Origin of the sequence: Pseudarthrobacter sp. NCCP-2145 (genome assembly GCF_023708005.1) — a bacterium.
GTDB lineage: Bacteria > Actinomycetota > Actinomycetes > Actinomycetales > Micrococcaceae > Arthrobacter > Arthrobacter oxydans.
Window position 1 is genome coordinate 55,546 of sequence record NZ_BRCG01000009.1, and the last position, 55,928, is coordinate 111,473.

Below are 55,928 nucleotides of genomic sequence, written 5' to 3' on the forward strand. Positions count from 1 at the left end.
TGCGGTGACCCGGCCCGGACGGTGGGACGCGAGCAGCCGCGCCACCGCCAGGGAGGACAGGCCGGGCTGGTCCACGAGCGCAATCATCACGTGATCCCGGGGATCGGCGGCGGCGTTGCCCAGTAGCAGGGAACTCCCCATCCCTGACTGCCATTCATGGTTCACCACCGTGCGGCAGCCGTCCAGCCTGGCGGCGGCCAGGACTTCCTGGGCACCCGCGCCGAGCACCACCACAACCTCGCGGCAGCCTCCGTCGAGCAGCGCTTCAGCGACTGCTTCCACCAGGGGCCGGCCACGGTAGGGAAGCATCGCCTTGGGACCGCGTCCCAACCTGGCGCCGCCGCCGGCCGCGAGCACAACGCCGGTGGTGCCCGCCGCCTCCGTGTTCCGCATAGCCACACCCTAACTCTTGTTGTCTCAGGCGTCGCCGCCGGCCCCGCCGGTGGTTCCGGCGTTCACGTCCAGGAGTTTGTAGCGGTCCATGGCGTACGACGGCGTCCCCTCCTCCACGTCGCCCCTCGCCGCGAGCATTTGCAGCGTCTTCACCACGATGGAGTGCGTGTCGTTCTTGAAGAAGCGGCGCGCTGCGGCGCGGGTGTCGGAGAAGCCGAAGCCGTCCGCGCCGAGCGAGGCGAACTGGTTCGGGAGGAACTGGCGGATCTGGTCGGGGACGGCCTTCATGTAGTCCGAGACCGCAACGACCGGGCCTTGCGCATCAGCCAATTGCTGGGTGACGAAGGGGACGCGGGCGGGTTCGCCGGGGTTGACGAAGGCTTCCTCCTCGGCGGCGAGTCCGTCGCGGCGCAGTTCGTTCCAGGAGGTCACGGACCAGACGTCCGCGGAGACTGACCAGTCTTCGGCGAGGATCCGCTGGGCTTCGAGGGCCCAGGGGACGGAGACGCCGGAGGCGAGGATCTGGGTCTTCGGTCCTGCAAGGTCCGACGCCGACACCCGGTAGATGCCTTTCAGCACACCTTCCACATCGAGGTTCTCCGGTTCGGCGGGCTGGGTGATCGGCTCGTTGTAGACGGTCAGGTAGTACATCAGGTTCCGGTCCTGTGAACCTGCCGCGCCGCCGTCGGACTTTTCCCCGTACATGCGTTCGAGGCCGTCGCGGATGATGTGGCCCATTTCGTAGCCGTAGGCGGGGTCGTAGGTGACGACGGCGGGGTTGGTGGAGGCCAGGAGGGGGGAGTGGCCGTCGGCGTGCTGGAGGCCTTCGCCGGTGAGGGTGGTCCGTCCTGCGGTGGCGCCGATGATGAAGCCGCGGGTCATTTGGTCTGCTGCGGCCCAGAAGGCGTCGCCGGTGCGCTGGAAGCCGAACATGGAGTAGAACACGTAGACCGGGACCAGGGGCACGCCGTGGGTGGCGTAGGCGGTGCCGGCGGCGGTGAAGGCTGCCACGGCGCCGGCTTCGTTGATGCCGGGGTGGATCAGCTGGCCCTGGGCGGATTCCTTGTACGCCAGGACCAGGTCGCGGTCCACGGAGAGGTAGTTCTGGCCCTTGGGGTTGTAGATCTTGGCCGTGGGGAAGAACGCGTCCATGCCGAACGTCCTCGATTCGTCCGGGACGATGGGCACAATCCGGTGCCCGAAGTTCTTGTCCCGGATGAGGTCTTTCAGGAGCCTGACAAAGGCCATGGTGGTGGCGGCCTGCTGTTTTCCCGAGCCGCGTTTGGCAACGTCAAACGTCTTGGGATCCGGCAACGCAACGGCATCATGGGACGACCGGCGTTCAGGAACGGCACCGCCCAGCGCCTTCCGCCGTTCGTGGAGGTAGGCGATCTCCGGTGCATCATGCCCGGGGTGGAAGTACGGCGGGGCATAGGGATCCGCTTCCAGTTGCGCATCGGTAATGGGGATCCGCAGGTAGTCCCGAAACTCCTTGAGGTCCTCGACAGTCAGCTTTTTCATCTGGTGCGTGGCATTCCTGCCTTCAAACCTCGGTCCGAGGCCGTAGCCTTTGACGGTTTTGGCGAGGATGACGGTGGGTTTGCCCTTGAATTCGGTGGCGGCCTTGTATGCGGCGTAGACCTTGCGGTAGTCGTGGCCGCCGCGTTTGAGGTTCCAGATCTGGTCATCGGTGAGGTCCGCGACGAGGTCCTTGGTGGCCGGGTCCTTGCCGAAGAAGTGTTCGCGGACGAACCCGCCGGATTCTGCCTTGTAGGTCTGGTAGTCCCCGTCGGGGGTTTCGTTCATGATCTTCACCAGGGACCCGTCGGTGTCCTTGGTGAGCAGGTCATCCCATTCCCGGCCCCAGACGACCTTGATGACGTTCCAGCCCGCGCCTCGGAAGAACGCCTCGAGTTCCTGCATGATCTTGCCGTTGCCGCGCACGGGCCCGTCCAGGCGCTGGAGGTTGCAGTTGATCACGAAGTTCAGGTTGTCCAGGTTCTCGTTCGCGGCGAGCTGGAGCAGGCCGCGGGACTCGGGCTCGTCCATTTCACCGTCGCCCAGGAACGCCCAGACCTGCTGGTCGGAGGTGTCTTTCAGGCCGCGGTTGTGCAGGTACCGGTTAGACTGGGCCTGGTAGATCGCGTTCATCGGCCCGATGCCCATGGACACGGTGGGGAACTCCCAGAACTCGGGCATCAGGCGCGGGTGCGGGTAGGAGGACAGGGCGTGTCCTTCCTTGGACTTTTCCTGCCGGAACCCGTCCAGGTCCTCCTCCGAGAGCCGGCCTTCCATGAACGCCCGGGCGTACATGCCGGGGGAGGCGTGGCCCTGGAAGAAGACCTGGTCGCCGCCGCCGGGGTGGTCCTTGCCGCGGAAGAAGTGGTTGAAGCCGACCTCGTACAGGGTCGCGGCCCCGGCATAGGTGGAGATATGCCCGCCCACGCCGATGTTCGCCCGCTGCGCCCGGTGCACCATCACCGCGGCGTTCCACCGCATGTACGCCCGGTACCGGCGCTCGTATTCCTCGTTGCCCGGGAACGGTGCTTCCTGGTCCACCGGGATCGTGTTCACGTAATCGGTGGTGGTCACCATCGGCACCCCGACGCTCTGCGCGCCGGCACGCTGCAGCAGGCTCCGCATGATGAATTGGGCACGCTCCGTGCCCTGTTCCCTGATCAACGAATCCAGGGACTCAACCCACTCGGCAGTCTCTTCCGGATCACGATCAGGCAGCTGGTTAGTCAACCCGCTGAGGATATGGGAGGTATCTTCTCCTGCAGCCACGTCAGCCTCTTTTCGTCTTTGAATGCTGGGCCAGTGTTTTCGTATTGTGAGAAAACATTATTGCCGTACGAGATTAGCGACAGGTTGGAAGTGGGGTCAAACACGCTTGGTTCCAGGGCTGCCCAAGCGGCACGTCGGCGCCTGCGAACCGAATGTGACTGCCGGTGCCGCCGAAACTCCTTGACCCAGGGGTGATCCAGGTCATACTCTTATTCCACTTAGCAATATCTACTTTTCGCAATGTGGAATAACAGAACCGGTCCTTCAGGCCAGCGCTCACCACTGCGAATCATTCAAGAACCGGAGATCCCCATGCAGACCCCTCCACCGGTCGGCGTCGAAAAGGCTCCTGACCTGACAATGCCGTCAGACTCTTCAGCCCACTCCGCCACAGGCGTCGAAGCTCTTTGTGAATCAGCCAGCGCAGCTTCAGGCCAGGCCATCAGCCCCACCCTTTACAACGTCGATCTTGCCCCCACCAAGCGCGCCGGCCGAAGCTGGTCCGGCTACAGCATCTTCACCCTCTGGGCCAACGATGTCCACAGCCTCGGCAACTACGCCTTCGCCATCGGACTGTTCGCCCTGGGACTGGGCGGCTGGCAGATCCTGCTGGCACTCGGCATCGGAGCTGCCCTGCTCTTCGGCCTCCTGAATCTCTCAGGATTCATGGGCGTCAAAACCGGGGTCCCCTTCCCGGTAATGAGCAGGATCAGCTTCGGCATCCGCGGCGCCCAAATCGCCAGCCTGCTCCGAGGCGCTGTCGCCGTCGCGTGGTTCGGCATCCAGACCTACCTCGCATCCGTCGTCTTCCGCGTGATGCTCGTGGCCATGTTCCCGGGCCTCGGAGCGCTGGACAAGGACTCCATCCTGGGGCTGTCCACCCTGGGATGGATCGCCTTCGTCATCCTCTGGGTTGTCCAACTGGTCATCGTGAGCTTCGGCATGGAGATGATCCGCAAGTATGAGGCCTTCGCAGGACCGATCATCCTGGTCACCATGGCCGCCATCGCCGTCTGGATCTTCATGGAAGCCGGCGGCGCCATCGCCTGGTCCTCGGACAACGCCCTCGAAGGGCCGCAAATGTGGCTGACAATCTTCGCAGGCGGCGCGCTCTGGGTCTCCATCTACGGCACGTTCGTCCTGAACTTCTGCGACTTCACCCGGTCCGCCGTCTCCAAGAAGGCCGTGGTCAGCGGAAACTTCTGGGGGATTCCCATCAACATGCTCGTCTTCGGCGCCATCGTCGTCGTGATGGCGGGAGGTCAGTTCAAAATCAACGGCACCATCATCGAGAGCCCCTCGGACATCGTCCAGACCATCCCCAACACGCTCTTCCTGGTCCTGGCATGCCTGGCCCTGCTGATCCTGACCATCGCGGTCAACCTCATGGCCAACTTCGTGGCTCCGGTTTACGCCCTCACCAACCTGTTCCCCAAACACCTGGACTTCCGCAAGGCCGCCATCGTCAGCGCCGTCATCGGCCTGGTCATCCTGCCCTGGAACCTCTACAACAACCCGCTGGTCATCGTGTACTTCCTCGGCGGCCTCGGAGCCCTCCTCGGCCCGCTGTTCGGCGTCGTCATGGCTGACTACTGGCTGATCCGCCGCGGCAAGGTCAACGTCCCCGAGCTGTACACAGCCTCGCCGGAGGGCACCTACTACTACAAGAACGGCGTCAACCCCAGGGCCATCATCGCCATGGTGCCGGCCGCCGTCCTTGCTCTCCTCATCGCCTTCGTCCCGGCGCTGGCCGCGGCAGCACCCTTCGCCTGGTTCTTCGCCGCCGGCATCGCAGCCGTTGTGTACTTCTTCATCGCCGACCGCTCACAGCGGCTCGAAGACCGCGACGGCGAGGCCATCGCCGTCGCCAGCAAACACTAAGGATCCCCTGATGCGCATACTCGTTGCGAACGTCAACACCACCCAGTCCATGACGGATTCCATCGCCGCTTCGGCACGCAGCATCGCCGCGCCGGGCACGGAGATCGTGGGAATCACACCCCGGTTCGGGGCCGACTCCTGCGAAGGGAACTTCGAAAGCTACCTGGCCGCCATTGCCGTGATGGACGCCGTCACCTCCTACCCGGAGCCGTTCGACGCCGTTGTGCAGGCCGGCTACGGCGAGCACGGACGGGAAGGGCTGCAGGAGCTCCTGGATGTCCCGGTGGTGGACATCACCGAGGCCGCCGCCAGCACCGCCATGTTCCTGGGGCACAAGTACTCGGTGGTCACCACGCTGGACCGCACCGTTCCGCTCATCGAGGACCGGCTCAAGCTCGCCGGACTCGACGCGCGCTGCGCCTCCGTCCGGGCCAGCGGCATGGCCGTCCTTGAACTTGAGGAGGAACCGGAGCGCGCCGTCGAAGCCATCATCAACCAGGCGATGCTGGCCGTCAGCCAGGACAAGGCCGAGGTGATTGTGCTCGGTTGCGGCGGAATGGCAGGACTGGACGAGCAGATCAGGCTGCGGTCCGGAGTGCCCGTGGTGGACGGCGTGGCCTCCGCCGTGGCCATCGCTGAATCCCTGGTCCGCATGCGACTGTCCACCTCCAAGGTGCGGACCTACGCTGCGCCGCGGCCCAAGACCGTCATAGGCTGGCCGCTGAACAGCACTGGCGTGCCCGCCGCCCTTTAGCAGCAGATCCCGAGGAGAACAGCGTGAACACTACCCCTTCCGCCGCGCGGGTTGCCGTCGTTACCGGAGCAGGTTCCGGCATCGGGCGGGAGGTGGCCCGGCAGATGCTGGCCGCCGGATACCGGGTAGCGCTGGCGGGCCGCCGGGAAGCGCAGTTGAAAGAGACGGCGGACGATCACCCCGAAGCGCTGGTGGTGCCGTGCGACGTCACCCGGCAGGACGACGTCGAGCATCTTTTCGACGCCGTCCGCCGGCGGTGGGGCCGGGTGGACCTGCTGTTCAACAACGCCGGCGTGTTCGGCCCGGCAGCCAGCGTGGATGAGATTTCGCTGGAGGACTGGAACGCCACCCTCGCGGTCAACCTGACGGGTTCCATGCTGTGCGCCGCGGCCGCGGTCCGGGCCATGAAGGCGCAGGACCCGAAGGGCGGGCGGATCATCAACAACGGCTCCATCTCCGCGCACTCGCCCCGGCCCCGGACGGTGGCCTACGCCGTCACCAAGCACGCCATGTCCGGCCTGACCAAAAGCATTGAGCTGGACGGGCGGGGCTATGGGATCACGTGCGGGCAGATCGATATCGGCAATACGGCCACGGACATCATGGACACCATCGGCGTGGGCGCGGGGGCGCTGCAGGCGGACGGCAGCCGCAGGGTGGAGCCGACCTTCCCGGTTGCGGACGCCGCCCGTGCGGTCCTGATGATGGCAGGCATGCCGCCGTCGGCCAGCGTCGGATCTGTGGTCATCACCGCCGCGGGGATGCCGTTCATCGGCCGCGGCTGACCCCCGGGCTGACCCAAAAACTCTGGTACTAGAGGGGGAGCAGCGCGGAGAGGTCCGCGCGGAGGCCGGAGGCGGCCACCTTGTGCGCGGCCACCGCGTCCGCCCAGCCCAACTGGCCGGTCACCATCGCAAGCCAGGTGGCGGCGTCGCACTCAATCACATTGGGAGGCGTGCCGCGCGTGTGCCGCGGGCCTTCCACGCACTGGGTGACGCCGAACGGCGGCACCCGCACCTCCACCGAATTTCCCGGCGCCCGCGCAGTGACTTCCTCGAGCGTATAGCGCACCGCCGTTGCAAGGATGGTCCGCGGGACAGGAACGTCCGACGACGGTCCGGCGGCTTTGCGCCATGCCTCCACCGCTGCGGCGCCTTCCTTCGGGTCGATCCGGCGACGGGCTACAGCCATGTTTCGGGCCCCTTTCGTGGGGATGCAGCGGCAAAGGCAACCAGAGTACCGCGGATGCCTAACAGGGAGGAATCGGGGGAGTACGATCGGTAGCACCCGCCACAGAGGGAAAGGAACGGCCCGTGCAGCTCGGCGCTTTCTCAGTAAGCCTCAACGTCAAGGACATCGCCGCTTCAACGGCTTTCTACGAAAAACTTGGGTTCACGCGTTTTGCCGGTGACATCGGGCAGAACTGGCTGATCCTGAAAAATGGCCAGGCGGTGGTGGGACTTTTCCAGGGGATGTTGGAGAGGAACGCGCTGACCTTCAACCCTGGCTGGGACCAGGACGCCCAGCCGCTGGAGTCCTTTACGGATATCCGTGACCTTCAGCGGGAACTGCGGGGCCAGGGAGTCACTTTCGCCAGCGAAGCGGAGGAAGGAACAGCAGGGCCGGCGAGCTTCATTATTGTTGACCCGGACGGCAACCCGATTATCGTGGACCAGCACGTGTGAGGCGTCCAGCCGTGCCTGCCCTGTCCAAGGGCGCCTGGTCCAGAATCACCTGGTCCAGAATCACCTAGTCCAGAAGCGCCGAGACCGCCGGGCCGAGCCGGATCTTGCCGACCGGCCTGCCGCCGCCCAGCACAGGATCAACCGCTCTTTCCAGGACGCTGGCAACACCGGGTATCTCCACCGCGCCGGCCGCGGCCAGGAGGGTCAGGGCCACCAGCGACGTGGCACGCACGTTCCCGTCCAGGATTTTGACTGCCACCGAGACGCCCTGGGCCGTAGCCATGGCCAGGACGCCTTCCGCGCCAATTTTGGCAATAACCCCCAGCTCATCCATGACCAGCGTGTTGGCCTCGCCGATGCCCTGGACGGCCCAAGGGTAGTCCAGCATCGACGTGGCGATGGTGGCGGCGCGGGCGCTAAAGCTCTGGTCGCCCGGTGCTTTTGCCAGCTGCGAGTACCCCCGGGCAAGCCCCTTGAGGGACACCGCTGCCACGGGTGCACCGCAGCCGTCGATGCCCAGGTGGGCAATTTTCTCGCCCGTGTATTCCTCCACCACAGTGCGGACCCGCTGCTGGAGCGGATGGTTGGGCTCCAGGTAGCTGTGCGTGTCCCACCCGTTTTCCGTGCAGGCCCACAGGAACGCGGCGTGCTTGCCGGAGCAGTTGAAGGCCAGGCGCGACTTCCCCTTTTCGGAGCGCACCAGCCAGTTCCGGGCCGTCTCATCCTGCGGCCATGCCTCCGGGCACTGCAGCTGGTCCTCACGGACTCCGGCGGCCTTGAGCATCCCCGCCACCACGTCCATATGGTCCAGGGACCCGGTGTGGCTTCCACAGGCAACAGCCACCTGGGCGCCCCGCAGCGGGACGCCGGACTGCATGGACGCCAAAGCCTGGAACGGCTTGAGCGTGGACCTGGCCAGGATGGGCGTGTTGATGTCGCCCAGCTCAGTGACCACGGATCCGTCCGCTGCCAGGAGGACGGCAGACCCGATGTGCCGGGATTCCACAAAACCGCTGCGTTCGACGACGGCCAGTTCCACGGCGGAGTCCACGGTAAAGGTGGCATGGGGGTTGCGGGGCATGGTGCCAGTCTATGGGTCGCCCCTCCGAATGCCGCGCTATTCCACGGTGACCATCACGGACTGCCACCCGGACGCGCCATCGGGAACAGGGTCGGCGCGCTGGTCTGTCTGCACCTCGCCGGAGCCGTCGGTGGCCCGGACCTTGATGTAGTGCGGCCCGGGAGCGGCGTCCCACTGGTAGGACCATTGCCGCCAGGTGACCAGCGACGCCTCCGTGGAAAGCTCGGCTTCCATCCACTCGCCGTCGTCCACCTGGATTTCCACTTTGCTGATGCCCCGTGTCTGTGCCCAGGCGGTGCCCCCCACGGCAACTTTGCCGGCAGGCACCTTGGCGAAGGACTTGGGAACGTCCACCCGGGCCATGGTCTTGATGGGGCCGCGTTCGGACCAGCCCCGCTCCGTCCAGTACGCCTTGCTGTCGGCGAACCGGGTGACTTCCAGGTCCACCACCCACTTGGTGGCGGAGACAAAACCGTACAGGCCGGGGACCACCATCCGCACTGGGTAGCCGTGCTCCAGCGGGAGCGGCTCGCCGTTCATGCCGATGGCCAGCATTGCGTCCCGGTCGTCCTGCAGCACCTCCAGGGGCGTTGAGGCGCTGAAACCGTCGATGGACGTGGAGAGCACCATGTCTGCTCCATCCTTGGGCCGGGCCCGCTTGAGCACCTCGCGGAGGGGGAACCCCAGCCATTTGGCGTTGCCGGCAAGGTTGCCGCCCACGGGGTTGGACACACAGGTGAGCGTCACATGGGACTCGATCAGGTCGGCGTCGAGCAGGTCCTGGAACGTGAGGCGGATTTCCTCCTCAACCATGCCGTGGACCCGGAGTTCCCAGTCCGCCACGTCAATTTCCGGCACGCTAAGCGCGGTGTCGATCCGGTAGAACTCGCCGTTTGGCGTCACCCAGGGCGCCACCCCGGGCACCGGAGACTGGACGCCGGCGGGAACGGCCGGCGCTGCCTTGGCGGGTGCGGGCAGTTGCAGGGAATCCCGCGCCTGGAGGATGTTGCTGCGGGCGGCGCCCAGCAGCCGGCCTCCTGTTGCGGCCAGGCCGGCAGCGGCAGCGGTGATTCCGGCCGCCGCGAAAAAGCGGCGGCGGGTGGTTGCGGCGCGGGACGCCTTCCCCGGCCCGGCCACCACGTCTGGGAAATCAGCGACGGCGCTTCCGGCCGGCGCTTCCGGCCACGCCTTGGTCGCCGGCAGCTTTTTGACCAGGAACCGCAGCACCAGGAGGCCGGCCAGGGTTCCGGCCACTGACGGCAGCGCTTCAAAGGGCCCGACGCCGGCGCGGGTCACCACGCTGGCCACGATGACGGCACCCATGAACAGGACGCCAAGGACGCCCAGCGCCCATCTGCGGTAGGCCACCACGCCCAGCACGCACGCCAGCAGGGTGATGGTGACGCCCATGCCCGCGAAGAGGGCAACCTTGTCATTGGTGCCGAACGTGGCGATGGCGAAGTCCTTCAGCCACGAGGGGGTGAAGTCGATGAAAGTTGATCCCAGGGCTATCAGCGGCGTGGCGCGGGCGGTGAAGAATGCCCCGAGCAGTTCGGCCACGGCAAGGACGACGGCGGCCGCCACCACGCCTGCCAGCGCCGCCATTGCAGTGGGTCCCCGGAACCAGTTCTTCAGCTTCTCCATGACGGGTATTCGGAGCGGACAGGCTCCGGGATTGTCGCCCGGACGCCGGTGCGGTACTGGCGGTGACACAGCTTAGGAGCACGCAGGGTGCACAAAGTACCCTTGGAGACTGTGAAGGTACTCGTCATTGGCCCCGGAGGCCGCGAACACGCCATTGTCCGCTCCCTGCTCGCCGACCCCAACGTGTCCGAGGTCCATGCAGCACCCGGCAACGCCGGCATCAGCAAGCTGGTCCCCACCCACAAAATCGACGGCAACGATCCCGACGCCGTCGCCGCCCTGGCCACTCGGCTGACGGTGGACCTAGTGGTGGTTGGCCCCGAGGCGCCGCTGGCCGCGGGTGTGTCCGACGCCGTCCGCGAGGCGGGCATCCCCGTGTTCGGACCCAGCAAGGCTGCAGCCCAGCTGGAAGCGTCCAAGGCGTTCGCCAAGGAAATCATGGCGGAAGCGGGAGTGCCCACGGCCATGGCCATGGTGGCCACGAACGCTGGGGAAGCCGAATCGGCCCTGGATACCTTCGGTGCACCCTACGTGGTGAAGGATGACGGCCTCGCCGCAGGCAAGGGCGTGGTGGTCACCAAGGACCGCCGGGAGGCCCTCGCCCACGCGCAGTCCTGTTTCGATGCCGGCGGCTCGGTGGTGATCGAGGAGTTCCTGGATGGTCCCGAGGTTTCGCTGTTCGTCCTGTGCGACGGCCACAACACCGTGGCGCTTTCACCCGCCCAGGACTTCAAGCGGATCTTCGACAACGACGAAGGCCCCAACACCGGCGGCATGGGTGCCTACACTCCGCTCGAGTGGGCACCGGAAGGCCTTGTCCAGGAAGTCATTGAGCGCGTGGCCCAGCCCACCGTCAACGAGATGGCCCGCCGCGGCACCCCGTTCGTCGGCGTGTTGTTCGTGGGGCTGGCCCTCACCTCGCGCGGCACCCGCGTCATCGAGTTCAATGTCCGCTTCGGCGATCCGGAAACACAGGCCGTGCTGGCACGGTTGAAGACCCCGCTCGGTGCCCTGCTGCTGGCAGCCGCCAAGGGCGAACTGGACAAGGCGGAAGAGCTGCGGTGGGCCAAGGAAACTGCCGTCGCCGTCGTCGTCGCGTCCGAAAACTACCCCGACACCCCCCGCACCGGGGACCGCATCCGCGGGCTCAAAAAGGTGGAGGAGCTCGAAGGCGTCCACGTCATCCACGCCGGCACGGCCTTCGACGAGGACGGCAAAGTGGTGTCCGCAGGAGGGCGCGTGCTCGCCGTCGTCGCCCTCGGCAGCGACCTCGTGGACGCGCGGGAAAAAGCGTACGACGGCGTGGAGCTGGTCCAGCTTGAGGGCTCGCAGTTCCGCACCGACATTGGCGGAAAAGCCGCCCGCGGGGAAATAAAGGTCCCCTCCACTGCCAGCGCATCCCTCCACGGGACCAAGACGAAGGCCTGACATGAGCAACGATCCAGCACCCCGCGGTTTCAACACCAAGACCCTGGACCTTCCCGGATGGACGCACGTCTACTCCGGCAAGGTCAGGGACCTCTACGAGCCGGCTGACGAGGCCGTCCTGCAGCGTATGGGCCAGGACTGCGTGCTGGTGGTGGCCAGCGACCGGATCAGCGCCTATGACCACGTCCTGTCCTCCCTGATTCCGGACAAGGGGCGCATCCTTACCCAGCTCAGCCTGTGGTGGTTCGACCAGCTGGACGTGGACCACCACGTCCTGGGCTCCACGGTGGAAGACGGCGTCCCGGCCGAGGTGGAAGGCCGGGCCATGATCTGCAAGAAGCTGGACATGTTCCCGGTGGAGTGCATCGCCCGCGGCTACCTCACAGGCTCCGGCCTGCAGGAATACAAAGCCTCGGGGACTGTGTGCAGCATTCCGCTGCCGGAGGGCCTGGTTGACGGGTCGCGGCTGGACCGTGCCATCTTCACGCCATCGGCCAAAGCCGAGGTGGGCGAGCACGACGAGAACATCACCTACGACGCCGTGGTGGCGATGGTTGGCGACGATATTGCCGGACGCCTCAGCGAGCTGACGCTCAAGATCTACAACACCGCCGAGAAAATCACCCGTGAGCGGGGCATCATCCTGGCCGATACAAAAGTCGAATTTGGCTATGACCCGGTGACGGGGCTCATCACCCTGGGGGATGAGGTGCTGACGCCGGATTCCTCGCGCTTCTGGGATGCCGCCACCTACCAGCCGGGCCAGGCACAGCCGTCCTACGACAAACAGTATGTGCGCGATTGGCTGACGTCTGCCGAATCAGGCTGGGACAGGTCCTCGGATACGCCGCCACCGGCGCTGCCCAACGAGGTTGTTGACCGTACCCGCGGCCGCTACGTCGAGGCCTACGAGAAACTGACGGGGAAAACCTTCGCCTGACGGAGCCCCAGCTGCTCCCGGCGGATGGTGCTTTGCTAGCTGGCTTTGGCAGCGGCCGCGGCGCGCTGCTGGGCCAGTTTTATTTCCAGGACCGCGTCCATCGCCTGCTGGACGCGGTCAGCCGCTCCTGCCGCACTGAAGGCTTTCTGGGCTTCCTCGAGGTGCACCAGGGCTTCCTCGGATTCACCCGCGGCCTTGAGGGACTTGCCCAGCAGCAGCGAGACTTCACCGGCGGTGTGCTTTGCCAGGCTGGCGCGTTCCGCATGGATTTCGCGGAGCTTCTCGACGGCGGCAACGATGTCACCGGTCAGGTACAGCCAGCGGGCGCGGATGAAAGCGACCTCCAGCTGGTCGGACTTGTTGCCACCCACGATGGACAGGGCCAGTTCGGCCCGTTCAATCGATGACAGCGTCTCCGGCTCAACGATCCCGGAGGACAGGCGAACGGCGGCCGAGGCTTTGTTGAACCGGGCCCACAGTTCGATGTCGTTGGCGGGGGAGAGCAGCCGGGCAGCCCGTTCGTGGTGCTTGATGCCCTCCTGGTAGTCGTGCCGCATGAAGGCCACGTTGCCGATCACCCACGCCACTTCGCCGGCGAGCTGGGACATGGAGTGCTCATCCACGTGGTCGATCATCGCCTGGCAGTATTTCCAGGCTTCGTCGAGCCGGCCGCTTTCGGCAAGTGCGCCGATCAGTGCCCGGTGCGCCCCGATGATGAGCGTGGAACCCTTCGGCAGCTGGGAACACAGCCGCACGGCCTCCATGGCGTGGTCCACCGCCGCGCTCAGCTGGCCCTGGCCCTGGGAGATGCCGGCGAGCATCTGGCGGGCCCGGACGGCGAGGCCGGCCGATTCCGTTGCCATGGGGTGCTCCAGCAGGTGCTGCATGATGCGCTGGCATTCCTGCCAGTTGCCCTGCTTGATGAGGCACTCGGCCTGCATGTACGTCATGTTCCACCAGGCGCTCGTGTTCCTGCCTTCGAGGGCTATCTTTGCAGCTGTGGCGGCGTGGCTTGCCGCGAGCTGATAGTCCCTCAGGTCCCACGCCTGCCGGGCGTACAATCCGGCGAGGACGTATTCGGCGTCGCTCACCGAGATAGGCTGGCTCCAGGCTTCCAGCGCCTTGGGTGCCAGTTCCAGCCTGCGTGCAAGTTCCTCGATCACCTCTGCCGTAGGTTCCCTGCGGCCGGTCTCAAGTAGTGAAATATAGCTGGGGGAATACAGGTCCTTTCCCAGTTCCGCCTGTGTCAGCCCCCGTTCGAGACGCTCCGCACGGAGCTTCTCCCCGAATCCGTTGCCCACGGGATTTCCTCCTTTTCCGGACGGTCTTCGTACAAAATGCTTGACAGTCCCTGTGGAAAACATTTTACAATGTATGTCAACAAGGACAGTGCTGGCTTTGTAACGAATCCGACTCGTATTGAGGAACCTATTTATGTTGAAGAAGATCGCAACCGCGGCCGTACTGGCAGGGGCACTTGCTTTTTCTGCTGCGGCTCCAGCTGTCCTGTCTGCCGGTTCCCTCGGGGACTCTGCCGGAACGTCGGTAGCCGTAGGAAACTGGCCGGACCCGATGTCCAAGAAGACCAAGGACAAGAGCACGGATACCTCGTACACCACGTACGTAGGCAACTGGCCCGACCCGATGTAATAGCTTCCTCACACATGGAGGCGAGGATGGCCCCGGAGCGCAGGCTTCGGGGCCGTTCCTTTTAAGAAGGAAGAGGGCCTCCGCATGAAGACCCTCTTCTTTTCTGGTCGGGATGACAGGATTTGAACCTGCGACCTCTTCGTCCCGAACGAAGCGCGCTACCAAGCTGCGCTACATCCCGATCCGCTGCAAAAGCAACTTTACAAGGATAGCCGATGCCGGGTCCCGATGCGAAATCAGACCAGCGAATCCTTCCAGGCGCCGTGGAGGTCGGCAAAGCGGCCGCCCCCGCCAATGAGTTCAGCCGGGCTTCCGTCCTCCACGATCCGGCCGTCGTGCACCACCAGCACCCTGTCAGCGGTCTCTACCGTGGACAGGCGGTGGGCAATGATGAGCGCCGTCCTGCGGGCCGCTTCCGTGCCCGCCAGGAGCCGCGCAAGGCCCTGCTGCACCAGCCTCTCGGAGGGGATGTCCAGGGAGGACGTCGCCTCGTCCAGGATCAGTACGGCAGGTCGGGCCAGGAACGCCCGGGCAAAACTGATGAGCTGCCGCTGCCCGGACGAGACACGGCCGCCGCGCTTGTTGACGTCGGTGTCGTAGCCTTCGGGCAGTTCCATGATGAAGTCGTGGGCGCCTACGGCTTTGGCCGCTTCCTCGATCTCCGCCCGGGAAGCCTCCGGGCGGCCCAGGGCGATGTTGTCTGCCACCGAGCCGCTGAACAGGAAGGCCTCCTGGGTGACCATCACGATGTTCCGGCGGAGATCCGTGGTGCCCAGGTTGCGGACGTCGACCCCGTCGAGCGTGAGCGATCCGGCGGAGACGTCGTAGAAGCGTGCTATCAGCTTCGCCAGCGTGGACTTGCCGGCACCCGTCTGGCCCACCAGGGCAACAGTCTGGCCTGCGGGAATGTGCAGGTCCAGGGTGGGGACGATCAGCGGGCCGTCGCCGTAGCGGAACTCCACGCCGTTGAAGTCGATGGATCCCTTGGCCTGCTTCAGGGCGACCGGGTTCTTGGGCGGGCGGACCGTCGGCACCTCCTCCAGGAGCCCCGACACCTTTTCGAGCGCCGCCTGCGCGCTCTGGAAGGAGTTGTAGAACATGGCCATCTGGTCCACCGGCTGGAAGAACCGCTTGGTGGAAAGGATGAGTGCCAGCAGCACCCCGACCTCCAGGTCGCCGCCGAGGACGCGGAAGCCGCCGAAGAGCAGGACCACGGCCACACAGACGTTACCGATCAGGACCAGCCCCGGCTGGAAGATGCCGTTGAGGTTGATGGAGCGCACGGTGACCCGCCGGTATTCCTCGGCCAACTGGCCGTACCGGCCGGAGTTTTCCTGCTCCTTGCGGAAGGCCTTGACGGCGCGGATGCCGGTCATGGTTTCCACGAAGTGCACAATGAGCCGGGCGGACACCACGCGGGATTCGCGGAAGGCGATCTGGGAGTGCTTCTGGTACCAGCGGGCCAGGAAGAACATGGGCACGCCGGCGGCCAGCACCAGCAGCCCGCTCCGCCAGTCCAGGGCAAACACGGTGATGGCAGTGAAGACCATGAACAGCATGCCTGACGCCAGCGAGCTGACACCGGAGTCCAGGAGTTCGCGAAGGGCTTCCAGGTCCGACGTCTGCCGGGCGATGATCCGTCCGGACGTGTACTTTTCGTGGAACTCGAGGCTCAGCCCCTGGGTCTGGCGGAAGACCCGCAGGCGCAGGTCCAGCAGCATGGCCTGGCTGAGCTTCGCGGTGGACGTGACGTACAAAGCCGTGAGCCCCGCCGTCGCAATGGCGGCAAGGAGGTAGGCGGCGCCGGTGAACACCAGGGGCGCGTTGTCTCCGGCCTGCAGGGCGGGCAGGGCGCGGTCGATGCCAAAGGCGATCAGCGCCGGCCCGGCCACCCTTGCAGCCTGGGAGAGGACCACCATGGCGATGGTCAGCCAGAACCGGAGCCGCACCGGCCGGATCAGTGACCGCAGGAGCGCCAGTGACCGCCGTCGGACGGCCCTGCTGTCATCCTTGCTGAGGTGGGCATTGTCTTCATTGGCAGTGCCGAAGGAGGCGGCGCTCATCGGGTGACCTCCGCTTCCTGGATAACTGCTTCTGCCTTGAGGTCCGAGAGTTCCGAGTCCAGGTCCCGGGGTTCCTGGTCCAGGCTCGCAATGACGTAGCGGTAATGGTCGTTGCCCGCCAGGAGTTCCGTGTGGGTTCCGACGGCGGTGATCCGGCCCTCTTCAAGCAGCGCCACCCGGTCCGCGAGGGCCACGGTGGACGGCCTGTGCGCGACGATCAGGGTGGTGGTGTCCTTCAGGACCGCACGGAGCCGGGTCTCCACCAGTTCCTCCGTATGGACGTCAAGGGCGGAGAGCGGGTCATCCAGCACCAGCACGCGGGGGCGGGCCGCGATGGCACGGGCCAGGGCAATCCGCTGGCGCTGCCCGCCGGACAGGCTCAGGCCTTCCTCGCCGATCAGGGTGTCCAGGCCCTGGGGCAGGGAGTACGCGAAGTGTGCCTGGGCAACATCCAGTGCTTCCTCCAGGACGGCGTCGCTGCGGACCGGGGCGCCGAGCAGCACATTGTCCCGGACGGAGTTGGAGAACAGGGTGGTGTCCTCGAAGGCCACCGCCACGATGCGGCGCAGCTCCTCCACGTCGAAGTCCCGCAGGTCCACGCCGTCGATGCTGATGAATCCGTCGGTGACGTCATACAGCCGGGGCACCAGCTGGATCAGCGCGCTCTTGCCGCTGCCCGTGATTCCCACCAGGGCCATGGTTTCACCGGGCCGGACGTCCAGGCTGACGTTCTTTAGGATGGGTTTGTCCCGGGCATCCTCGTAGGCGAAGGTGGCGTTGTGGAATTCGAGGGCGCCCGCGAGCTGGCGGGGCAGGCGCGGATCCGGGGGACTGGTGATGGTGTTGGCGGAATCCATGACTTCGTAGTGGCGGTCGACGGCGGTCTTGGCGGTGAGTGCCATGGCCAGCAGCATGCCGGAGAATTCCACGGGTGAGGCAATGACGGCCGCGGTGGCAAAGAAGGCCACCAGCGCGCCGATGCTCAGTTGCCCGCTGGCGCAGAGCATGATGCCCACCACCAGGCCTGCCCCCAGCGCGAGTTCCGGCAAGAGTGTGACCACCATGGTGAACATGGCCTGGTGGCGTGCTTTGTCGATCTCTGTTTGGCGCAGCTCTTCGGCTTGTTCCTCGAAGTTTTCGAGTGCTTCCCGGCTGCGGCCGAAGGCCTTGAGCACACGGATGCCGTGCACCGACTCCTCCACCGTGGTTGCCAGGTCGCCGGCCTGGTCCTGGCTGCGGCGGGCCACCTTGCTGAACCGGGTGCGGAACCGGAAGCTGTAGGCCATGATGGGCACGGCTGCGGCCAGGAAGATCAGGGCGAGCTGCCAGCTCATTGCGAACATCACGGCAATGCCGATGATCACGGTGAGCGTGGTGACCACCAGCATGATGGCGCCAAACGCCATCCAGCGGCGCAGGAAGTTGAGGTCCGTCATGGCCCGGGACAGCAGCTGGCCGGAACCCCAGCGGTCGTGGAAGGAGACCGTGAGCTCCTGCAGGTGGTCATAGAGGGACACCCGCATCCGGGTTTCCACCGTAGTGGCCGGATTGATCACGAACTGGCGGCGGAGTGCCACCAGTCCCGCCTCAGCTATGCCCAGGACCAAAATGATGCCGGCCGAAACCCAGATGGCTTCGCTGGCGCCGCCCGGCTGCAGCGACTCGTTGACCAGCACCCGCAGGACCTGGGGGATCGACAGTGCAACGATACTGGCCAGCAGCGCGCACACGAGTCCCAGCAGCAGCCGCGGAATGATGGGCCGGACATGGGGGTAGAGACGACTGATTGATCGAAAGAATGAAGATTGCTTGGCCATGCCCGCTTCTCAAGCTCTAAAACGAATGTAGTTTCCCTTAGCAACTACCCTATGCCATGGACGTGAGGCGGTTCACAGGAATTTCGGCGTGATAAAGAGCTTGGCCAGTTATTGCGTTGTGCAATGCAACCTGTTGTTGCACGCGCAGCGGGATCAGCCGGGTGAGGTTAGGGTCAGCAGGACTGCCTCGGGCTTGCAGGCGATCCTTACCGGAGCGAAGCGGGAGGTGCCGATGCCGCCGGACACGTTGACCGGCGTCGTACGTCCATTGCTCTGCCAGTCGTTGAGCCCCTTTGCCCGCCATGTGGGAAGGTCGCAGTTGGCCACCAGCGCGCCGTAGCCGGGGATGCAGATCTGGCCCCCGTGGGTGTGGCCGGCGAGGAGGAGGTCGGCGCCGTCCTCGGTGAAGTGGTCCAGCACCCGCTGGTAGGGCGCATGGATGACGGCTACTTTGAGGTGGTCGGCGGCGTCCTGGTTCACGGTTCCACGGGGCCAGCCGGCGTATTTTTCGCGCTTCAGGTGGGGATCGTCAACCCCGGAGAAGTCAAAGCGCATGCCGTTCAGCACCAAGGACTGGTGGCGGTTGGTCAGGTCCACCCAGCCGGCCATGCCGAAGCCTGAGCGCAGCCGGGGCCAGTCCAGCATCTTGGGTTTGGGCTTCACCTTGGAGGGCCCCAGCAGGTAGAGGGCAGGATTCTTCGGGCTCGGCGCAAAGTAGTCGTTGGAGCCTGGAACGAATACCCCGGGGAAGTCCATCAGCGGCCGCAGGGCGGCCAGCAGGGGGTCCACGGCTTTGGGATGGCTGAGGTTGTCGCCCGTGTTGGCCACCAGGTCCGGCTTGAGGTCAGCCAGGGACTGGAGCCAGGCCGCCTTCTTCTTCTGTCCGGTAATGAAGTGGATATCGCTCAAGTGGAGGATGCGGAACGGGCCGTGTCCCGGCGGCAGGATGGCCAGGGTTTCCTCGCGGAGGACGAACTGGTCCTTCTCCCACAGGCCATATCCGAAGGCGGCTGCCCCGGCAGCAACGCCGGCCCCTGCAGTGACGGCAAGGCCGCGTCCGATAGTCCGGGCGCGGCCTGCCAGCGTAGTGGTGGACGTCATCGGCGGCTAGCCGTTTCCGTTTCCGTTGCCATTACCGTTGCCGCTGTTGGTCGGCTGCGGAGCAGGCTCGGGGGCGGCAGGTGCTGAAGGCTCAGGAGCGGGCGCCTGGGTGGCTGGAGCCTGGGTGGCTGGAGCCTGGGGTGCCTGGCTTGTGCGCGGCGCCGTGGTGGCGGGTGTGCGTGTGTTGCCGCCGCCGTTGATCATGGAGCTGGGCGGGGCGGGGAATGGCTCGGTGCCGTAGGCGGGCGCGATCCGGGACATGAAGTTCGAGAACATCGGCCCGGCAATCATGTAACCGTCAATGCCCGGGTAGAACTTTCCGTTCACGGTGATGTTCTGGCCGGAACGGTCCTGGGCGCCAAGTGCGTCGCCAAACCAGGCGGCCGTGGCAAGGCCGGTGGTGTGGCCGACAACCCAGGTGGAACCGTTGTTGTTCGAGGTTCCGGTCTTGGCGCCGATGGGGAAGCTGGTCCGGGTGGAGATGCGGGGCTGGATCAGGGAGCCGGAGCCGCGGTTCAGGACTTCCTGGAGGGCGTAGTTCACGCCGCGGGCAACCTCGGGCTTGACCGCATCCCGGCAGCTGCTCGACTGGGCCGGCAGGGTGGCCCCGGTCTGGTCCGTAACCGCGGTGATGGCGATGGGCTCGCAGTACTTTCCGTCATTCGCGAACGTGGCGAAGGCGCTGGCCATGGTCAGCGGCGCCGTCTGGGTGGACCCCAACAGGTTGCCGAGCGTGGACATGTTGATCTTCGGGTTGGGATCGCCGTCAGCCGGGAGCCCGCCATGGAGGCCCGTTGCGTCAACGATTTTCTGGATTCCGCAGAAGTCCAGCTGTGCTGCCGAAGCGAAGGTGACGGTGTTGATGGAGTTGTACAGGCCTTCGAGGACGGACAGCGGCCGGTACCACTGGGGTTCCGCGTTCTGCAGGTCGTCAGCGGCGCCCAGCGACTTTTCCGCAGTGTTGTAGGCACCGGTGACCTGGCCGCAGGAGTTGCGCCACTTGAAGTTCAGCGGGTAGCGGCGCTGGGCGGCATTGACCACGGTATTCATAGACTTGCCCTCCTCAAGCCACTGGGCGAACGTGAAAGGCTTCATGGTGGAGCCGGGCTGCGCGCCGCCCAGGCCGTTGAGGTCGTTGCCGTCCTTGTCCAGCTTGTCCACGTTGAAGTTCACCTGCGAGTCGAAGGCACCCTCAGCCGGAAGGAAGGAGGTGTTCTGGGCCATCGAGACGATCTTGCCGGAGTTGGGCTGCACGGACACCATGGCAGCTCCCCACTTGTCCGGGTTGGCGCCGGCCGAGGCATTGACCTGTTCCTGGGCCACAGCCTGGGCGTTCGGGTCCAGCGTCGTGGTGATGGTCAGGCCGCCACCGTAGATGAGGCGAAGGCGTTCCTCGCGGTCCGCACCGTATGCCGGGTTGTTTTCCAGCAGGTGCAGCACGTAGTCGCAGAAGTAGGGGGCGGTGGACGCGTAGGCGCAGCCCTGCCGGGCGGGCGTGACGTTGGTTTCCACGGGGGTGGCGACGGCGGCGTCATGGTCTGCCTGCGTGATCTTGCCCTGGTTCAGCATCAGGCTCAGCACCAGGTCCCGGCGCTGCTTGGCGTTCTCGGGGTTGGTGATGGGGTCGAATGCGGACGGGCTGTTGACCAGGCCGGCCAGCAGCGCGGCCTGCGGAAGGGTGAGGTCCTTGGCGGTGGTGCTGAAGAAGAACCTGGACGCGGCTTCGATGCCGTAGGCGTCGCGGTTGAAGAACACGATGTTCAGGTAGCCCTCAAGGATCTGCTCCTTGCTGAACTCCTTTTCCAGGGCAATGGCGAGCTTCATCTCGCGGAGCTTATCGCCCACGCCCTTGTTCACGCCGTTGAGCTTGATGTCCTCGTCCCTGCCCTCGGCGGCGAGGTTGGAGTTGAGGACGTTGTTGACGTACTGCTGGGTGATGGTGGAGGCACCCTGCCTGTTGCCGCGGGCCGTGCTGACCAGTGCACGCAGGATACCGGTGGTGTCCACGCCGCCGTGCTCGTAGAACCGGCTGTCCTCGACGGCGATGACGGCTTCCTTCATGAACGGCGAGATCTGGTCCAGGGCAACCTTGGTGCGGTTCTCCTTGTAGACGCTGGCGATCTCGCTGCCGTCCGCAGCCAGGATCCTGGTGGTCTGGTTGGGCGGATCGACCTTCAGCTCATCGGGGAGGGTGTCGAAGAACTCGATCGAACCGCTGGCTGCGCTGCCTGAAACGGCCGCGGCGGGAACCAGCAGGCCTGCTACCAGGACACCGCAGATCGCACTCACGCCAAGGAAAACGAGGATTTTTCCGAGGGTGGTGGCAGTGTCGAATAATGGGTTCGTACGAGTCGCCATGTTTTCCACTTTACCGGCAAGGACTAGTCTTTCTCTCATGACCAAATGGGAGTACGCCACGATTCCGCTCATTATTCACGCCACAAAGCAGATACTTGACCAGTGGGGAGACGACGGCTGGGAGCTGGTCCAAGTTGTCCCCGGACCTGACGGAAACGGCCTGGTTGCCTACCTCAAGAGGGAGAAGCAGTAGCATGAGCACCTCCGCACAGGCCCAGCCCGGCGCGGCTGACGCCCCGGTTTCGGCTGTTGAAAAGCGGCTCGCGGACCTTGGGCTGACCCTTCCGGAAGTGGCTGCGCCCGTAGCCGCCTACGTTCCGGCAGTGGTTTCCGGCAGCCACGTGTACACGTCCGGCCAGCTGCCTTTTGTCAACGGCAAACTTCCGGCAACAGGCAAGGTATCAGCAGGGACCGAAGGTTACGCCGACGAGCCCACCGTTTCACCCGAGGACGCACAGCGGTTCGCAGCCATTTGCGCCGTCAACGCCCTGGCGGCCGTCAAGAGCGTCATCGGCGATCTTGACCGGATCACCCGCATCGTCAAGGTTGTGGGATTCGTCTCCTCCGATCCTTCCTTCACCGGCCAGCCCGGCGTCATCAACGGAGCCTCGGAGCTGCTGGGACGTGTCCTCGGTGACGCAGGCCAGCACGCACGTTCCGCCGTCGGCGTCTCCGTGCTGCCCCTCGACTCTCCCGTCGAGGTCGAACTGATCGCCGAATTTAGCTAGGACCGGTCGTTTCCCTTGCCTCACCTCGCCCGACGGCTCTTCGCCCTTCCCCAGGACCTTGAAGGGGCGGCCCAGAGCTGGCTCGAACACGGCGAACGGACCCCGCGGGCAGCACGCCTTGCATCCTCGGTGGTGCTGCTGCGGGATTCCCCAACCGGCCTGGAGACCTGGCTGGCCTACCGGCCAGGCTCCTCGCCGCTTGGCGTCCTGGCGTTTCCCGGCGGCTCGCTGGACGCGGCCGACGACGATCCGGTCCCCTGGCTGGGACCGTCACCACAGCATTGGGCTGAGCAGATGGGCACGGACGACGTTGGGCTGGCGCGCCGCCACGTGCTGGGCGCCATCCGCGAACTCTTTGAGGAAACCGGCCTGCTGCTGGCCGGACCTGACATGGCCGGCACCGTCGAAGCGACGTCAACCCCGGAATGGATGCGCGCCCGCGTTGCCGTCGCCGAGCAGGAAAAGACGTTCCCCGAGATCCTGGCCAAGCGTGGGCTGTCCGTCCGGACGGACCTGCTCAAGTCCCTGGTCAACTGGCGCAGCCCTGATTTCGCCCACCGCCGGTTCGACACCCGCTACTTTGCGGCCACCGTCCCCCTGAACCAGCAGCCCACCCTGCTGGAGGGCAAAGGCGTGTGGGGCCGGTGGGTCAATGCCGCGGATGTCATCGCCGAACGCCACACCACAGCTCTGGGCGACGAAGTGGGCCAGGAGAACACAGTGGGCCGTACCCTGGGGGAACTCCTGGTTCCCGGCTCGGAGATCATGCTTGAGAAGATGGCCGCGGCCAATGGCTGCATCGCCTACCTCAGCTACAAGCGCAAGGCCCATGTGTACCAGCCGGTCCTGGTTGAAGAGGACGGCAAGCTCATGCTTGAGGTGGAGGCCGCCAAGACTACCGCCGACGACCCCCAGCGCGAACGCTAGATCCTCCTGAGCGTTGCGTACGGGCGGCTGGGAAGGGTTCCCGCGGTCCAGTCCTTGGTGGGCGGTTCCAGCGGAATCCGGCCCATACCGTCACGGATTACCAGGACCACCGTGCCGGCTGTGGCGGCCAAGACCGCCAGGCCCAGCAGGATCAACAGGACACCCATAGCCACTGACATCGCCATGCACCTCGTGCCTTGATTTTACCGCCGCCCCACCTGTGACGCTCTCTCACTCAACGCAGGTTTTGGCGTGACGCTCTCTCACTTAACACAGCTTTTGGTGTGACGCTCTCTCACTCGGTCTGGCACGGTGAGCGAGGGTTTACAGAAAAGCTGCAGGAGATGAGCGAGGGTTTACGAAAAGGCTGCAGGGAGTGAGAGAGCGTTGGGCCGGGTCAACGCAGAAAGGCCGCCCCCGTGATCAGTTCACGGGGGCGGCCTTCCTGTTTGGTGGCTAGCGGGAGCGCTGGCGGAGGCGCTGCATGTCCAGGATGACGACGGCGCGGGCTTCCAGCCGCAGCCAGCCGCGCTGGACGAACTCGGCGAGGGCCTTGTTGACGGTTTCGCGGGAGGCGCCAACCAGCTGGGCCAGCTCTTCCTGGGTGAGCTCGTGGGCTACCAGGACGCCGTCCGTTGCAGGGCGGCCGAAGCGGTCCGCGAGGTCCAGGAGTGCCTTGGCTACGCGGCCCGGAACGTCGGAGAAGACGAGGTCGGACAGCGAATCGTTGGTGCGGCGGAGCCGGCGGGCGAGGGCCTGCAGGAGCTGTGCTGAGACCTCGGGGCGGGTGCGGAGCAGCGTGTTGAGGCTTTCGTTCTTGAGGCCCGCCAGCCGGGTTTCCGAGACCGCGGTTGCGGTTGCGGTGCGGGGGCTCGGGTCGAAGAGGGCCATCTCGCCGAAGAGTTCACCCGGGCCCAGGATTGCCAGGAGGGATTCCCGGCCGTCAGGAGACGTCCGGCCGAGCTTCACCTTGCCGGAGACGATGAAGTAGAGCTGGTCACCCTGGTCGCCCTCGCGGAACACCGAAGCGCCGCGGGACAGGTCCACCTCGGTGAGCTCGTCCGTCAGCAGACGGAATGCGTCGTCGTCGAGCGTGGCGAAAAGGGGTGCTCGGCGCAGTACCTCGATGTCCATGAAATCTCCTGAATAAAAGTGTCGGCTGTGGCGCTTGTGCCATTGTTTCAGAATTTTCAAGGTTCTGTGACGAACTTGGCAGGCGAAACGCCCTGATCCGGGGCCGCAGCGCCACCAGCGGAGGTGGCGCGGGACGTCCCGGGGGCGGCTGGGAGGCAGTTGGGGAGGTGCCCCTGGCAGGCCTGCCAGGAGGGGTGGGCTGTCCAGAAAACTGTCAGTGACCACCACTAGAATGGGTGTTCAACTGTTTATAAGGAGCCTTTGTGGTCGGCTTGACTGTCCTGGACCTGATCCTGATCCTGGCGCTGCTGTCCTACCTGGTTTATGGCCTGCGCAACGGTTTCCTGGTGACGGCGGGCGGCATAGCGGGGTTTGCGGCGGGAGCCGTGGCGGCCTTTTTCGCGGTCCCCCTGGTGAGCGGCTTCGTTGAGGACTCCGGATGGAGGCTGACCGCCATCGTGGCCGCCGCCGTCGTGCTGGTAGTCCTGGGGCACGGCCTGGGGACGATGGCCGGCCGGCAAATCCGCGGCGCCGTGCGGATCCGGCCCCTCCGGGCAGTAGACCGCCTGGTGGGCGGAGCCGTGAACGTAGTGGTGTCGGCGCTGGTGATGTCCATGCTGGCCTTCAGTGTCAGCTCCCTGGGTGTGCCGTTCGTATCGCAGCAGCTGGCCGAGTCAAGGGTCATCCGCTTCATCGACGGACTAACGCCCGTCCCCGTCAAAGCCACCATGGCGCAGCTGCGCTCCACCGTGATCGGCAACGGCATCCCCACGCTGCTGGAGGGCCTGGAACAGGGGCCGGCGGTACCGGTGCCGAACGCGAGCACCGACACTCCCTCGCTGAACCGGGCCGCGGAGTCCGTGCTCCGGATCGCCGGGACCGCGTACCAGTGCGGCCAAAACCAGACGGGCACGGGGTTTGTGGTGTCAGAGGACCGGGTGGTCACCAATGCACATGTTGTGGCGGGCGTGTCGCAGCCGGTAGTGGAAATGCCCGACGGCGGAGCGATGCCAGGGCGGGTCGTCTACTTCGACACCAAACACGACCTTGCGGTGCTGGCTGTGGATGGACTGCAGGCAAGCCCGCTGGCGCTGGGCCGGGACCTGCCCGGCGGCAGTCCTGCAGCTTTCGCCGGCTATCCCCACGGCGGCCCCTTCCAGTCCAAGCCCGCCACGGTGCAGGACATCACCACTGTCCTGGTGCCGGACATCTACGGAAACAACGCGTCACCCGAGGAGATCTACCGCCTGGCCGGGGACGTGCAGCCGGGGAATTCGGGAGGGCCGCTGCTGACCATGGACGGCCAGGTGGCAGGAGTGATTTTCGCGAAAGCGACGGCGGATATGGAGATGGGATTCGCCATCACCATGGACGACCTCACTCCCGTGGCATCGCAGGCGGCGTCCCTCTCCGCGCCGGTGTCCTCCGGGCAGTGCATCCAGAAGTAGCGGTTAGACGACCTCGGCAAGGTAGTCAATGGCCAGCCGGTACCCCGTAACGCCCGCGCCCACAATGACCGCAGAGCAGACGGGGGAGAGGTACGAATGGTGCCGGAATTCTTCGCGCTGGTGCACGTTGGTGATGTGGACCTCGACGGCGGGAAGCTGCACGGCGGCAAGGGCGTCCCGGAGGGCAACCGAGGTGTGGGTGAAGGCGCCCGCATTGATGACGATGCCCGCGGCGTTGTTCCGGGCGGCGTGGATGACATCGAGCAGGACGCCTTCGTGGTTGGACTGGACGCATTCGGCCGTGAAGCCGTGGGCCTCGGCGGCGGCCGCGGCCAGCTGCTCCACGTCGGCCAACGTCGAGGTGCCGTATTTTTCCGGCTCGCGGGTTCCCAACAGGTTCAGGTTTGGCCCGTTGATCACCAGGATGGTGCGGCCGGCGGCGGAGTCTGTGGAGGCGTCAGTCATGGATGACAATCTATCGGCTGGCGCTGGGCGCCGCTCATTCTTACGCCGGCACCCCCCATCGACCGCTCCGTAAATGCCGTTTTGAAGCGTGAAAACGACGTTTACGGAGCAATCGACGGTCACTAGAGGGCAGTGACCTTCAGCAGCAGCGCGTGCTCGGGGTTGAGGTTGGGCATGGGCAGGCCCACCTCGGCGAGGAAGCGTCCGTTGGCCACTGCCCCGTCCGCCAGCCAGGCCGGCGGCTGCACCTGGGTGTAGGTGTGGCCGTAGTCGGCGTCTTCGGTAGTGGGGAAGACCGCCTCCACCCGGTACGTGCGCCCGGCCTCCAGCCCGGGAATGCCGATCCGGCCCGGCTCCTCCGCCGCGGAGGTGCGGGTGCTGACCAGGGCGAACAGGCCCGCCGTCGTGCCAGAAACGGCGGGTGCATCGGTGACGACGCCGTGCAGCAGCAGGGCGTCACCGGTCACGTCCGCGTGGACGCGGCGGCCGCTGTGGAGGAGGCCGCGGTGTTCCTTGAACAGGGCGATGAAGCGCTTGAGCTCCTCCCGGTCCTTGCCCTGGACGCCGCGGATGTCCCACTCCATGCCGAAGTGGCCGAACAGCGCGGTGATGGCCCGGAAGGAGAGGTCGTGGGTGCGGGCGGTGGTGTGCGAGGTGGTGGGGCCGATGTGGCTGCCCACCAGCTCCGGCGGGACCACGGCGCCGGTCCAGCGCTGGATGGTCTGCCGCTCCAGCGCATCGTTGCAGTCCGACCCCCAGATCCGGTCCGTGCGTTCCAGGATGCCCAGGTCAACGCGCGCGCCGCCTGAGGAGCAGGATTCAATCTCGACGCCGGGATGGGCCTTGCGGAGCGCGTCGAACAGCCTGTACGCGGCGAGGGTCTGCTCGTGGACGGAGGAGCGTCCGGCGTGGCCGTGCTCCAGCAGGTCCCGGTTCTGGTCCCACTTGAGGTAGCTGATGTTGTTCTCGCTCAGGAGCGCGTCGATGCGGCTGTAGATGTACTGCCACGCCTCGGGGTTGACCAGGTCGATGATGTGCTGGTTCCGCCATTCCAGGGGCAGGCGGCCGCCGTCCTTGTGCTGCACCGCTGACGGGCCAACAATCCAGTCCGGGTGCGCCCGTGCGATATCGGAATCAAGGTTGACCATTTCCGGCTCCACCCAGAGCCCGAACTCCATGCCGCGGGAGGTCACGGCGTCGATCAGCGGTGTCAGCCCCTTGGGCCACAGGGTCTCGTCGACGTACCAGTCGCCGAGGCCGGCGTGGTCGTCCCGGCGGCCGCGGAACCAGCCGTCGTCGAGCACGAAGCGCTCAACGCCAAGGTCGGCAGCGGACTCAGCCAGCTCGATCAGCGTGTCCAGGTTGTGGTCGAAGTACACGGCCTCCCAGGTGTTAAGCACAACGGGGCGCGGTTTTCCGGCGGGCAGGCCGGTGGAGGCGGCCGGGAGGACGTGGTGCGGGCGGGACCGGAACCAGCTGTAGAAGGCCTGGGTGATCCCGTCCAGCCCATGGTCGGAGTAGGCGGCGAACAGTGCCGGGGTGGTGTAGCTGCTGCCGGGTTCGAGGATGACCTCGGCCGGGCCCAGGAGTTCGGAGCCGCCGATCATGGTCCGGCCGTCGCCGATGGTGTCCGCGAACTGTTCGTGGTTGCCGCTCCAGGCCAGGTGGGTGGCCCAGACCTTGCCGTGGCGGTTGCCGAAACCGGTGGTGCCGGCGGCGAACAGAAGGGAGGAGTCGTGTCCGGTGCGCCCGTGCCGGCCGGTCCGGACCCAGGTGCCCTGCTGGATGGCGCGGCGCTGCGGGTGCCGTTCCCGGCACCAGCGGCCGGTGAGGTCAAGGAGTTCGACGGCGTCCGGCGCCACCGGGAGGACGGTTGCCAGTTCGTCGAGCCGGTACGGCGTGGTGCCGTCGTTGGTGACGGTGTGCCGCATCTCCAGCAGCCCGGCGTCGTGAAGGGTAAGGGTTGATTCGACCGTGAGCCCGGCGTCCGGGTCTGACTGGACGATCACTGCCGAGCCGCCGTCGGCACCTGCTGTCACAACGCGGAGGCGGGCCGAGAAATCAAGCCCGGAGACGCCGTCGGCCGTCCGGGAGCCGCGCAGGGCGGCCCGGCCGCGCCAGGAGGACGACGCCTGGGGGAGGAGCGCTGCGGGGACGCGTGCGTCGATGGCGGAGTGCGGGACCGGGGAGGTGAGGATGGCCAGGTCCGGCAGGTCCGCGCCCAGGTCTGCGCCCCAGTGGACCACCTCGGCCTCTCCGCTGTCGAAGCTGATCACCAGGCTGGTCCCGGCGGAACGGAGGTGGAGGGGGTCCATAGGGGAAATCTCTTTCGTCGTTGTGCTGTGCGTCTGGAGGGCTGGAGCGTCGTAGGCGCCTCAAGCCAGGGAGTGGGGAGGGGATGGATGCCGCCGCCGCGAGGAGGGCACGGCGGCATCCAGCCCAGTGGCTGCGACCACAAACGCAGCCACTGTTTGGGGGCCAGGGCCTACTTGAAGAGGGCGTTGACCTGTTCGTTGGCCTGGGTCAGCGAGCTGGCGGGTGCCTTGCCGGAGACGACGGCGTCCATGGCCGGCTCCATGATGCCCTTGACCTTGGCGGTGTTGTCCGTGATGGGGTACAGGAAGGTGGTCTTGTTCTTGACGTGCTCGGTAAACGCGGTGACGTCAACACCCTTGGCTTGGAAGGCCTCGGCGGCCTTCTCCGAGGACGCCTTGAGGGCGGGGAACACCACGGCCTTGGAGGCTACGACGTCCTGGCAGTCGGCCGAAGCGAGGTATTCAACCCACTTGATGGCCGCGTCCTTCTTTTCGGTTCCGGCCCAAATGGAATCCGCCAGGCCGTTGAACATGGAGGCACGCTCGCCCTCGGGGCCCACCGGTGTGGGGGCGATGCCCACCTCGATGCCCTTGTAGCCGGTGTACTGGCCGATCATCCAGGAGCCGTGGGCGTTGATGGCGGACTTGCCGGCAGCGAAGGTGTCAGCCATGCTCGCGCCAACGGTGGTCTCGAGCTTGGGCATGTAGCCCTTGTCCGCCAGCCCGGCGAACCACTCCATGCTTTCCTGGAACTTGGGATCGTCGTAGTTGTACTTGGTGCCCCACGGGTTCTTGTCCGTGTGGGACCAGCCGGTGGTGTTGGTGAGGTAGCTCCATTCGGTCTGGCCGGAGGAGTCGCCGCCGCCGTTCAGGCCCAGGCCGTAGACGTCCACGTTGTTCTTGTCGAAGCCGGGCTCGTCGCCGCGCTTGCCGTTCTTGTCCACGGTCAGGTGGGCGATGACCTTCTCGTAGCTGCCGCCGTCTTCAGGGTTCCAGGTGAGGTCCTTCATCTGGTCCTCCGGGATGCCGGCGCTGCTGAGCATTGCCTTGTTGTAGAACAGGCCGATGGTGTCCCAGTCCTTGGGCAGTCCGTAGCGCTTGCCGTCCTGGCCCACCCACAGGTCCGCGAGGCCCTCGTTGTAGGCGGAGAGATCGATGTTGTCCTTTTCGACGGCCTCGTCGATGGCCAGGAGCTGCTTGTTTTCGGCCAGTTCGCCGTAGCGTCCCAGGTGGTTGGTGAAGACGTCCGGTGCGGTGCCGCCAACAAAACCGTTGGTGAGGGTGCTCCAGTAGTCGTCCCAGCCACGCTGGGTGATCTTGACCGTGATGTCCGGGTTGGCTGCCTGGAAGTCGTCAGCGCACTGCTGGTAGGCGGGCAGCTGGTTGGCGTCCCACAGCCAGTAGCTGATCTCGCCGGTGGCGCTTTCTTCGGAGGAGGAGGATCCGCTGCAGGCAGAGAGGGAGAGTGCCATAGCTGCGGCGACGGCAACGGCGCCGAGGGATTTCTTCATGGTTCTACTTTCCGTTCGGGTGGAGTTCGCTGGGATGCGATGGGTGGGGTGTGCTTATTTGATGCCGGAGAAGCCAATGGAGTTGACGATCTTCTTGCCGAAGGCGGCGAAGAGGATCAGCACCGGGAGGGCCGAAATGAGGGTTGCGGCCATCAGCCCGGACCAGTCCGGTGCCCCCTGCGGGGACTGGGACTTGAAGACGCCGAGGCCCACCTGCAGGACGCGGACATCGTCCTGCGACGCCACCAGCAGGGGCCAGAAGTACTCGTTCCACTGGCCGATGAAGGTGAGGAGCGCCAGCGTGGCGATGGGGGCTGCGGCGTTGGGGAGCACGATCTGGAAGAAGATCCTCAGGTGCTTGGCGCCGTCGAGCATGGCCGCCTCCTCCACTTCGCGGGACATGTTCAGGAAGAACTGCCGGAGGAAGAAGATGGCGAAGGGGGTCATGAACACGTACGGCAGGACCAGGCCGAGCATGGTGTTGAGCAGGTCCAGGTTCTTGATGAGCAGGAAGTTCGGCAGGGCGGTGAAGATCGGCGGGACCAGCATGGTGCCGAGGAACAGGCTGAAGACGGCGTTGCGGCCCTTCCAGCGCAGCCGGGAGAACGCGTAGGCGGCCATGGCGCTGAAAAAGACGGCGCCGGCGGTGGTGATCGAGGAGAAGATGATCGAGTTGCGCAGGTAGAGCCAGAAGTCGATGGCGGCACCGGATCCGCCTTCGGCGACGGCCTCCGCCGGGGACTGAAGCCCGAAGACCCGTTTGAAGGCGCCCAGGGTGAATTCGGCCGGCAGCAGGCTGGTGGCGTTCGAGGCCAGCGCGTTGTTGGTGGACAGTGCAGTGCGCAGGACCCACAGGAAGGGGAGGACGGAGACTGCGATGGCCAGGATGAGGAGTGCCCAGGCGCCGGCGCGGCGGGCGTTGAAAGGACGACGGCGGCGGGTTGCGGCCGGCAGCGGTGCGCGGCTTGCGGTGGTGCTCATGCGGAACTCCTTAGTCCAGGTCCGACTCGTTGCCCTTGAGGAACTTCATCTGGATGAAGGCCACCAGGGCGAGGATGAGGAAGAGAATGACGGCGATGGCGGATCCGTAGCCGAAGTCCGACTCGGTGAAGGCCCGCTGGTAGATGTAGTACTGGATGACGCGGGTGGCGTTGACCGGGCCGCCCGCAGTGGTCACGGCCACGGTGTCGAAGACCTGGAACGAGCCGATGACGGTCACCACGAGGACCAGGACAAGGACCGGACGCAGCAGGGGAATAGTGATTTTCCGGAAGGTCTGGAATGCTGACGCGCCGTCCAGTTTGGCCACTTCGTAGACGTGGCTGGGGATGGCCTGGAGTCCGGCGAAGATCAGCAGGGCCGTGTAGCCCATGTGGCGCCAGGTGTTGATCAGCGCCTGGGTGGGAATGGCCCACGCCTCGCTGCCGAAGAAGGCGACGCGGGGCAGCCCGCTCCATTCGATGAACTGGTTCACCACGCCGATCTGGTAGTCCAGCATCCAGAACCACAGCAGTGCGGCGATGACGTTGGACATCAGGTACGGCAGGAGCAGGGTGCCCCGGATGATGGTGGACTTGGCCACGTTGTGCATCAGGAGGGCAAGGCCAAGGGCCAGGGCTGTCTGGAGGAGGATGTTGAGGAACACGTACTGCCCGGTGACGGCCAGCGAGTTCCAGAACAGCGGGTCCGCGGCGATGGCCACGTAGTTGTCCATGCCGACCCATTCCGGGTCGCCGAGGATGTTGTATTCGGTGAAGCTGAGGTAGATGCCCCGGACGGTGGGCAGGACGTAGAAAACAACGAATCCGATCATCGCCGGTGCGATGAACAGCAGGGCGATCTTGAGGTCCCCGAGGCGGCGGTGGCTTCCCTGCGGCTTCGGGGAGGCCGAAGCCGCAGAGGCGGACCTGGAGTGTTTGGCAAGGGTGGTCATCTTCGACCCTTTCCTGACTGTGATGGAGGTAACAACTGCGATGTAATCTACACGAGTAGATTTAGAAGGGCAAGAGGTTACATTCATCCCGTAATCCGGACGGTTTATCCAATCGCTGGCCTGTTGACTCGAGTAGATGCGGGTGGAACACTGGAGTTCCTGGAGGACAGCGCTTGCCCGGCGACCCCCAACCAGCCCCCCACGGAAGGCAAACAATGACGTTTTCACTCGGCGTAGTAGGAGCAGGCCAGTTCGGCAGCCAGTTCGCCCACCTGTTCAATCTCCACCCCGGCGTCAGCGCTGTGTATGTGGCCGACGAGCTTCCGGAACGGGCTGCAGAGGCCGTGGCCCGGTACGGCCTGGCGGGCGTGAAAGACAGCTTCGACGCGCTCCTGGCCTCCGACGTGGATGCCGTAGCCATCTTCACGCAGCGCTGGACGCATGGTCCCCTGGTGGAGCAGGCCCTGCGTGCCGGCAAGCACGTCTACTCAGCCGTCCCCATGGCGGTCTCGGAAGAAGAGATCGCAGCAATCATCCAGGCCGTCCGTGACACCGGACTGGTGTACATGATGGGTGAGACCAGCTACTACAACCCGGCCACTGTCTATGCCCGCAAGCAGCTCGCTGACGGGAAGTTCGGCCGCATCTTCTACGTCGAAGGCGACTACGTCCATGACATGGACCTGGGCTTCTACGAGGCCTACCAGTACAGCGGAGGGGAGCGGTGGAAGGAAACCGCCAGCTACCCGCCCATGCTGTACCCCACCCATGCCGTGGGCGGTGTGCTGGGTGCCGTCCCCGCCCATGCTGTGAGCGTCAGCTGCGTGGGCGTCAGGGATGACCGCAACGACGGCGTCTTTGACAAGGATGTCAGCATGTTCGGGAACGACTTCTCCAACGCCACCGCCCTCTTCGAGCTGAACGACGGCGGCGTGATGCGCACCAACGAGATGCGCCGGGTGGGCTACCCTTCACATATCCGCGAGTCCAGGTTCCGGTTCTTCGGAACGGAGGCCAGCTTTGAACAGCTCGCCAAGGTGTCCGTCTGGCAGGACAAGCAGAACGTCCACGACGTCTCCGAGCAGATGGAAACCCGGCCCAGCATCCCCCTCGACGACCCGTCCCTTGCGAACGTTGCGCCAGAGCTGAGGGACGCCTTTGTCTCCGGCCTGGCTCCGGTCCATGATCCCGGGAGGCTGCCGGAGGAGTTCCTGGGCGCGCCCAACGGGCACGAAGGCAGCCATCATTTCCTGGTGGACGACTTCGTGACGGCGGTCAACAACGGCACCCTGCCTCCGGTGAACGCCTGGCTTGCTGCCCGCTTTACGCTCCCGGGAATCGTGGCACACCAGTCGGCCCTGCAAAACGGGGAGCGGCTTCCCATCCGTGACTTTGGCGATGCACCGGGTACCGGTACATAACATGGACAGCATGACTACTCCGGCAGTGCAGGCTTCGCGGGGCCCGGTGACGCGCAAGGACGTGGCGAGATACGCCGGCGTCAGCACCGCCGTCGTCAGTTACGTTGTCAACGGCGGGCCCAAGAAGGTGGCGCCCGCCACCGAAGCCAAGGTGCAGGATGCCATCCGCGTCCTGGGCTACCGCCCCAATGCTGCGGCGCGGGCACTCAAGCTGGGCTCCAGCGAGACGCTGGGGCTCGTGGTCCCGGATATCTCCAACCCGTTCTTCGCCCTGTTCTCCCACGCCGTTGAGGACGCCGCCGCCGCCTTGGGATACGCGCTGGTGCTGGGCAACTCTGACGGAAACCTTGCCAAGGAACGGCGCAACATCCGCAACCTCGCCGCCAGGCAGGTGGATGGCGTGCTCCTGGCCAGTGTCCTTTTCGAACCCGACCTGGAAGTCCTGGAAACGGCCGAGATCCCCTCGGTCCTGCTCAACCAGGAACGGGACGCCCCCGGTTTCAACAGCATCGGCGTGGACCTCGCAGCAGGAGCCCGGATCGCCGTGGAACACCTGATCGGGCACGGCCACACCAACATCGGCCTCGCCATGGGCACCAACGTCTCCGGCGCCACTGACGGCCGTGAAGTGGGCTGGCGGGAGGCCCTGCAGGAGGCGGGCCTGCCCGAGGGGCCGATCGTGTACAGCGCCTTCACCCGTCCCGGCGGCTATACCGCCGGGCAGCGCCTCCTGGCGTCCGTCAACCGGCCCACGGCCATCTTTGCCACCTCGGACATGCAGGCCATCGGGCTGCTCCGGGCGGTCCATGAAGCCGGGCTGTCCGTCCCCGGCCAGATGGCCGTGGCGTCCTTTGACGGTTCTGCCGAGTCCGAATACTCCTGGCCTCCGCTGACCACGGTGGAGCAGCCCGTGGCCGCAATGGCGGAGGCGGCGGTGGCCGCACTGGTGGGGGCCAGCCGCGGCGAGAAGCCCCGGCACCGGATCTTCCCCACCACCCTGCACGTCCGACAGTCCTGCGGCTGCCCCTAGGAGCGGCTCCTACACGGCCGCGAGCCGCAGCCTGCCCACCTGTTCCTGGAGGACGCGCTGCGCCTCGGCCCCCAGCCCGGAATCGCTGATGACCTCATCCACCTCGTCCAGCGACGCAATGGAACTGATGCCCAGCATGCCCCACTTCGTATGGTCGGCGAGGACCACAGTCTTGCGCGCCGCGGCCACAAAGGCCCGGTCCGTTTCCGCTTCGAGCAGGTTGGGAGTGGTGAAGCCGGCGTCGGCATCCATCCCGTGGACGCCCAGGAACAGCATGTCCAGGTGCAGCTGCTTGAGGGCTCCGGTGGCGATGGGGCCCACCAGGGCGTCAGAGGGCGTGCGTTCGCCGCCAATGAGGATCACCGTGGAGGCGTACCGGGCAGAACCGGCCGACGCCGCGTGGTGGAACAGGTCTGCGATGCGGACTGAGTTGGTGACCACCGTGATCTGCGGGCCGTTCACCAGCTCCTTGGCCAGCGCCCAGGTGGTGGTTCCGGCGCTGAGCCCCACGGCCATGCCCTCCTGCACCAGCGAGGCCGCCTCCACCGCGATGGCGCGTTTCTCCGCCGTCAGCTGCGTCGACTTGAGGTCGAATCCGGGCTCATGGGTGCTGGTGTCGCCCGGGATTTTCGCGCCGCCGTGGATGCGCTCCAGGCGGCCGCCCTCCTCCAGCACCTCGATGTCACGGCGGACCGTCATCAGGGACACACCCAACTGCTGGGCCAGGTCCGAGACCCGGACAACCCGCTCCCGCTGGAGAGCGTCCAAAATGGCCTGGTGGCGGGCGACGGCGAGCATCAGGGCGATCCTTCAGGGCAGGGGGCGGGTCTGCTCCCAGCATACGACGACGGCGGCGCCCGGCTGTGAGCCAGGCGCCGCCGTCGTAAAGTCCCCTTCCGCCTTATTTCCGGAGGGACGCTGCGATCTGCTGCATGATGGTGGGGTCCGAGAGGGTGGTGGCGTCTCCCGGATCCCGGCCTTCGGCGACGTCCTTGAGCAGGCGGCGCATGATCTTGCCGGAGCGGGTCTTGGGCAGTTCCGGGACCACCAGGATGGCTTTCGGCTTGGCGATGGGCCCGATCTCCTTGCCTACGTGGTTCCGGAGTTCCTGGACGATGGCGTCCCCGGAATCCACGGCATCCCCGCGGAGGATGACGAACGCGACGACGGCCTGGCCGGTGGTTTCGTCGGCGGCGCCCACCACGGCGGCCTCGGCCACGGCGGGGTGGGACACCAGTGCCGACTCGATTTCGGTGGTGGAGAGCCGGTGCCCGGAGACGTTCATGACGTCATCCACCCGGCCCAGGAGCCAGATGTCGCCGTCCTCGTCCTTCTTGGCGCCGTCCCCGGCGAAATACATAGTCTCGAACCGGGACCAGTAGGTGTCCTTAAAGCGTTCGGGATCGCCCCAGATGCCGCGGAGCATGGCCGGCCATGGCTCCCGGATCACCAGGAAGCCGCCGTGGCCGTTGGGCACGGATTCGCCCATTTCGTCCACCACGTCCACCGCAATGCCGGGGAGCGGGACCTGGGCGGAGCCGGGCTTGGTGGCGGTAACCCCGGGGAGCGGGGCGATCATCTGGGCGCCGGTCTCGGTCTGCCACCAGGTGTCCACGATGGGGGTCTTGTCCCCGCCGATGACCTTCCGGTACCACATCCAGGCCTCTGGGTTGATGGATTCGCCCACCGAGCCAAGGACCCGGAGGGAGGACAGATCGTACTTGTCCGGGATATCCCTGCCCCACTTCATGAACGTCCGGATCGCGGTGGGGGCGGTGTAGAGGATGGAAACCTTGTACTTCTCTATGATCTCCCACCAGCGGCCCTGGTGCGGGGAGTCCGGGGTGCCCTCGTACATCACCTGGGTGGCGCCGTTGATGAGCGGCGCGTACGCGACGTAGGAATGGCCGGTGACCCAGCCGACGTCGGCCGTGCACCAGTACACGTCCGTTTCCGGATGCAGGTCGAACACCGCCCTGTGCGTGTAGGCGGTCTGGGTGAGGTACCCGCCGGTGGTGTGCAGGATGCCCTTGGGCTTTCCGGTGGTGCCGGAGGTGTAGAGGATGAACAGCGGGTGCTCGGAATCGTGGCCCACGGCGGTGTGCTCGGTGGATGCCTGCCCGACGGTGTCGTCCCACCAGTGGTCCCGGCCCTCGTGCCAGTCAACGTGCTGGCCGTTGCGCTTAACCACCACGACGTTCTGGACTGTGTGGCCGCTGCCGTCGCCCACGTGGGAGAGTGCGTCGTCCACGGCGGTTTTCAGGGCGCTGGGCTTGCCGCGGCGGTAGGTGCCGTCGGCGGTGACTACGAGCTTGGCTTCCGCGTCGTCGATCCGTGAGCGCAGGGCATCGGCGGAGAACCCGCCGAACACCACGGAGTGCACCGCACCGATCCGGGCGCAGGCCAGCAGGGTGATGACGGCCTCGGGGATCATCGGCAGGTAGACGGCCACCCGGTCACCCTTGGCCACGCCGAGGGACTCGAAAGCGTTCGCGGCCTTCTTCACCTCGTCGGTGAGCTGGGCATAGGTGTAGGTGCGGGTGTCCCCGGGCTCGCCCTCGAAGTGGATGGCCACCCGGTCGCCGAGGCCATTCTCCACGTGACGGTCCAACGCGTTGTAGGCGGCGTTGACCTCTCCGCCGACGAACCATTTGGCAAAGGGAGGGTTGGACCAGTCCAGTGCCTGGTCGAAGTCCTTGTTCCAGGTCAGCAGCTCACGGGCCTTCTTCGCCCAGAACGCGGGACGGTCTGCATTGGCGTCCTCATACTCCGCGGCGGTGACCACAGCGTCAGCAGCGAACTCGGGGGAGGGCGCAAACCTGCGGGTCTCATGAAGCAGGTTTTCAAAGGCATCGCCCTGCCCGGCTCCCTGGGCTGACCCCGGCTGCCCTGTGCTTGCGGAAGCGTCTACGACGGCGCTTGTAGTGTCCTGGGACATGTGAACCTCATCATTCATCGATCTTTGCTGGGCGGGATGTCCGCCGCCGGCCGGGCTCCGCCGCCTGCACGACGTCGGGCACCGGCTGGTCACGGACATTCCGCAAAGAGCTGTTCCGGAATCAAGACTAATGCTTTGGCTGGCGGCGATGTGTGCGGTGTCACACCGCAGCCCGTGAACGGCATTTATTAAGCGGTGAATGGTTTTCGGGGGCAGCTTGCCGCCACCCCCGCGGTGCGTGGCCAGCTAGTGATCGGCCTGGCCCTTGACTAGGCTGGGGTGGAATTGTGACTTCACTGCGGACCGTTCTGGCCAGGCACCACAAGGGCCTGGCCACGCCGGAACCGCCGTCAAGACGGCACGATGTCGGGACCACACAGGTCCCGGTGCCGCCACGCTAAGGAGAGCAGAATGAACCAGCAAAGCTTCGGCCAGAAGACCGGCCCCGAGACGGCAGGTTCCGGCCACGGTGCCGGAACCGCTGAAGGGCCAGGCTCCCAGGCCGCCGCGGGCAAGGCCCCCGCCGCAGGCAAGGCCTCCAACGAGGCAGTGCTGGGTCCTTTCACCATCCGGGACATGACTGTCTTCGGCGGCACGCTGATCCTTTTTGTCGCCTCCCTGCTGCCGATCTTCGGCGCCCGGTACAACCTGTGGAACCTCAACAACCTGTTCTTCCTGGGGCTGGGCATCGTCCTGCCCCTGATCGTCAGCGCGCTCTTTGCGGCCCGCAGGCTGTCCCCGGCCACGAAGATCCGGATCGGCTCCCTGTCCATCGACCAGTTCGCCTCAGTGGTTGCGTCCTTTGCCGTGGCCTTCTTCTTTGTCTCCGTGGCCGGTGCCTACGTACCCAGCCTCCTGGTGGGCCTGATCGGCTCCCTGGTCCTCTTCGCTGCAACAGTGCTGGGCCGTTTCCTGCCGTATCTCTCCAGTGACTTCCAGGACCGGGCCGAAGTGCCCGCCCACGTGGTGGCCCGTGAGGCCGCTGTTCCCACCCGGAAACCCCGCGCGCCCAAGAAGCCGAAGGAAGAAACCGCCCCGGGGTCGAAAGACTCCAGGCCCGGCTCGAAGATCCTTTCCGGCGGGGGGCTGTTCGGCGGCGCAGGCGCAGGATCCTCGGCGGTGAAGCCCGGATCAGCTGAAGAGCCGGCACCAGCGGGGCACCAGGGCCCGGCGGCGCAGCAGGCGTCACCGCGTCCCGGCGGACAGGCCGCGGCGACCCATGCCCCTGCCACGGCAGCCGTCCCCACCGCTGCTGCGCCCGTCTCCACCGCTCCCGAGGTATCCGATTGGACTCCCGCCGGCGACCCGGGCCCCGCAACCCAGGCGGCCGACGTCGTACGCCCCTCCTCAACGCCCGCCGCAGAGGAAACCCGGCTGGGGGATGTACCGGCAGCTGCCGGCGCCGGCTCAGCCGCTGCCGCAGCGCATCACGAAACCTCAGCGAACCACGACGGCGGCACGCACCCTGCCACGCCGTCCGGCCAGGGCAGCTCCTCCTCCGCGCAGGGTGCCCGGAGCGGCTGGGAGCCCACGCCTGCCACCGCAGTGCACCAGCAGGTCCGTACCGAGGAGCCGATCGGCGCCACGGTGGACCCCTCCACCCGTCCGGATGAATCGGAAGAACAGCCCATTCACGAGGCATTCTGGTTTGCGGTTGCGCAGCACCGCACCGCCTATGACCCGCGCACGGGCGCTCCGGCGTTCGTTATCGAACCCGGCGGCTGGGTCCTGGCGCTTGAGGACCGCGGCCACGAATTCCTGGTCCAGCACACTGACGGCCGGCTGGGTGTCCTGCGGGACCTCAGCAACATCGAGCGCGGCTGACGTCCATGGGGGAGGGCAGGGCACCCGGGGCCGGCGGAGCCAAGACATCCGCCGGCCAGGCAGCCGGCATGCCGGTGGTGTCCTCCGAGTCCGTGCTGGCACTGAAAAGGCGGGCACGGCGGATCAACAGGGCGCTGGCGGAGAAATACCCTTACGCCCACGCGGAGCTTGATTTCCGCAACCCGTTCGAACTGCTCGTGGCCACGGTCCTTTCCGCCCAGACCACGGACGTCACGGTCAACCAGGTCACCAGGGTGTTGTTCGACCGCTACCCGGACGCGCGGTCCCTGGCCGAGGCGGATCCCGCGGACCTTGAGGTGATCCTGAAACCCACCGGGTTCTTCCGGGCCAAGTCCAGGAATGTCATTGCCCTGTGCACCCGCCTGGTGGACGACTACAACGGGGTGGTCCCGGGCCGGCTGGAGGACCTGGTCACGCTGCCCGGCGTGGGACGCAAAACGGCCAACGTAGTGCTCGGCAACGGCTTCGGCATTCCCGGCATATCCGTGGACACCCACTTCGCCCGGCTGGCCAACCGCTTCGGCTGGACGCAGTCTGATGACCCCGTCCGGATCGAGCAGGACGTGGCCGAACTGTTCGACCGCAAGGACTGGACCATGCTGTCCCACCGGGTGATCTTCCACGGGAGGCGGGTGTGCCACGCGCGGAAGCCCGCGTGCGGGGCCTGCCCCGTGGCCACCTGGTGCCCCAGTTTCGGGCTGGGCGAAACAGACCCCGCGAAGGCAGCCAAGCTCCTGAAGTACGAGCTCGCGCCCGGCAGCGAGGCGCTGCTGGATCAGTTGCTGGCCGAGACCCACAGGGCCGCCGAGATCCGGATGGCCTCCCAGCAGAGGACACCGTGAGCGCGCGCGAGGACCTGCTGCAACTGGCACGCCGGGCTGAGTCCGGAAACGCTGCCGCGCCGGATGCCCTCTGGGCGGCCCTGACGGTGGATGCCGAACAGGCCAGGAGGGCGGCGGTGCTGATGCTTTTTGGCGCCCTCGATGACGTTCCGGCTGTCTCGGGCAAGCCCCTGGCACCGGCCGATCTAGACGTCCTCCTGCTGGAGCGCGCCCACACCCTGGGTTCGCACCCGGGGCAGGTGGCGTTCCCGGGCGGCGCCATTGACGCCCGGGAAACGCCGGTTCAGGCAGCTTTGCGCGAGGCCGAAGAGGAAACCGGCCTCGACTCAGGCGGTGTGGAGGTCCTTGGCACCCTGCAGGAGCTGGGGCTCGCCCACAGCAACTTCCTGGTGACGCCGGTGCTGGGCTGGTGGCGCTCCCCGTCACCTGTCCGTGTGGTGGACTACGCCGAATCGGCGCAGGTGTTCCGGGTACCGGTCCGTGACCTGCTGGACCCGGACAACCGGGTGATGGCAACCGTCCACCGTGCCGGGCGCAGCTTCGACAGCCCGGCCTTCACGGTGAACGGTGTGGTGGTGTGGGGTTTTACCGGAATTGTCCTGAACGGGTTGTTTGAACAGCTGGGCTGGGCCGTTCCGTGGGACCGGAGCCGGCTCCACCGGATGGGCGCCTAGCCCTCAGGCCTGCTGCTGGCGGAGATCAACCACAATACCCGTGGCCGCGTTCTCCCGGACCGCCTTGACGCCCTCAAGCACTGTGTTGAGGGACTTGAACTTGGGTGAGACGGCAACCGTGTTGCCCTCTGCGTCGGTGAGCCGCAGCCGGTAGGACTCCTCGCCTACTCGATGAATTTCAAACCTGCCCGCCATATGCCGGACCTCCCCTGGAATGCGTCGTTGCATCAGCTTTTGACCGATCTGCCTCAGTCGCCACGTCGACCATAGCCCGCGCCACAAGCCTCTGGCGAGCTACTCCCGGGTAGGTTACTTTGGGGGTCGTGAGCTCCCCGCGGCGCAGGGGCCCGCGGACCTATTTGGCGTTGTCGTAGGAATCAACAACGGCCACACTGACGGGAAACTCCACCGGGATGGGCCCGAACAGCAGTTCCCTGGCAGCGCTGGCCGCCTCTTCAATGGCGGTGATGCAGGCGTCCACCGCGTCCGCCGGCGCATGAACCATCACCTCGTCATGCAGGAAGAAGACGAGTTCGGCGCTGACGTGGCCGTCGGTCCGGAGGGTGCGCAGCCGCCGTCGTAATTCCGCCAGCCAGCACGCCGCCCAGTCCGCAGCCGAACCCTGCACAACAAAATTGCGGGTGAAGCGTCCACGCGAACGGGCGATTGATTCTGCCCGGCGCTGTTCCTCGGCAGAAGCGGACCGCTGGCTCTGGAACCACCGCTCCGACGGCGGCGGGCTGCTCCGTCCCAGTCGGGTGGTAACTGTCCCGCCGGCCTCGCCGGTGCGGGCCGCCTGCTCAACAAAGTCCACTGCCCGGGGAAAAGTTCTTGCGAGCTGCGGCATGAGGCGGCCGGCCTCGCCGGAAGTGGCGCCGTACATGGCCCCCAGTAATGCCATCTTCGCTTTTGCCCGGTCCCCGCCGAATCCTTTGGCGGCGATGCCCGCGTAGAGGTCCTGGTTCCGGGCGGCTTCCGCCATGGAAGGGTCACGGGCGAGGGCCACCAGGACGCGCGGTTCCAGCTGGGAGGCATCCGCGACGATGAGCTTATAGCCCGGATCGGCATGGACTGCGCCGCGGATCTGGCGCGGAATTTGAAGGGCGCCGCCGCCGCGCGACGCCCAGCGGCCGGACACCACGCCACCCACCACGTACTCGGGCCGGAACCGTCCACCGTCCACCCAGGCGTCCAGCCAGGCCCAGCCGTTCGCTGCATGCAGGCGGGAAAGCTGTTTGTAGGCGAGCAACGGCTCGATGGCGGGGTGGGTGGATTCCCTCAGCTCCCACTTCCTGGTGCTTTTCACCTCTATCCCGTTGCGGTGCAGGGCCCGCATGAGGTCCTGCGGGGAGTCGGGATTCAGCGTGGGCGCGTTCAGGAGTCCGCGCAGCTCCTGGTTCAGCGCCTCAAGCCTGGCCGGGCGCTGGCCCAGGGGAGGCCGGGGGCCGAGGTGGTCGGCGAGGATCTGCCCGTGGAGGTCTTCGCGCCAGGGGACGCCGGCGTGCTGCATCTCGGCGGCGATCATGGCCCCTGCGGACTCGGCCGCCAGCAGCAGCTGAAGCCGGTTCCGCCGGTTATCCTCCGGGCTGACCGCGGCCAGCGCCACCTGCTGGGCAGCGTATTCAGCACGAAGCTCTTCAGGGCTGCGGTGCGTTTCCGGCCGGATCCCGGGAGCATCGAACAGGGCGCCCTGGTCTGCCGGGGGAGGCGGCGGCTGCAGCGACCGGGGAGGCTGGAGAGGATCCTCAACCACCATGCGTTCCGCGTTCCTGGCGTAGTCCGTGTGCTCGGTAAAGCGGGAGAACGCCAGGATGTTGCCGCAAAGGCTGAGGTCGTAGCACCGCTCCAGTTCGACGCCGGACGCCAGCAGGGCCGGGTACCAGTCCTGGGTGCGGTGCCAGATCCAGCGGGGCGGCTGCCCGCCTGGCCGGAGACTTTCGAAGTGACGTACGACGGCGGGAAGATCGCCGGTGCTGACCAGCCGGGGTTCGGGCGTGGCGTGCACTGGCTGTCCGGCCTGCGTGAGTTCCTGCAGGGCCGCGCCGTGGGGGTGGGCGGCGAGCAGCAGGTACATGGTCTTATTCTGCCTTGCCTTGCTGGACCTGGTTTTCCACATACGTGGCTGGAGTCCTTACCCGCTGTGGTCCCGGGGCGGAGAGTGGCTGTATGAGCAGGCACCAGCTGATCCCGTCCCGTCCTGATCCCTCGCACCCTGACCCGTCCCACCTTGATCCTTCGCACGCCGGAGCCGCCGGCGGCCCGGAAGGGGCAGGTCCGCCGGGACGCTTACGGCCCCATGTCCTTGGGCCGGCGGGCACTGCGGGAGGCGACGGGGACGCGTGGCTGCCGGCCGGCGGTGAGGACATCCTGCTGGTGACGTCCTCCCCTGTCCTTCGTGCCGAGGTGGAGCGGATCGTGGCCGCTGCCGGGGCGCAGCTGCGCGTTGCCGCCAACCCGGCAGAGGGAGGCCGGCATTGGGACGGGGCGGCAGCCGTGCTGGTGGGAAGCGACATCCGGGAGCTGCCCCCGCGCCGGCGGGCGCCCGCTGTCCTGGTGGGACTTGACGGCGAAGGTGACAGCCTGTGGCATCTTGCGGCTGTCCTCGGTGCAGAACGGGTGGCTGTCCTGCCCGACGCCGCAGCATGGCTCGCCGACCATCTCAGCCGGTCCCGTTCACCCGGTCCAGGCGGGGTGATCCTTGGCGTGACCGGCGGTTGCGGCGGTGCCGGGGCCACCACGGCTGCGATCTGGATCGCCCAGGCGGCGGCCGGACTCGGAGCCCGTGTGCTGCTGGTGGATGGCGATCCCTGGGGCGGCGGGCTGGAACTGGCCCTGGCCGCCGAAGAGAATCCCGGCCTGCGCTGGCCCGACCTTTCCGAGGCCAGGGGCAGCATCGATCCCATCCAGCTTGCGGACTCGCTGCCTGTTGCAGGCGGGTTCTCATTCCTGTCGTGGCCTGCCACCCGGGAGCAGCCGGTACCCGTTGCCGCTGCCGCCACCGCAGGCATCCTTGATGCTGCCCGCCGCGGGTATGAGCTGGTGGTGGTGGACATTGGCCGGGGAGCCGACCCCATCCATACGTTCGCCTGGGACTGCGACCGCATCGCCATGGTGGTCCCGGCGCAGCTGAAGGCTGCTGTGGCGGCCGTGCGGCTGCTCCAGGAGTTTCCGCCGGTTGAGGCTGCCCTCCTGGTCCGTGGCAAACCCGGCGCAGCGCTGGACGGCCCCCTGATCGCCGAGGCCATCGGACTTCCGGTCCAGGGGCGGGTGCCTGAGCTGCGCGGAGTCGCTGGGGCCGTGGAATCGGGCCGCCTCCTTGAGCTGGGCAAGCGGCGGGCGGTCCGGCACTTCGCGGCTTCCGTGCTGGACCTCCTCGGGGACGGGCTGGCCGCCGGAGAACGTGAATGAGGCACCAGGCGGCGGCTGGGGCAACGGACCCTGAGGCAGGTATCCGGCGGCGGGCGCGGATCCTGGACGCGGGCCGGGACAATCCCCGCCAGGACAGTCCCCTCCTGGTCAGTCCCCGCCAGGAGGGCAGGCGCCCGGATGAACCCGGCCCCGGCGAATGGCGCCGGCGTGAACGCCGCACGGGTGAGCGGCAGGCTGTTGACCTGGGACTCCTGGAATCCGTGCGGGATTCGATGATGTCGGACGCGGCAGCCGTTACGCCGTCGCGCGTGGCTGCGGCGGTGCAGGCCACAGGGAAGCTCTTGGGCACTGCGGGTTCGCTCGCCGCCGTGGAGCGCATCAGCGCCGAGCTGAACGGCCTGGGGCCCCTGCAGTCCCTCACCCGGGACCCGGCCGTAACGGACATCTTTGTGAATGCTCCCGGGTCCGTGTGGGTGGACAGGGGCCGCGGCATCGAGCGGGTGCCCGTGGCCTTCGACAACGAGGCCCAGCTCCGGGCGTTGGCCTGCCGGCTCGTGGCGGCAGGCGGCAGGCGGCTTGATGACGGCTCACCCTGCGTGGACGTGCGGCTGGCCGGCGGCTACCGAGTCCATGCCGTGCTGCCGCCCGTCTCAACGGCCGGGACGCTGCTCAGCATCCGGATCCGGCGCGAACGTGTTTTCACGATGGATGAGCTGCGGGACAGCGGCATGTTCAGCTCCGGACTGCAGCACGTCCTGGAACGGGTGGTGGAGCGCAGGCTGAGCTTCCTCATCAGCGGGGCCACCGGGTCCGGCAAGACCACCCTGCTCTCCACGCTGCTCGGCCTGTGCAGTCCGGCAGAACGGTTGGTCCTCATCGAGGATGCCTCGGAACTGAATCCCGTCCATCCGCATGTGGTGTCCCTGGAGTCACGCCACGGAAACCTCGAAGGCGGTGGAGAAGTGGACCTTGGCGATCTCGTCCGGCAGGCGCTCCGCATGCGCCCGGACAGGCTGGTGGTGGGCGAATGCCGCGGAGCGGAAGTCCGGGAGCTTCTCACTGCCATGAACACCGGACACAGCGGCGGGGGCGGGACCATCCATGCGAATACTGCCGCTGCTGTTCCCGCCCGGCTCACTGCGCTCGGTGCACTCGCCGGAATGAACGCTGACGGCGTGAGGCTCCAGGCAGCGAGCGCGCTGGACGTGGTCATCCACGTGGACAGGACGCGCCGCGGCCGGGCAGTGGCGTGCGTGGGCCTGATCGGGGAAGGCCCCAGCGGGCTCACCGTCCAGCCTGCCCTGGAAACTGTCGAGGGTAGCGTGGCCGCCGGCCCCGCCTGGACGGCGCTGGCGGCACGGTTGGGGCTTGACCCGGGACTGCCCGCATGATGCTCCTTCTTGTCGTTTCCCTGGGACTGGCTGCGGTGCTGCTTGCCAGGCCGCCGCTGGGTGCCCCCGCCAGGTTGCGCCGCACCGGCGTGTCCGGCCCGGTTGTGGGCCGCAAAGCCCCCTCGCGGGGCGGCTTTGCGCGGAAGCTGCGTGGTGCCGGGAGAGGAGCACAGCCAGCGGCGCCCATGACCCTGGTGGTACAGCAACTCGCCGCGCTGCTCAAAGGCGGCCGCACGCCGGCGCGGCTCTGGGAGGAGATCTGGGACGTCTACGGTTCGTCCGGCTCCCACGCGTACGGCCTGTCCGCGGGATCCGGTGCCATGCTCGCCGCCGCGCGTGCTGCCGCCGGCCGCGGCCTTCCCGTTTCGGAAGCCATCCGTCGGGCGTCGCCGTCCGCCTTTCCCCGGCGGGACAAAGAGTCCCGCATCTGGTCGGAGCTCGCGGCATGCTTCGACATCGCGGAGGCAAGCGGCTGTCCGCTCGCGGACGTGCTGACCAGGTTCGCCGCGCAGCTTGAAGTGGAGGACGACGCCGACGCGGCCCGCCAGACGGCCCTGGCCGGACCAAAGGCCACCGTCAGCCTCCTTACCTGGCTGCCGCTGATGGGGCTGGGCCTGGGAATGGCCCTGGGCGTGGACCCGCTCGCCATCCTGCTGGGAACACCCTGGGGACTCGCAGCACTTGCAGCCGGAGCCGGCCTGACAGTGGCCGGGCGGTTGTGGTCGGCCAGGCTGGTGGCCGCGGCAGCAGGGGCTGGAGCGCCATGACCCCGCCTTCCGCCGCAGTGCTCGCGATCTTCCTTACCCTCGCCGCGGCGGCAGCACTGGCCGGCAGCGGGCGGGGCAGGCCCCGCAAGCGGCTGCGCAGTTGGTCCGCCGGCTCCACCTGCCGCGGCGCGAAGGCCTCCGCCGGCGACGGAGGGCATCTGTCCGGACCTGCGCCCGAAGGGCTCAGGGACACCGCCATGATGCTCGAACTTGTGGCCGCCATGCTGGACGCCGGGTCGGGCATCGGCCGTTCACTCGAACTGGTGGCAGCCTCGGCTTCTGGCAAGTACAGCGGAGCCCTGCGGCCGGTGGTGGCGGCACTGGCAATCGGGGCCGACTGGGAAACCGCATGGCGCAGCAGCGCGGTCCGGCTCCCCGAGGTCCTGGAACTACGCGACGCCCTGGGGTTCGCTGCCCTGACAGGTGCGCCGTCGTCAGCGATTCTCTACGCGCAGGCGGCACGGCTCCGCCGGGAGAGGTTCCGTGCTGCAGAGAAGCGCGCGGCATCACTGGGAGTGAAGCTGGTGGTTCCGCTGGGCCTCTGCTCCCTTCCGGCCTTTATCTGCCTGGGCGTGGTTCCTGTGCTCCTGGCTCTTGTGCCTTCAGGTTCCTAGGCGCCTGTGTCTTCTCCTCCACAGGTGGGAAACCGTTGGGCTTTTCCACTTACGAACCCCCACGGCTTACCGCTCCACGCCAGGCCCGGAAGAGTCAAGACAGCCGGCAACACCACCGGCCCAAAGGAAGGAAACACCACATGTCCACTCATCACCGCCGCCCCTACACTGGCGGGGCCGCGGCGCCCGCCGCTGCCCGTGCCGCCTCCCGGGAACACCGCGGTACCGGCCACCACGGCCTCCGCGCCGGGGGCAGCAGCCCGCTGACCGCCCACACCGTGGAACTGTATCCGGGTGCAGGCGCGCCGAGGACCATCAAGGGCAGGGTCCGGCTCCTCGGATCAGAGGCAGGGATGGCAACCGCCGAATACGCCATCGCCACCCTTGCCGCCGTGGGCTTTGCCGGGCTCCTTGTCTTCATCCTTCGCAGCGAGGAGGTCCGCGGCTTCCTGCTCACCCTGATCCGCACCGCGCTGGCCTTGCCATGACCGAGGCCCCGGCCGTGCTCCCGGCCGCGGATCCGTTCGGTCCAGGCCAGACCACCGCAGGTAAGTCCGCCGCGGGTCCCTCCACCACGGGTCCGTCCGCCGCCGCACAGTCCGCCACCGGACCTACCGGCGGGCGGGACCGTGCGGCCTGCAGTCCCACCGGAGGCCCCGCGGCCCAGGAGTCGTGCGGCGCGGTGACAGCGGAGTTTGCCGTCACCCTGCCCGCGGTCCTGCTACTGCTGGCCATGCTGCTGGCGGGGGCCTCCGCCGGGGTCACCCAGCTGCGATTGGAGGAGGGAGCGCGTGCCGGCGCCCGCGCACTTGCCCGTGGTGACGATTCCCCCACTGTGGAAAGAATCGTCCGGACCCTGGCCGGCGGGTCGGCGTCCGCGGCGGTATCGGCCGACGGCGAGTGGCTGCATGTCACCGTGACAGACAGGGTGGGTGGACCCCTGGGCGCATCCATCCCGTGGCATCTGACTGCGCGGGCCTCCACCCGGAGCGAGGCGGCGGGATGACCCACGGCAAGGCACCCGGAACGGGCCGCGGGCTCGGGGCGAACATGACCGGGCGTCGTGGTTCAGGCCGGAACGGACATGCAGACGGCACCAACCGGGAACGCGGTTCGGGGACGGTGCTGGCGGCCGGCCTTGCCTTGGTGATGATGACGGCCATGGCGCTGATGCTGTTGCTGGCGCAGTCGGCCGTCCTGGCCAGCAGGGCGGCAGCCGCTGCCGACCTTGCTGCACTGGCAGCGGCCGACGCCCTGCGCGGCCTTGCCTCCGGGGAACCGTGCACCGTTGCGGTGGAGGTGGCTGCCCGGCACGGGGCCGCCGTGGTGGGCTGCGCGGAGGGTACTGGCCAGACCGTTGAAGTGAGGACCGAGTTGGTGGAACGGACGGTGTTCGGTTCAGCCCATGGGCGCTCCCGTGCGGGGCCTCCGCCCTAGCCAGTCCAGGTCAGTGCCGGACTTGCAGGCCCGGGGAAGCACCTTCGGTGGCGTCCTTGAGCAGGACGTCGAGGAGGGTGACGGCGGCCCCCTTGTCCAGCGGGTTGTTCTTGTTCCCGCATTTGGGCGACTGGACGCAGGAAGGGCACCCGGAATCACATTCGCAGGCCTTGATGGCGTCACGGGTGGCTGTCAGCCAGACCTTGGCCTTGTCGAAACCGCGTTCGGCAAATCCCGCGCCGCCGGGGTGTCCGTCGTACACAAAGATGGTGGGCACCCCGGTGTCGGCGTGCAGGGCCGTGGACACCCCGCCGATGTCCCACCGGTCGCTGGACGCCACCAGGGGCAGCAGGCCGATCGCAGCATGTTCCGCTGCGTGCAGCGCTCCAGGGAACTGGGCTTCGATAAGGCCTGCCCCGGTGAGGGAGCGATTGTCCACCACGAACCAGACGGCCTTGGTGAAGAGTTCGCGGGCACCCAGTTCCAGCGGCTCCTCCCCAAGGATTTCGTTGGAGATGAGTGCCTTGCGCTGGAAGGAGACAACCTGGGTAGTCACTTTCACGTCGCCGAAATGAACGGAGATGTCACCCCATTCCACCGTCCGCTGGGTCTCCAGCACCTCAATCTGGGTCACGTCCCGGGCTGTGGTGTAGTAATCGGGATTGGCGCGGCGCACCATCACGCAGTGGTCGTCCTCGTTGAGGTCCTCCACCACGTAACTGTCACCCTGGTGGATGTAGACGGCGCCGGTGTGTGCCTGGTAGTGCGTCTGCGGGGAATCCATCGTGCCAAGGAGGGACCCGGTCTCGGCATCCACGATGCTCACCGGCCCGCCGCCGTCGGCCCGCAGGTTCACCATGGCGGCCGCGCTCTGGGAGTGTGTCCAGAACCAGCCCGCGGGCCGCCGCCGGAGGTAGCCCTGCGCCACCAGCCTGTCCAGGAGGGACTCCGCGGTGGCTCCGAACAGGCCCAGCTCCGCGGGTCCCAGGGGAAGCTCGGCCGCCGCGGCGCACAGGTGTGGCCCCAGGACGTAGGGGTTGGAGGGATCGAAGACCGTCGCTTCCACTGACACGTCGAAGATCGCCTCGGGATGGTTCACCAGGAAGGTGTCCAGGGGATCGTCGCTGGCCACGAAGGCCGCGATGGCATCCTGGCCCGCCCTTCCGGCCCGTCCGATCTGCTGGAACAGGGAGGCCCGCGTGCCGGGCCATCCTGCGACCAGGACGGCGTCCAGGCCCGAGATATCAATGCCCAGTTCCAGCGCCGAGGTACTCGAAACGCCCAGGAGCTCGCCGGAGCGCAGCGCCCGTTCAACCGCACGGCGTTCTTCGGGCAGGTATCCGGAACGGTAGGCGGCCACCCGCTGCGGCAGGCTGGGATCCACCTCATCCAGGAGGCGTTTGGTGATCGAGGAGATGGTTTCCGCCCCGCGCCGGGACTTGATGAACGCGATGGTGCGGATGCGCGCTGACACCAGGTTCGCCAGCAGGTCGGCAGTTTCCGCCACCGCCGTCCGCCGTTCCCTGGCGCCGTTCTCGCCCCGGACCTCGGTCAGCGCAGGTTCCCAGAAAGCCACGGTGGTGGAACCGTGCGGGGAGCCGTCACGGGACACGGCCTTGACCGGGGCACCAATGAGGCGGGCGAAGGACACGTCAGGCTCTGACGCGGTGGCGGAGGCTGCGATGAACACCGGCCCCGGATGGGCTGCACCTGCACCGTAGTACGCGCAGATCCGGCGCAGCCGGCGCATCAGGTTGGCCACATGGGAGCCGAAAACGCCCCGGTAGCTGTGGGCCTCGTCAATGATCACGTAGCGCAGGCGGCGGAAGAAGCCCGCCCACCAGGCATGGTTGGGAAGGATCCCGAAGTGGAGCATGTCCGGGTTGGCCAGGATGAAGTTGGCGTGGTCCCTGATCCAGCGGCGGGACGCGGGGTCGGTGTCGCCGTCATAGGTTTCCGCCCGCACGGTGGGCAGTTTCAGGGCGCGGATGGCGTTGAGCTGGTCGGCGGCCAGGGCCTTGGTGGGGGAGAGGTACAGGGTGACGGCGCCGTCGTCGTGGATCTTCCCCGGGTCGGCCAGGACGCGGAGCTCGGAGCGGTGGATGGCGTCAAGGGCCGGCAGCTGATACGCCAGCGACTTCCCTGACGCGGTTCCGGTGGCCACCACCACGTGTTCACCGCCGTGGGCTATGCCGGCTGCCTCCACCTGGTGCCGGTAGGGCTCCTGGATGCCCAGCGAACCGTATGCCGCCACCAGGTCGGGGTGCACCCACGCGGGCCACGGCTCATGCTCGGCCTCGCGGGCCGGGATGGTGCGCACATGACGGAGCTGTTCCGGGTCCGGGCCGCGGCCCAGCAAGGGAATCAGGGAGTCATGGGGGTTCACCCCCACATTGTTTCACCCGGCGGGGCCTGGCCGGCCCCGGTTCGCCACGGGGGTAACAGGACGGGTCAGCTCAGGGAAAGGTCGGAACCGTCGTGGGATGCGGAGAGCATCAGCACATGGGAAACCGTGGTCCAGCCGAGGTGGGAATACAGTTTCCGGCCGTCAGCGGAGGCCAGGAGAAGGCCCTCCTGCACGTCATGCTCGAAGGCCTGGGCGGCCAGGGCCCGCATGATGAAACTGCCCAAGCCACGGCGCTGGAAAGCCGGTTCGGTGATGATCTTGTCGAACACCGCGGTTTCCCCCACCACAAAGACGCGTCCGCTGGCCGCCAGGGTGTCGCCGGAGCGGACCTCTGCGTAGTGCACGCCGTCCTGCTCCCACGTTGAGTGCGTGAGGTCGTCGTCGGGGAGCCAGGGATCCTCTGCGTCCTGGGTTTCCATGTCCACGATCATCATTGCCTGCGAGGCAGAGGTCACGTTCAGGCCGTGCCGTTCCGCCAGGGCGGAGTAACGCGGGATGTCATTGGTGAGGATGGTGAGGACCCTCGCGGGCGCCTCCGCCGTCTTAGCGGCCAGGGCTGCGAATTCATCGTCCGTGGGCTCGGAGGCGAAGAATTCCCAGTCGCCGCTGGTGTCGGCACGGAGCACGGCAGGGAACCGGCCCTCGGTGGATGTCCGGTAACCGCGACAACCGGCCCAGCCGGCCACCCACACCTCAAGAAGGCCAGTGATGTCTTCAACCATGGTTTCCGGACTCATGGCATGAGACTATTCCAGCCCGGTCGCCAGCAACAGGGGGCTGCCAAGAGCTTATGCAATTGTGATGCGGCGAAGCCGGTACGGGCCGGCAGTCGTGGCCGCCGCTCCGGCAGCCACGGTTCCCGCTCCGCCCGTCCCAAGCGTGCCGGTACCCTTAAATACGTGGCTTTAAACCGGATTGTGCTTTTTTACGGCTTTACCCCCCTTCCAGACCCGGAGGCGGTACGGCTCTGGCAGCGTGCGCTCTGCGAGAAGCTCGGGCTGACGGGCCGCATCCTGATCTCCAAGGACGGCATCAACGCCACCGTGGGCGGTGAGATCGGCGCCGTGAAGCAGTACGTGAAGACAACGCGCGAGTACCAGGGCTTCAGGGACATCGACGTGAAATGGTCCGACGGCGGTGCGGAGGACTTCCCGCGCCTCAGCGTCAAAGTGCGCGACGAGATTGTTTCCTTCGGTGCGCCCGGCGAGCTGAAGGTCGATGCCCACGGGGTGGTGGGCGGCGGGACCCACCTCAAGCCCGAGGAACTGCACCAGCTCGTTGACGCCAAGAAGCAAAGCGGGGAGGACGTGGTGTTCTTTGACGGGCGGAACGCCTTCGAAGCGCAGATCGGCCGGTTCAAGGACGCAATCGTCCCGGACGTTGCCACCACCCATGACTTCATCCAGGAGCTCGAGTCCGGCAAGTATGACGGGCTCAAGGACAAGCCCGTGGTCACCTACTGCACCGGCGGGATCCGCTGCGAGGTGCTGTCCAGCCTGATGGTGAACCGGGGCTTCAAAGAGGTGTACCAGCTGGACGGCGGCATTGTCCGCTACGGCGAAACCTTCAAGGACCAGGGCCTGTGGGAGGGCTCGCTGTACGTCTTCGACAAACGCATGCACCTTGAGTTCAGCGACGACGCGAAGACCATCGGGCAGTGCGCCCGCTGCGCAGCGCCCACCAGCAAGTTCGAGAACTGCTCCAACCCCAGTTGCCGGACCCTCACCTTGTACTGCGCGGAGTGCGCCTCCAGCCCGGAAACCCTCCGCTGCCCGGAGGGCTGCGCCGCCTGAGCACAGGCAGCCAGGTCAGAGAAGCCGCAGCCGGTAGGCGTAGTTCGCGCCTGTCCTGGCCTCCACCCTGATGGTGAGCGCTGTTTCCGACGAAAGATAGATGACGTTCTCCCTGTTGATCCCGCACCGGAGCCCCAGGTCCACCAGCGTCAGCGATTCGCTGCGGACCGTGAAGGTCACGCGCCGCTGGCTGCGGCACGCCAGGGACAGCACGTAGGTGCCCGTCCCCAGCACCGGAGTGGATTCGGTCCGGACGTTGCCCGCGGCCACAAGTCCCGCTCCGGCGGAGGCCACCGGCTGCCCGGGGTCGGGAAGCGTGCGGGCCGCCCATGCGCCGGTTTCCTCCTCGCTGACGGGATCGTTCTGCAGGGGGTCGCGGGTGAACACCGGCCCGGGAAGGCGCGTCGCTTCCGCCTCGACGGGCCCGGGCAGGTTCCGCCCGTCGTCGTACGTATATTCACACCCGCCCAGCATCATCCCGGCGGCCGCCACAGCAATGGCGACGGCGGCGGCCGGCTTCCGCCCTGGCCGCACCCGTGCGTCCCCAGCGAGGGCCGTGGGGGCGGTGGATGGCGCGGAGGCCGTCCGCACACTGGGCATAGTCCGACTGTATGCCCGACGGCGGCGGCGGGCCAGAGCACGGAGGGCGGTTAGTCCGCGGGCGCCAGCCGGTAGGCGTAAATGAGGGGTGCGTCCACGCTGTACGTGCTGATCTCCAGTGTGCCGGCATCCGGCAGGGTGATTTTTGTGGATTCCCGGCTGCCGTTGCAGGCTGCTCCGGCGTCCGCCAGCTTCTTCCCGTCCAGCGATACGGCGAAGAAAGCCTTTCCGCCGCCCTCACACGTGGCGGTGAGGATGTAGCGGCCCGCCGGGACATCAGCGGCTTCCCTGATGATGCGGTCCCGGTTGAGGATTTTGCCGGCGTCCTCAAGGACCGCTCCCGGAACCGGGGGCAGCGCCGTGGCCTGCCACTGCGGGACGTCCGCGTTCTCGATGGAAACAACGGGGGAGCACCCGGCCAGGACAAGGGCCGCCGCACCCGCGGACACGGCGGACCACGGCATCAGGCGGGCACGCCGCGCGGGCCGGAGCCGGGCGCGCGGAAGGACGGAAGAACGCGAAGGCATGCCTCAACGCTACCCGGTGCCGGCCGCCCCGGCCTCCGGTGCCCGCCGGACTAAACTTGGGCAGTGCCTAGATCCCCATACGAGTTCACCGCCGGCAACACCCCGGACGCACCCCGCAGCGACCTCCCGGAGCTGCTCACGGCCCTCGCCGCCGATCTGCGGGGCCTGGACTACACGCCCGACGGCGTCGCCAGGCTCCTGGGCGCCGCCGCTTCCGAGGCCCTGAACCGGGACCAGATCATTCCGGCCCTGCTGGCAGTGGACCGGGCTGTGCGCCAGGACGAAGGGAACGCGGCGCTCGCCGCCGTCGTCCGCCTCTGGCTCCTTGCCGAGCCGCAGGCGAAGGACACGCTCGACGCCGCCCTTCCGGGCATCGGTGCCGACGGGCTCCTCACGCTGGGGCTTGTTGAGCCCGTACCCGGCGCGGGCCTGTTGGCCGCCAAGGCTGATCTGCGGCCGTACGGGTGGTCCGGCACCTCCGGGAACAACACAGACGGCAGCGGGGGTGCGGAGCTTTGGGTGGCGAGCGACCTGGCCGCACACCAGCAGGCGGGGGTGCTGCGGCACGACCACGTGCTCGGCATCGGCCAGGCGTCCACCACCCTGGTGCAGACCACCGTCCGCCGCCATACCGGACGCGCCCTGGACCTCGGCACGGGATGCGGCATCCAGGCCTTCCACCTGCTCCACCACTGCGAGCACGTCACGGCCACGGACATCTCCGAACGGGCACTTGCTTTCACGCGCTTCAACATCCTGCTCAACGCCGCGGCCCTGTCCGTTGACCCGTCCCGGCTGGAGGACAGGGTGAGCCTGCGCCTCGGCTCACTCCTGGACCCCGTGGCAGGCGAGGAATTCGGGCTGGTGGTGTCCAATCCTCCGTTCGTGATCACGCCGCGGAGCGCAGGGGAGGCTGCCGCGGAGCAGTTCACCTACCGCGACGGCGGCCTTCCGGGCGATGCGATTGTTGCCTCGCTGGTTGCTGATCTGCCCGGGATCCTGGCCCCCGGCGGCACCGCGCAGATGCTGGGGAACTGGGAAGTGGCGGCCGGAACCGGGTGGCAGGAGCGCCCGCGGACGTGGGTCCGGCCGGACACGGATGCCTGGTTCATCCAGCGCGAGCAGGTGGGGCCGGAACAGTACGCGGAAACCTGGCTGCAGGACGCCTCCGAGGGCCGGGACCGGCAGCACTACCGGGACGCTTACGCGGCCTACCTGGCGGACTTCGAGTCGAGGAACGTGGAGGGCATCGGCTTCGGCATGGTCTGGCTCCGGCGGCCGCCGGCACCCGGGCAGGGCACCTTCAGCCGGTTCGAGGAAATCACCTACCCCATCGAGCAGCCCATCGGCCCCCACCTGGGCGCCGCCGTCGAACGCATCGACTGGCTGGCCGCGCACAGCCTCGAGAAAGCGCACCTGCTGGTGGCCGAGGATGTCACGGAGGAGCGCCACCAGCGCCCGGGAGCGGAGCATCCGGGCGTGATCCTGCTCCGGCAGGGCGCGGGCCTGCGCCGGACAAACCTGCTGAGCACCGAGCTGGCAGGCTTCGTGTCGGCCTGCGACGGCGACCTTTCCGCCGGGCAGATTGCCGGTGCCCTGGAGGCGCTGCTCGGCGGCGGGATGGCAGGCGGGGACGGGTTCGACGCCGGTTCCTTCCGGGGCCGGCTGCTCGCCGATGTGGCCAATCTGGTGCGGGACGGCTTCCTGATCCCTGCCGCCGGATAAGGCGCGGAGCAAGGCGCCGGCGGCGCCCGGCAGAACCCCCTTCTTTTCCACATGGATGCGCACATTTCTGCAAAATATGGTGAACTAGGCCAGTATGGGCGCATCTGCCCGAGCAACCTTTTTCTGTAGGAGCACCGTGCCAAGCAAGGCCAAAACCGGCAAGAAACTCGTGATTGTGGAGTCTCCGGCCAAGAGCAAGACCATCGCCAAGTACCTCGGCGAGGGCTTCATCGTAGAGGCCTCCATTGGTCACATCCGCGACCTGCCGCAGCCATCCGAGCTCCCCGCCGAGCTGAAGAAAACGTCGGTGGGCAAGTTCGCCGTCGACATCGATCACGACTTCAAGCCCTACTACGTGGTGTCCGCGGACAAGAAGAAAAAGGTCACTGAGCTTAAGGCCGCGCTCAAGGACGCCGACGAACTTTATCTCGCAACCGATGGGGACCGCGAGGGCGAAGCCATCGCGTGGCACCTGCTGGAAGTGCTCAAGCCCAAGGTCCCGGTG

Annotated in this window: 51 protein-coding genes and 1 tRNA gene (2 of these 52 only partly in view); 26 read left to right on the plus strand and 26 right to left on the minus strand. The window is 66.9% G+C overall.

Annotation, left to right across the window (positions count from 1 at the left end):
* Together nboR and aceE are read right to left on the minus strand one after the other, a co-directional pair.
* On the minus strand, positions 1-393 hold the 5' portion of the coding sequence (nboR, locus tag NFU08_RS09740) for a nicotine blue oxidoreductase (protein WP_251422651.1). 237 nt of this gene lie to the left of the window's left edge; 393 of the gene's 630 nt are visible here — the first part of the coding sequence; it begins with the start codon at positions 391-393; its stop codon lies beyond the left edge, outside the window.
* 24 nt (positions 394-417) lie between these two features.
* A complete protein-coding gene (aceE, locus tag NFU08_RS09745; RefSeq protein WP_251422653.1) occupies positions 418-3,180 on the minus strand; it encodes a pyruvate dehydrogenase (acetyl-transferring), homodimeric type in 2,763 nt (920 codons plus the stop codon).
* A 312-nt stretch (positions 3,181-3,492) separates the two neighbouring features.
* On the opposite strand from aceE, the gene NFU08_RS09750 reads away from it, so the two are divergent.
* From NFU08_RS09750 to NFU08_RS09760, 3 genes are read left to right on the plus strand one after another with little or no spacing between them, the layout of a single operon-like run.
* Entirely contained in the window at positions 3,493-5,061 is a 1,569-nt protein-coding gene (locus NFU08_RS09750; protein WP_251422656.1) for an NCS1 family nucleobase:cation symporter-1, read from the plus strand.
* Between the two features lie 10 nt (positions 5,062-5,071).
* Positions 5,072-5,815, plus strand: coding sequence for an aspartate/glutamate racemase family protein (locus tag NFU08_RS09755; protein WP_174177231.1), 744 nt, complete (start codon positions 5,072-5,074; stop codon positions 5,813-5,815).
* Between the two features lie 23 nt (positions 5,816-5,838).
* Positions 5,839-6,600, plus strand: a complete 762-nt coding sequence (locus NFU08_RS09760) for an SDR family oxidoreductase (protein ID WP_174177229.1) — start codon at positions 5,839-5,841, stop codon at positions 6,598-6,600.
* A 28-nt stretch (positions 6,601-6,628) separates the two neighbouring features.
* Here NFU08_RS09760 and NFU08_RS09765 read toward each other — a convergent pair whose 3' ends face one another.
* On the minus strand, positions 6,629-7,006 hold the full coding sequence (locus tag NFU08_RS09765) for a sterol carrier family protein (protein ID WP_174177227.1): 378 nt from the start codon (positions 7,004-7,006) through the stop codon (positions 6,629-6,631).
* Between the two features lie 122 nt (positions 7,007-7,128).
* On the opposite strand from NFU08_RS09765, the gene NFU08_RS09770 reads away from it, so the two are divergent.
* Positions 7,129-7,500, plus strand: coding sequence for a VOC family protein (locus tag NFU08_RS09770; RefSeq protein ID WP_174177225.1), 372 nt, complete (start codon positions 7,129-7,131; stop codon positions 7,498-7,500).
* A 64-nt stretch (positions 7,501-7,564) separates the two neighbouring features.
* Here NFU08_RS09770 and NFU08_RS09775 read toward each other — a convergent pair whose 3' ends face one another.
* Positions 7,565-8,581, minus strand: coding sequence for an asparaginase (locus NFU08_RS09775; RefSeq protein ID WP_251422659.1), 1,017 nt, complete (start codon positions 8,579-8,581; stop codon positions 7,565-7,567).
* Positions 8,582-8,617: 36 nt separating this feature from the next.
* The gene (locus NFU08_RS09780; protein ID WP_251422662.1) at positions 8,618-10,225 is read right to left on the minus strand and encodes a molybdopterin-dependent oxidoreductase; all 1,608 of its coding nucleotides are present in this window, start codon (positions 10,223-10,225) and stop codon (positions 8,618-8,620) included.
* Between the two features lie 111 nt (positions 10,226-10,336).
* Here NFU08_RS09780 and purD point away from each other — a divergent pair, with 111 nt between their 5' ends.
* Together purD and NFU08_RS09790 are read left to right on the plus strand one after the other, a co-directional pair.
* Positions 10,337-11,653 (plus strand): phosphoribosylamine--glycine ligase, encoded by a 1,317-nt coding sequence (gene purD, locus NFU08_RS09785; protein WP_251422812.1) that lies wholly within the window; start codon positions 10,337-10,339, stop codon positions 11,651-11,653.
* 1 nt (position 11,654) lies between these two features.
* Complete coding sequence (locus NFU08_RS09790; protein ID WP_251422665.1) at positions 11,655-12,593, plus strand: phosphoribosylaminoimidazolesuccinocarboxamide synthase; 939 nt, start codon at positions 11,655-11,657, stop codon at positions 12,591-12,593.
* Positions 12,594-12,628: 35 nt separating this feature from the next.
* Here NFU08_RS09790 and NFU08_RS09795 read toward each other — a convergent pair whose 3' ends face one another.
* Positions 12,629-13,894 (minus strand): helix-turn-helix transcriptional regulator, encoded by a 1,266-nt coding sequence (locus NFU08_RS09795; RefSeq protein WP_174177215.1) that lies wholly within the window; start codon positions 13,892-13,894, stop codon positions 12,629-12,631.
* A gap of 133 nt (positions 13,895-14,027) precedes the next feature.
* Here NFU08_RS09795 and NFU08_RS09800 point away from each other — a divergent pair, with 133 nt between their 5' ends.
* Positions 14,028-14,243 carry a hypothetical protein gene (locus NFU08_RS09800; protein WP_174177214.1) on the plus strand — a complete coding sequence of 72 codons (216 nt, stop codon included), beginning with the start codon at positions 14,028-14,030 and terminating at the stop codon, positions 14,241-14,243.
* A 104-nt stretch (positions 14,244-14,347) separates the two neighbouring features.
* On the opposite strand, the gene NFU08_RS09805 is transcribed toward NFU08_RS09800, so the two are convergent.
* The 5 genes from NFU08_RS09805 to NFU08_RS09825 all read right to left on the minus strand — a co-directional run bounded on the left by NFU08_RS09805 (position 14,348) and on the right by NFU08_RS09825 (position 21,582).
* Positions 14,348-14,424, minus strand: a tRNA-Pro gene (locus NFU08_RS09805).
* A 55-nt stretch (positions 14,425-14,479) separates the two neighbouring features.
* Entirely contained in the window at positions 14,480-16,306 is a 1,827-nt protein-coding gene (locus tag NFU08_RS09810; RefSeq protein ID WP_251422668.1) for an ABC transporter ATP-binding protein, read from the minus strand.
* Positions 16,303-18,123 carry an ABC transporter ATP-binding protein gene (locus NFU08_RS09815; RefSeq protein ID WP_251422670.1) on the minus strand — a complete coding sequence of 607 codons (1,821 nt, stop codon included), beginning with the start codon at positions 18,121-18,123 and terminating at the stop codon, positions 16,303-16,305. Before NFU08_RS09815 ends, NFU08_RS09810 begins: the two co-directional genes overlap by 4 nt.
* Positions 18,124-18,276: 153 nt before the next feature.
* A complete protein-coding gene (locus tag NFU08_RS09820; RefSeq protein WP_251422674.1) occupies positions 18,277-19,224 on the minus strand; it encodes a metallophosphoesterase in 948 nt (315 codons plus the stop codon).
* A gap of 6 nt (positions 19,225-19,230) precedes the next feature.
* Entirely contained in the window at positions 19,231-21,582 is a 2,352-nt protein-coding gene (locus NFU08_RS09825; RefSeq protein ID WP_251422677.1) for a transglycosylase domain-containing protein, read from the minus strand.
* 37 nt (positions 21,583-21,619) lie between these two features.
* On the opposite strand from NFU08_RS09825, the gene NFU08_RS09830 reads away from it, so the two are divergent.
* From NFU08_RS09830 to NFU08_RS09840, 3 genes are read left to right on the plus strand one after another with little or no spacing between them, the layout of a single operon-like run.
* Positions 21,620-21,775, plus strand: coding sequence for a DUF4177 domain-containing protein (locus NFU08_RS09830; protein WP_003797879.1), 156 nt, complete (start codon positions 21,620-21,622; stop codon positions 21,773-21,775).
* A gap of 1 nt (position 21,776) precedes the next feature.
* Positions 21,777-22,310, plus strand: a complete 534-nt coding sequence (locus tag NFU08_RS09835; RefSeq protein WP_174177204.1) for a RidA family protein — start codon at positions 21,777-21,779, stop codon at positions 22,308-22,310.
* 15 nt (positions 22,311-22,325) lie between these two features.
* Entirely contained in the window at positions 22,326-23,237 is a 912-nt protein-coding gene (locus NFU08_RS09840) for an NUDIX hydrolase (RefSeq protein ID WP_251422680.1), read from the plus strand.
* On the opposite strand, the gene NFU08_RS09845 is transcribed toward NFU08_RS09840, so the two are convergent.
* Both NFU08_RS09845 and NFU08_RS09850 read right to left on the minus strand, forming a co-directional pair.
* Positions 23,234-23,422, minus strand: coding sequence for a hypothetical protein (locus NFU08_RS09845; RefSeq protein WP_251422683.1), 189 nt, complete (start codon positions 23,420-23,422; stop codon positions 23,234-23,236). The genes NFU08_RS09840 and NFU08_RS09845 overlap by 4 nt on opposite strands.
* Positions 23,423-23,693: 271 nt before the next feature.
* Positions 23,694-24,371, minus strand: a complete 678-nt coding sequence (locus NFU08_RS09850) for a Crp/Fnr family transcriptional regulator (RefSeq protein ID WP_013602309.1) — start codon at positions 24,369-24,371, stop codon at positions 23,694-23,696.
* 263 nt (positions 24,372-24,634) lie between these two features.
* Between NFU08_RS09850 and NFU08_RS09855 the strand changes: the two genes are divergently transcribed.
* On the plus strand, positions 24,635-25,819 hold the full coding sequence (locus tag NFU08_RS09855) for a MarP family serine protease (RefSeq protein WP_174177198.1): 1,185 nt from the start codon (positions 24,635-24,637) through the stop codon (positions 25,817-25,819).
* A gap of 3 nt (positions 25,820-25,822) precedes the next feature.
* Here NFU08_RS09855 and aroQ read toward each other — a convergent pair whose 3' ends face one another.
* The 5 genes from aroQ to NFU08_RS09880 all read right to left on the minus strand — a co-directional run bounded on the left by aroQ (position 25,823) and on the right by NFU08_RS09880 (position 32,043).
* On the minus strand, positions 25,823-26,284 hold the full coding sequence (gene aroQ, locus NFU08_RS09860) for a type II 3-dehydroquinate dehydratase (RefSeq protein WP_251422686.1): 462 nt from the start codon (positions 26,282-26,284) through the stop codon (positions 25,823-25,825).
* 122 nt (positions 26,285-26,406) lie between these two features.
* Positions 26,407-28,599, minus strand: a complete 2,193-nt coding sequence (locus NFU08_RS09865; protein WP_251422689.1) for an alpha-galactosidase — start codon at positions 28,597-28,599, stop codon at positions 26,407-26,409.
* 170 nt (positions 28,600-28,769) lie between these two features.
* Positions 28,770-30,110, minus strand: coding sequence for a sugar ABC transporter substrate-binding protein (locus NFU08_RS09870; RefSeq protein WP_251422692.1), 1,341 nt, complete (start codon positions 30,108-30,110; stop codon positions 28,770-28,772).
* 54 nt (positions 30,111-30,164) lie between these two features.
* Positions 30,165-31,091, minus strand: a complete 927-nt coding sequence (locus tag NFU08_RS09875) for a carbohydrate ABC transporter permease (protein ID WP_174177184.1) — start codon at positions 31,089-31,091, stop codon at positions 30,165-30,167.
* A gap of 10 nt (positions 31,092-31,101) precedes the next feature.
* Positions 31,102-32,043, minus strand: a complete 942-nt coding sequence (locus NFU08_RS09880) for a carbohydrate ABC transporter permease (RefSeq protein WP_251422695.1) — start codon at positions 32,041-32,043, stop codon at positions 31,102-31,104.
* Between the two features lie 215 nt (positions 32,044-32,258).
* Here NFU08_RS09880 and NFU08_RS09885 point away from each other — a divergent pair, with 215 nt between their 5' ends.
* Both NFU08_RS09885 and NFU08_RS09890 read left to right on the plus strand, forming a co-directional pair.
* Positions 32,259-33,464, plus strand: a complete 1,206-nt coding sequence (locus tag NFU08_RS09885; protein WP_251422698.1) for a Gfo/Idh/MocA family protein — start codon at positions 32,259-32,261, stop codon at positions 33,462-33,464.
* Positions 33,465-33,474: 10 nt separating this feature from the next.
* Complete coding sequence (locus NFU08_RS09890) at positions 33,475-34,494, plus strand: LacI family DNA-binding transcriptional regulator (protein ID WP_066278928.1); 1,020 nt, start codon at positions 33,475-33,477, stop codon at positions 34,492-34,494.
* Between the two features lie 9 nt (positions 34,495-34,503).
* Here the strand turns inward: NFU08_RS09890 and NFU08_RS09895 are convergent, their stop codons facing one another.
* Together NFU08_RS09895 and acs are read right to left on the minus strand one after the other, a co-directional pair.
* Positions 34,504-35,292, minus strand: a complete 789-nt coding sequence (locus tag NFU08_RS09895) for a DeoR/GlpR family DNA-binding transcription regulator (protein ID WP_251422701.1) — start codon at positions 35,290-35,292, stop codon at positions 34,504-34,506.
* 103 nt (positions 35,293-35,395) lie between these two features.
* Positions 35,396-37,432, minus strand: a complete 2,037-nt coding sequence (acs, locus tag NFU08_RS09900; RefSeq protein WP_251422704.1) for an acetate--CoA ligase — start codon at positions 37,430-37,432, stop codon at positions 35,396-35,398.
* Positions 37,433-37,843: 411 nt separating this feature from the next.
* Here acs and NFU08_RS09905 point away from each other — a divergent pair, with 411 nt between their 5' ends.
* From NFU08_RS09905 to NFU08_RS09915, 3 genes are all read left to right on the plus strand, one after another.
* A complete protein-coding gene (locus NFU08_RS09905) occupies positions 37,844-39,256 on the plus strand; it encodes a hypothetical protein (RefSeq protein ID WP_251422706.1) in 1,413 nt (470 codons plus the stop codon).
* A 68-nt stretch (positions 39,257-39,324) separates the two neighbouring features.
* A complete protein-coding gene (gene nth / locus NFU08_RS09910) occupies positions 39,325-40,119 on the plus strand; it encodes an endonuclease III (protein WP_174177344.1) in 795 nt (264 codons plus the stop codon).
* Positions 40,116-40,793 (plus strand): CoA pyrophosphatase, encoded by a 678-nt coding sequence (locus NFU08_RS09915; RefSeq protein ID WP_251422709.1) that lies wholly within the window; start codon positions 40,116-40,118, stop codon positions 40,791-40,793. The genes nth and NFU08_RS09915 overlap by 4 nt, the downstream gene beginning before the upstream one ends.
* 3 nt (positions 40,794-40,796) lie before the next feature.
* Here the strand turns inward: NFU08_RS09915 and NFU08_RS09920 are convergent, their stop codons facing one another.
* Together NFU08_RS09920 and NFU08_RS09925 are read right to left on the minus strand one after the other, a co-directional pair.
* The gene (locus NFU08_RS09920; protein ID WP_251422712.1) at positions 40,797-40,988 is read right to left on the minus strand and encodes a YegP family protein; all 192 of its coding nucleotides are present in this window, start codon (positions 40,986-40,988) and stop codon (positions 40,797-40,799) included.
* Between the two features lie 160 nt (positions 40,989-41,148).
* Positions 41,149-42,867, minus strand: coding sequence for a bifunctional 3'-5' exonuclease/DNA polymerase (locus NFU08_RS09925; RefSeq protein ID WP_251422716.1), 1,719 nt, complete (start codon positions 42,865-42,867; stop codon positions 41,149-41,151).
* Positions 42,868-43,136: 269 nt separating this feature from the next.
* On the opposite strand from NFU08_RS09925, the gene ssd reads away from it, so the two are divergent.
* The 7 genes from ssd (at position 43,137) to NFU08_RS09960 (ending at position 48,371) form a co-directional block, all read left to right on the plus strand.
* A complete protein-coding gene (ssd, locus tag NFU08_RS09930; RefSeq protein ID WP_309296837.1) occupies positions 43,137-44,201 on the plus strand; it encodes a septum site-determining protein Ssd in 1,065 nt (354 codons plus the stop codon).
* Positions 44,198-45,553 carry a TadA family conjugal transfer-associated ATPase gene (locus NFU08_RS09935; protein WP_251422719.1) on the plus strand — a complete coding sequence of 452 codons (1,356 nt, stop codon included), beginning with the start codon at positions 44,198-44,200 and terminating at the stop codon, positions 45,551-45,553. The genes ssd and NFU08_RS09935 overlap by 4 nt, the downstream gene beginning before the upstream one ends.
* Positions 45,550-46,320 carry a hypothetical protein gene (locus tag NFU08_RS09940; RefSeq protein ID WP_251422722.1) on the plus strand — a complete coding sequence of 257 codons (771 nt, stop codon included), beginning with the start codon at positions 45,550-45,552 and terminating at the stop codon, positions 46,318-46,320. Before NFU08_RS09935 ends, NFU08_RS09940 begins: the two co-directional genes overlap by 4 nt.
* Entirely contained in the window at positions 46,317-46,934 is a 618-nt protein-coding gene (locus tag NFU08_RS09945) for a type II secretion system F family protein (protein ID WP_251422725.1), read from the plus strand. Before NFU08_RS09940 ends, NFU08_RS09945 begins: the two co-directional genes overlap by 4 nt.
* Before the next feature lie 140 nt (positions 46,935-47,074).
* Positions 47,075-47,422 carry a DUF4244 domain-containing protein gene (locus tag NFU08_RS09950; RefSeq protein WP_251422728.1) on the plus strand — a complete coding sequence of 116 codons (348 nt, stop codon included), beginning with the start codon at positions 47,075-47,077 and terminating at the stop codon, positions 47,420-47,422.
* Positions 47,419-47,940, plus strand: coding sequence for a TadE family type IV pilus minor pilin (locus tag NFU08_RS09955; RefSeq protein WP_251422731.1), 522 nt, complete (start codon positions 47,419-47,421; stop codon positions 47,938-47,940). Before NFU08_RS09950 ends, NFU08_RS09955 begins: the two co-directional genes overlap by 4 nt.
* Positions 47,937-48,371 (plus strand): Rv3654c family TadE-like protein, encoded by a 435-nt coding sequence (locus tag NFU08_RS09960; RefSeq protein ID WP_397425571.1) that lies wholly within the window; start codon positions 47,937-47,939, stop codon positions 48,369-48,371. The genes NFU08_RS09955 and NFU08_RS09960 overlap by 4 nt, the downstream gene beginning before the upstream one ends.
* A gap of 10 nt (positions 48,372-48,381) precedes the next feature.
* Here the strand turns inward: NFU08_RS09960 and NFU08_RS09965 are convergent, their stop codons facing one another.
* A complete protein-coding gene (locus tag NFU08_RS09965; protein ID WP_251422734.1) occupies positions 48,382-50,757 on the minus strand; it encodes a DEAD/DEAH box helicase in 2,376 nt (791 codons plus the stop codon).
* Positions 50,758-50,822: 65 nt separating this feature from the next.
* Complete coding sequence (locus tag NFU08_RS09970) at positions 50,823-51,515, minus strand: GNAT family N-acetyltransferase (protein WP_174177157.1); 693 nt, start codon at positions 51,513-51,515, stop codon at positions 50,823-50,825.
* A 162-nt stretch (positions 51,516-51,677) separates the two neighbouring features.
* Here NFU08_RS09970 and NFU08_RS09975 point away from each other — a divergent pair, with 162 nt between their 5' ends.
* A complete protein-coding gene (locus tag NFU08_RS09975; protein WP_174177155.1) occupies positions 51,678-52,571 on the plus strand; it encodes a rhodanese-related sulfurtransferase in 894 nt (297 codons plus the stop codon).
* Between the two features lie 15 nt (positions 52,572-52,586).
* Here NFU08_RS09975 and NFU08_RS09980 read toward each other — a convergent pair whose 3' ends face one another.
* Entirely contained in the window at positions 52,587-53,171 is a 585-nt protein-coding gene (locus NFU08_RS09980; protein WP_251422737.1) for a hypothetical protein, read from the minus strand.
* A 50-nt stretch (positions 53,172-53,221) separates the two neighbouring features.
* A complete protein-coding gene (locus tag NFU08_RS09985; RefSeq protein ID WP_174177153.1) occupies positions 53,222-53,698 on the minus strand; it encodes a hypothetical protein in 477 nt (158 codons plus the stop codon).
* A 63-nt stretch (positions 53,699-53,761) separates the two neighbouring features.
* Here NFU08_RS09985 and NFU08_RS09990 point away from each other — a divergent pair, with 63 nt between their 5' ends.
* Together NFU08_RS09990 and topA are read left to right on the plus strand one after the other, a co-directional pair.
* The gene (locus NFU08_RS09990) at positions 53,762-55,423 is read left to right on the plus strand and encodes a methyltransferase (RefSeq protein ID WP_251422740.1); all 1,662 of its coding nucleotides are present in this window, start codon (positions 53,762-53,764) and stop codon (positions 55,421-55,423) included.
* Positions 55,424-55,559: 136 nt separating this feature from the next.
* A protein-coding gene (gene topA, locus NFU08_RS09995) for a type I DNA topoisomerase (RefSeq protein WP_251422743.1) crosses the window boundary here: on the plus strand, positions 55,560-55,928 show its 5' portion. 2,358 nt of this gene lie beyond the right edge of the window; only the first 369 of its 2,727 coding nucleotides appear in the window; its start codon is at positions 55,560-55,562; the stop codon falls past the right edge of the window.

What these genes read in the sequence shown, in the direction of transcription:
- NFU08_RS09815 (WP_251422670.1), bottom strand. Translation starts at nt 18,123, where the DNA reads ATGGCCAAGCAATCTTCATTCTTTCGATCAATCAGTCGTCTCTACCCC.
- NFU08_RS09955 (WP_251422731.1), top strand. Translation starts at nt 47,419, where the DNA reads ATGACCGAGGCCCCGGCCGTGCTCCCGGCCGCGGATCCGTTCGGTCCA.
- NFU08_RS09775 (WP_251422659.1), bottom strand. Translation starts at nt 8,581, where the DNA reads ATGCCCCGCAACCCCCATGCCACCTTTACCGTGGACTCCGCCGTGGAA.
- NFU08_RS09905 (WP_251422706.1), top strand. Translation starts at nt 37,844, where the DNA reads ATGAACCAGCAAAGCTTCGGCCAGAAGACCGGCCCCGAGACGGCAGGT.
- NFU08_RS09750 (WP_251422656.1), top strand. Translation starts at nt 3,493, where the DNA reads ATGCAGACCCCTCCACCGGTCGGCGTCGAAAAGGCTCCTGACCTGACA.
- aroQ (WP_251422686.1), bottom strand. Translation starts at nt 26,284, where the DNA reads ATGACTGACGCCTCCACAGACTCCGCCGCCGGCCGCACCATCCTGGTG.
- NFU08_RS09870 (WP_251422692.1), bottom strand. Translation starts at nt 30,110, where the DNA reads ATGAAGAAATCCCTCGGCGCCGTTGCCGTCGCCGCAGCTATGGCACTC.
- NFU08_RS09780 (WP_251422662.1), bottom strand. Translation starts at nt 10,225, where the DNA reads ATGGAGAAGCTGAAGAACTGGTTCCGGGGACCCACTGCAATGGCGGCG.
- NFU08_RS09940 (WP_251422722.1), top strand. Translation starts at nt 45,550, where the DNA reads ATGATGCTCCTTCTTGTCGTTTCCCTGGGACTGGCTGCGGTGCTGCTT.
- NFU08_RS09790 (WP_251422665.1), top strand. Translation starts at nt 11,655, where the DNA reads ATGAGCAACGATCCAGCACCCCGCGGTTTCAACACCAAGACCCTGGAC.
- NFU08_RS09825 (WP_251422677.1), bottom strand. Translation starts at nt 21,582, where the DNA reads ATGGCGACTCGTACGAACCCATTATTCGACACTGCCACCACCCTCGGA.
- NFU08_RS09850 (WP_013602309.1), bottom strand. Translation starts at nt 24,371, where the DNA reads ATGGACATCGAGGTACTGCGCCGAGCACCCCTTTTCGCCACGCTCGAC.
- NFU08_RS09875 (WP_174177184.1), bottom strand. Translation starts at nt 31,091, where the DNA reads ATGAGCACCACCGCAAGCCGCGCACCGCTGCCGGCCGCAACCCGCCGC.
- NFU08_RS09830 (WP_003797879.1), top strand. Translation starts at nt 21,620, where the DNA reads ATGACCAAATGGGAGTACGCCACGATTCCGCTCATTATTCACGCCACA.
- NFU08_RS09820 (WP_251422674.1), bottom strand. Translation starts at nt 19,224, where the DNA reads ATGACGTCCACCACTACGCTGGCAGGCCGCGCCCGGACTATCGGACGC.
- NFU08_RS09935 (WP_251422719.1), top strand. Translation starts at nt 44,198, where the DNA reads ATGAGGCACCAGGCGGCGGCTGGGGCAACGGACCCTGAGGCAGGTATC.
- NFU08_RS09765 (WP_174177227.1), bottom strand. Translation starts at nt 7,006, where the DNA reads ATGGCTGTAGCCCGTCGCCGGATCGACCCGAAGGAAGGCGCCGCAGCG.
- NFU08_RS09980 (WP_251422737.1), bottom strand. Translation starts at nt 53,171, where the DNA reads ATGCCCAGTGTGCGGACGGCCTCCGCGCCATCCACCGCCCCCACGGCC.
- NFU08_RS09845 (WP_251422683.1), bottom strand. Translation starts at nt 23,422, where the DNA reads ATGGCGATGTCAGTGGCTATGGGTGTCCTGTTGATCCTGCTGGGCCTG.
- NFU08_RS09755 (WP_174177231.1), top strand. Translation starts at nt 5,072, where the DNA reads ATGCGCATACTCGTTGCGAACGTCAACACCACCCAGTCCATGACGGAT.
- NFU08_RS09960 (WP_397425571.1), top strand. Translation starts at nt 47,937, where the DNA reads ATGACCCACGGCAAGGCACCCGGAACGGGCCGCGGGCTCGGGGCGAAC.
- NFU08_RS09970 (WP_174177157.1), bottom strand. Translation starts at nt 51,515, where the DNA reads ATGAGTCCGGAAACCATGGTTGAAGACATCACTGGCCTTCTTGAGGTG.
- NFU08_RS09895 (WP_251422701.1), bottom strand. Translation starts at nt 35,292, where the DNA reads ATGCTCGCCGTCGCCCGCCACCAGGCCATTTTGGACGCTCTCCAGCGG.
- acs (WP_251422704.1), bottom strand. Translation starts at nt 37,432, where the DNA reads ATGTCCCAGGACACTACAAGCGCCGTCGTAGACGCTTCCGCAAGCACA.
- NFU08_RS09985 (WP_174177153.1), bottom strand. Translation starts at nt 53,698, where the DNA reads ATGCCTTCGCGTTCTTCCGTCCTTCCGCGCGCCCGGCTCCGGCCCGCG.
- NFU08_RS09950 (WP_251422728.1), top strand. Translation starts at nt 47,075, where the DNA reads ATGTCCACTCATCACCGCCGCCCCTACACTGGCGGGGCCGCGGCGCCC.
- NFU08_RS09810 (WP_251422668.1), bottom strand. Translation starts at nt 16,306, where the DNA reads ATGAGCGCCGCCTCCTTCGGCACTGCCAATGAAGACAATGCCCACCTC.
- NFU08_RS09865 (WP_251422689.1), bottom strand. Translation starts at nt 28,599, where the DNA reads ATGGACCCCCTCCACCTCCGTTCCGCCGGGACCAGCCTGGTGATCAGC.
- NFU08_RS09835 (WP_174177204.1), top strand. Translation starts at nt 21,777, where the DNA reads ATGAGCACCTCCGCACAGGCCCAGCCCGGCGCGGCTGACGCCCCGGTT.
- NFU08_RS09945 (WP_251422725.1), top strand. Translation starts at nt 46,317, where the DNA reads ATGACCCCGCCTTCCGCCGCAGTGCTCGCGATCTTCCTTACCCTCGCC.
- NFU08_RS09880 (WP_251422695.1), bottom strand. Translation starts at nt 32,043, where the DNA reads ATGACCACCCTTGCCAAACACTCCAGGTCCGCCTCTGCGGCTTCGGCC.
- NFU08_RS09920 (WP_251422712.1), bottom strand. Translation starts at nt 40,988, where the DNA reads ATGGCGGGCAGGTTTGAAATTCATCGAGTAGGCGAGGAGTCCTACCGG.
- NFU08_RS09890 (WP_066278928.1), top strand. Translation starts at nt 33,475, where the DNA reads ATGACTACTCCGGCAGTGCAGGCTTCGCGGGGCCCGGTGACGCGCAAG.
- NFU08_RS09885 (WP_251422698.1), top strand. Translation starts at nt 32,259, where the DNA reads ATGACGTTTTCACTCGGCGTAGTAGGAGCAGGCCAGTTCGGCAGCCAG.
- nth (WP_174177344.1), top strand. Translation starts at nt 39,325, where the DNA reads ATGCCGGTGGTGTCCTCCGAGTCCGTGCTGGCACTGAAAAGGCGGGCA.
- NFU08_RS09800 (WP_174177214.1), top strand. Translation starts at nt 14,028, where the DNA reads ATGTTGAAGAAGATCGCAACCGCGGCCGTACTGGCAGGGGCACTTGCT.
- NFU08_RS09925 (WP_251422716.1), bottom strand. Translation starts at nt 42,867, where the DNA reads ATGTACCTGCTGCTCGCCGCCCACCCCCACGGCGCGGCCCTGCAGGAA.